This is a genomic window from Oceanobacillus sp. MO10714A (assembly GCF_037072045.1).
GTDB lineage: Bacteria > Bacillota > Bacilli > Bacillales > Amphibacillaceae > Oceanobacillus > Oceanobacillus indicireducens.
In genome coordinates this window covers 1-49,111 of sequence record NZ_JAXHDC010000024.1, presented here as the reverse complement: position 1 = coordinate 49,111, position 49,111 = coordinate 1, and the positions used below count along the sequence as shown (strand labels likewise).

Genomic DNA, 49,111 nt, shown 5'->3' with positions numbered 1-49,111 from the left:
GATTTTACAAATGACTTCAGTAAAGGAAAAACAAATAAAAATATTGGAAAATGGCAAAGTAACGACACCTAAAGGATTTCAGGCGGGGGGCGTCCATACCGGCCTCCGGAAAACAAAGCTTGATTTCGGCTGGATTCATTCCGAAGTACCAGCGACAGCGGCGGGCGTTTATACATTAAACGCATTTAAAGCTGCTCCGTTGCAAGTGACAAAAAATAGCTTAGATAAAACCGGAAAAATTCAGACTCTTGTTGTAAACTCTGCAAACGCGAATGCGGTCACAGGGCCACAAGGAGAGAAGAATGCATTAGAAACCCAAAAGTTAGTTGCCGAGAAAAAGGGGGTCGAAGTAGATCACGTTGCTGTTGCTTCGACCGGAATCATCGGTGTGCAACTTCCTATGGAAAAGCTATACAAAGGGATCAATTGGATGGATGAAGCGGAGAACCAAGGTGCAGAACGGTTTGAGTCCGCAATTTTGACGACAGATACGGTAACAAAATACGCAGCAGTCGAAGTTGAAATTGACGGGAAGCTGGTCACAATTTCGGGAGCAGCAAAAGGTTCTGGGATGATTGCGCCAAATATGGCAACGATGCTTTCCTTTATTACAACCGATGCTGCCGTGGAGCTGTCAAGCCTTGAGGCAGGTTTACGCCAGGTGACAGATAAATCTTTTAATATGATTACCGTTGACGGGGACTGCAGTACAAATGATATGGTCCTAGTCCTTGCAAATGGATTACAGAAAAACCAAACATTAAATGAATCTCATCCGGACTGGGATCTATTTCTTAATGGATTGCAATATGTTAGTCAAGATTTAGCGAAGCAGATTGCAAAAGACGGGGAAGGGGCAACGAAACTTATCGAAGTGCAAGTGAAAGGTGCCGGAACAGACAAAGCGGCAGGGGAAATTGCTAAAGCAATCATTTCCTCGAATTTAGTAAAAGCTGCTGTTTACGGATCAGACCCGAACTGGGGACGGATTGTCTGTGCCGTCGGTTATAGTGAACAGCCGATTGAAGTCGATAAAGTTTCCATTGCTCTTGGAGATTTACAAGTTGTAGAAAATGGTTTACCAATCGACTTTGATGAAGAAGCGGGAACAGAATATTTACAGCAAGAAATGGTAACGATTCATGTTGATTTACAAAATGGGGCGGGGGAAGCAACGGCATGGGGTTGTGACTTAACCTATGACTATGTGAAAATCAATGCTTCCTATCGAACGTGAGGTGAGAAAATAAAATGGAGATTATTGTTTTAAAAGTTGGCGGCAGTATTTTGAAGAAACTTCCGACAGCTTTTTTTGAAACAGTTGTTCAATTAAAAAGAAGCGGAAAAATCCATCCGGTTATCGTGCATGGTGGGGGACCGGAAATTAATCAGGCACTGACAAAAATGAATGTAAAAAGTGAATTTGTAAATGGCTTGCGAGTGACGACGAAAGAAGTGCTCGAAGTAGTTGAACATATTTTAAGTGGAAGTGTGAATAAACAAATCGTATCGAAGCTCCAACAAAGCGGTGGTACGGGAATTGGTTTAAGTGGAGTGGATGCTGCACTATTAAAAGTGATACCAAAGGATTCTTCAGGGAAGCTAGGCTATGTCGGAGAAGTGAAAGAAGTAAATGAAGATTGGCTCAAGTTAATTATTGAAAATGGTGGAATCCCGGTTGTTTCTCCGATCGGTATTCATGAATCGGGTCAGCATTACAATATTAACGGGGACACGGCAGCAGCGGCAGTAGCAGAAAGTTTACAGGCTAAGCTTGCTTTAATCAGTGATATTCCAGGAGTATTGGAAGAGATTCAAGGAGAAAAGGTATTACTCCGACAACTGACGAAAAAGGAAATTGAAGCAAAAATTTCAGCGGGAATCATATATGGCGGCATGATTCCGAAAGTATATTCCGCTCTAAAGGCACTTAACGGCGGTGTGAAAGAATCCGTAATTTTAAACGGACTGACACCTGAAGATTTAAAATCCTATATTGCAGGGAAACGTGTCGGGACTAAGATTGTGATCGGGGAGGTCCAGCATGTCTAATACATTAAGCAAAACAACAAAGTCTGCCGTAATGAATACGTACGGGCGCTTTCCATTAACGATTGTAAAAGGGAAGGGAAGCTACGTCTGGAGTGATTCAGGAGAGAAATATTTGGACTATACTTCAGGTATCGCCACATGTAACCTCGGTCATGTTCCAGCTCAAGTGCAAGCAGCGTTACAGGAACAACTGGATACATTGTGGCATGTATCGAATCTCTATCATATTCCGATTCAAGAAAAGCTCGCAACCATCTTAACAGAGAATAGTATTTTTGACGCTGCATTTTTCTCTAATAGTGGAGCAGAAGCGAATGAAGCAGCGATCAAATTAGCGAAGAAGTATGCGAAAGATCAGGGGAATGTAGAACGGACGGAAATTGTCACCTTCAAACAATCTTTTCATGGAAGAACAGGGACGACACTTGCAGCAACGGCGCAGGAAAAGATTCATAAGGGCTTTACACCGATTGCGCCAGGTTTCCGTTACTTGCCCTATAATGATATAGAAGCACTGCAAGAAATTCATAATGGCAGAACAACTGCTGTTCTCCTTGAACTTGTCCAAGGAGAAGGTGGAGTGAATCCCGTTCAGCAGGCTTGGGTGACAGAACTTGCAGCAATCTGTAAGGAAAACGATATTCTACTCATGCTGGATGAAATTCAGACGGGAATGGGAAGAACCGGCACACTCTTTGCTTACGAACAATTTGGGATTGAGCCGGATGTCATTACGCTAGCGAAAGGGCTTGGTTCTGGTTTTCCGATCGGTGCAGTGCTGGCGAAGGACAAAGTGGCAGCAACGTTCACACCAGGAACGCATGGCAGTACCTTTGGTGGAAATCCACTTGCAGCTACGGCGGGTTATGCGACGGTAAAGACGATGCTAACAGATAAAATATCTGAGCATGTGCAAATGTTAAGTGAATATTTCTTCAGCAAGTTAAATGAGTTGAAAGAAATATATCCGGAAATTAAACAAGTAAAAGGAAAAGGCCTACTTATAGGCCTTGAAATGGAAAAAGGAGCGGGAACGTACATTACTGCTCTTAGGGAGAAAAATGTACTTGCATTATCCGCAGGCGAGCATGTTTTACGGATATTACCGCCGCTTACAACCACGACAGAAGAGATTAATGAATTTCTCAAGCAATTTGTAGAAGTTATGAATGAAAAGTGAAAAACTAAATAACACGACGATAAGAGGATAGGATGCAAAGGCATCTATCCTCTTTTTACACGCCTTAAATTTATTAATAATCCTTTAACTACTGTAGCTCTTTTCTCCACTGTCTAACTCTACTTACGGTTATACCAATTATATTGGCAATTTCTTCGTCTGACATCCCTTTTTTAAGCATATTTAAAGCAATATGTTTTCGTTCTTGTGCTATTCCTTCCGCTCTTCCCTGATCCCGATAAGTATTTGGCAACTCTAACACACGATCCGCTTCCTCACGTGGAAGCTTGTTAATTTCCTCATGCATTTGCTTTTCCTCCTTCTCGTTTAGCTTTAAATAGGTTTCGAAAAATCCATAGATTAATTCCATTTTCGCAGGGTCTAATTCCATTCGAGAGACCATGCGGAGAAATTCTAATTTCACTTGTATACGTTCTTTTTCCGTATAGTTCATCTTACTTAAGAATGCTGCTACAATCGGATTTGTCATCTTAATATACTTACGCCAGTTTTTATTAATTAAATGAAGTTGTTGAAAGTGAAAGTCAATGATGCGGATGGTTGGTAGATCGATACTAAACTGTGTAGGCAGTTCCTTCTTTTCATTATAACTGAAAACAGCAATCGGTAGAATCGGTTTGCGGTATTTTTCGTAGAGACGGGTATTGTAGATAAACATACGTTCGTTAAATTCCTCTTGATAGTATGATTGTGGCTCGACATGGATAAGGATAATCGTGTCCTCTCCTTTAATTTTTACTTCTGCAAGTATATCAATGCGTCGTTTTTCACCTTTTAAGATATCGGTGAAAACCTCTTGATCTAGAAAACTTACAGTAGAAAAGTTGATATGCTCATACACTTCGGGAAAAAAGGCTTCCATGAAATCTTGAAAAAAGACTTGAATGACTTCTTTAAATAGGCGGTCGTGGTCGGTGTATGAGGGTTTTCTTTCGAGGATAAATGCGGTTGTTTCCAATCATTATCAGCTCCTATATTATATTGTGCCGCTATTATATCATAGAATTAAAGAATAATTCTAATATTAAGTTCAACACTTTTAATGAGAATATTGCCTAATATCCGATTTCCGATATATGATGGGATTATAGCAACTTTACTATTAACCATCATATTCATTATAATTTAGTTATCTGTACAAGGAGAATCTGCAAAGCCGATTAATGAATTCACAGGCAGGGTGATAATAGCAGGGATTCCAGCACAACAATTGCAATGCTGTTGATAATTTATATGGTTTTTAAATATTCTGTTCATCTATAAGTGGCATTTTATTTTGTATCAACCAATAGTTAATGACGTCTTTTATTATCAGGTTGATTTTGCTTCATTGTTACAATTGGCATAGATATAATCTGTAAATGGTTAAACTGTTGTTGAAAATGGTTATAGTATAAATAAGAGTATGCTTGAAATAAAGGTGGTGGAAGAAATGGCTATTCATAAGGAAGATTTATATCGAATGCTGGATTCCTTAAGCAATGAAGATAAGAAAGCAACCCTTGATTTTATAGAATTTTTGATTGAACGCTCGAAGAAACAAAAGCCCAAACCATGGCAAAAGATTGATGAATTAGAAAGTGATAATGAATCGTTGACTAAAGAAGAAGTTAAGCAGTTAGAAAGCGAAGAAGGATACAGATGCAAAGCGTGAATTCGGACTACAAGTTGATTTATCATAAATCTGCAGTTAAATTCATCACTAAATTAGATAAAGCCTCTCAAGAAAGAATTACAACTGGGTTAAAAGGATTGACGATATACCGTAGCATAACTGGGAAATACCTACTTCTTCTCTTTACTATAAACTAGTTTTTGTAGTTTTTTAGCATACCTCGGAAAAACTGGATCATAGTGTTTAGTTAATTGATCAACCACACGCACTATTAATCGTTTGTTTTCAGAACTATCCGATTCATATCTTGTCTCAATTACTTTATAATATTTTCGCTACAATATGAAGTGCGTGAAAAGCCTTCTTCCAGTAAACTAACCTCTCCATAATCGTAAGTAACCATGTAGTTACTGTAAAAGTATTCCAATACATTTTGAATTGCACCCTGCTTATCACTTTTGATGAATTTTCCGCTTCCTCATAAGACTAGCTGTCGGAATATGGATTTTTGAACATTGTCAAGGATCGTTTATTACACCGTCTTCGTAATTTCTTTAGAAGTAACAGATATGTTTGTGGAATAATGGGAAAAATAATCGGTGATCCAAATAACAGTAAAGCTAGGCACTTAAACATTCTGTTCATCTATCAGTAGCTATTTTATTTGGAATTATGGGTTGGGGTTTCTTTTTAATCATTCAAAAATATTTTAGCGAATTATTTTTCTCTTAAAATGGAAGTGTAAGAATTGTGCTTAAACGTAATGAAGAGTTGTTATCCCTGTTCGATCGGACAGCGGAAGTCTTAAGAAGCTGACTTTTTCTAATAATGTAAGATTGTCGTAAACTATTTCGTATTTCGAATCAATTGGAAAGATGAGTGAATCCTAATAAAAATACAGCTTTCCCAAATAGGAAAAGCTGTAGATCTTCATTCTGATGTTTTTATTGCTCCTGCATCGGCTGGCTCACTGGTTCAATACCGGCATCGACGGCATACGCATGTTGAATCTGCTTCGTAATTGGCCCCGAGGAACCATTATGAATCGTGTGACCATCCACATTAATAATCGGTGTGATTTCGTTTGTACTACTTGATAGGAAAACCTCATCGGCATCTTTAATATCGCCTACATGGTAAGCTTCTTCAATAAAAGGAATCCCCAACTCATCAGCAAAGCGCTCCACTGCCAAACGGACACATCCATGAAGGATGGCGTTCGTTGCTGGATGAGTATAGATCTTACCATTTTTTACAAAATATACGTTTGAAGCACTACATTCCGTTACGGTACCGTCCTTATGAAGAATCGCTTCAAAACAACCTTGTTCTTTCGCTTCCTGTTTAGCCATTAAATTTGGTAAAAGATTCAAGCTTTTAATATGGCAATGACTCCAACGGATATCCGGCATTGTAATAACGGGAACACCATGCTTCATCAATTCCACATTTCGTTTCGCTGGTTCGAGATACGCATAGACATTCGGTGTAATATTGTCTGGAAAAACATGGTCTCTTGGAGCTGATCCGCGCGTAACCTGTAAATATACTTTTCCATCTGTTTTCATTTCATTTTTTTTAAGCAGCTCTTCAAGTGTGTGAATAAAGTCTTTCCTATTATACGGAAAACTTAATTTAATTTCAGAGAGGGAACGATAAAGCCGATCGATATGTTCATTAAGGAGATAATATTTCCCTTGATAAATTCGAATTACTTCATATACTCCATCCCCAAATTGCAAACCTCTTTCTTCAAAGGGATAATTTAATTTATCTTTATGCATAAAAGAACCTTGTGCAAATACGATTGGATAGACAGTCATCGGAAAACTCACCCTTCTGTATTACAAATTTATTCCTAGTCTATCGGTTTTACTTTTAAATGTAAATGGTTCCATCTAAATAAAATGAAATAATTTAATCGAATTTCTATAATTATTTTATGCCGATTAGATGAAAAGGTTAACTTAAAATAAAATTTAACTTGATTTATTTTTACATTGTTGTTATAATAATATTTGTCGTTAAAAAATGAATCTTGTTTGCGGGTGTAGTTTAGTGGTAAAACCTCAGCCTTCCAAGCTGATGATGAGGGTTCGATTCCCTTCACCCGCTCCATACATATGTGATTAACGCAGTGTCTCGTAAATGCAATGGTTTCGAGGCGCTGCGTTTTTATGTTGTAATATTTAATGGGTGCTGTGGATTGCAAGAAGGATTTTTACAATATGCAACATCTATTCAATGTGTTGAAATGAGCATTGTTTCAATGATAAAGTGAAAACATTAAGTGGGGGTATTACAGACCGTTAATACGTGATAAAGTGAAACTTCATTCAGTGGGGGGCCTTAGCCCCACTGAATGTTAGTTGAACAGAATCAGGTATTTACGGACTGTATATCCCCATCTTCCACATATTGGTTTCCTTTCTGTTTAGAGATGGGGTATTATAGACCGTTAATACGTGATAAAATAAGAGAACTATTATGAGATGAAGGAGGTGGTCGTTGTGAGGATAGATGAATTGAAACAGGAAATTATTGAATATAGCAAGGAAATTGGGATTGATAAGATAGGATTTGCTTCTGCCGATGTGTTCAGTGAACTCCGAGAAAGGTTGCGCCGGCAGCAAGAGCTAAATTACCAATCCGGATTTGAAAAAGGCACGATAGAAGAACGGACTGAACCCACACGCCTGCTTCCAGAAGCCCAGTCGATCATCTCTATCGCAATTGCTTACCCGAGCCGAATTAAAAATCAAATCCGCGGTACAAGAGAAGAAAGACGAGGAATCTTTGCACGAGCATCTTGGGGTGTAGACTACCATGTTGTACTTCGCGACCGGTTGGAAAAGCTTGTTGAATTTATTCGAGAGAAGGTTCCAGAGGCAAATACGAAGGTGATGGTCGATACTGGGGAACTTTCCGACCGAGCAGTCGCAGAACGAGCAGGCATTGGTTTCAGTGGAAAGAACACATCCATTATTACGAAAGAGTTTGGTTCCTTCGTTTACCTTGGTGAAGTAATCACAAATCTGCCATTCATACCGGATGAGCCGGTCACAGATAGCTGCGGAGATTGTACAATCTGTATGGATGCTTGCCCGACAGGGGCGCTCATTCAGGGTGGACAGCTGAACGCTCAGCGCTGTATTGCGTTCCTTACCCAAACGAAAGATTTTTTACCAGAACCTTTCCGGGATAAAATCGGGAACCGGATTTACGGTTGTGATACTTGTCAGCAAGTCTGTCCTTGGAATAAAGGAGTCGATTTCCATATCCATCCGGAATTAGAACCGGACCCGGAAATCGCGAAGCCGAAACTAAAACCAATGCTACGAATCTCCAACAGAGAATTCAAGGAAAAGTTTGGTCATTTATCTGGAGCCTGGCGTGGCAAGAAACCACTCCAGCGGAATGCACTGCTTGCCCTTGCCCATTATAAAGATAAAACGGCCGTTGAAGAAATAACGATCGTAATGAAAGAGGACCCACGACCAGTGATTCGTGGAACAGCTGCATGGTCTCTCGGTAAAATTGCAACGCGTGAAGCCCACGAAGCGATCAGGGAGGCAATGCAGACGGAAGAAGATGAACAAGTACTTTATGAAATGGAAAAAGGTCTAGAATTCGGATTGCGAGCATAAAGTTAAACTTCATTCAGTGGGCATCCATACCCCCACTGAATGTTAGTTGAACAGAATCAGATATTTATGGACTGTATAGCCCTACCTTAACATTTTGTTTTTCCCTCTTGTTTAGAGGTTGGGGATTTACAGACCGTTAATACGTGATAAACAGTGATAGAAATAGGTACAAGCATGCTCCCATATACTTTAATGGGGGCGATTTTTATGTATTCACTTAAGGAATATTGGCTTGGAGTCTTTTCGAATGAAACAGAACAGCCAGAATGGTGGCAGCGAAAACTTGCTTTATGGGAAAGGGAAAAGGCAAGTATCGTTAAAGTTAGTGGGAGAGGTGAACTGTTTCGTAAACTTCGATTCGATGATAAAACCTTGCAGGAATATTTGCTCCATATTAGTTTTTTAATAAAACAAAAAGAGCATTATCATTTGGAAGAACAGCTTATCTCTTATCGTGTGGAACTAAAAAATGGAAAAATAATAAAACATGAGGAAATTCCAAGGGAGCAGCCAGCGAGAGAAAATCCGAATTCATTGTTGGAAGATTCAGGTGGCGTGAGACAGGACTTTGTCTATGACAGAAGAGAAGCGGTCCGCTATGCTGAACGTTGGTGGAATAGCCATAATCCAGATTTCCGTGTATTTGAAGATGACTGCACGAACTATATTTCTCAGTGCTTGCTTGCCGGAGGAGCCCCGATGCGCGGTGCCCCAGTGCGAGAACGTGGTTGGTGGTATACAGGCAATAGTTGGAGCTTCAGTTGGGCGGTTGCTCATTCGCTGCGCTGGTATTTAAGTGGCTCGACATCGGGACTTAAGGGTAAGGAGTTACAAAGCCCGGAAGAGCTGCTGCTAGGGGATGTGATCTGTTATGATTTTGAGGGCGACGGGCGCTGGGATCATAATACGATTGTTGTAAATAAGGATGCAAATGGCATGCCGCTTGTGAATGCCCATACGAATAACAGCAGAAATCGCTACTGGACTTATGAGGATTCGGCTGCTTGGACACCGAATATTCAATATAAATTTTTCCGGATTGGAGAGTAGCGTGCTATAATGAAAAAGTTGAACAAGTTTTAGAAATTAAGGAGATAGAAAAGTGAGTTTACATGTCGTATTATACCAACCAGAGATTCCTGCAAATACAGGTAATATAGGGAGAACGTGTCTCGCAACCGATACGAAGTTGCATCTTGTGCATCCGCTTGGATTTTCGACAGATGATAAAATGTTGCGCCGGGCTGGGCTTGATTATTGGAAGCACCTGGATGTTGCTGAACATCAATCGATTGAAGAGCTATTTGAAATCTATCCAGAGGCTGAATTTTATTATATCGAGAACTTTGGTACGAAACATTATACGGATTACGATTTTAGCAATACAACAAAGGATATTTTCTTTGTGTTCGGCAGGGAATCGACCGGTATACCAAAAGAGTTAATTGCAGGCAAAGAAGACCGTTGTCTTCGGATCCATATGAATGATAAAGTGCGTTCACTCAATTTGTCGAACACAGCGGCAATCATTATTTATGAAGCGCTAAGACAACAGCAATTCCGAGGATTAGTCTAAATATGAAAAAACCGCCATCTAAAAATCGATGACGGTTTTTTAAGTTACTGATTATTTCTAGGTACTCCTGGTTTTGCTTCATAACCAGATGTGAAACAGGAAACGAGGAATGTAATGACAACTCCCATAATTAATGCTAATTTCATTGAAAAGTCCTCCTTCAGCTATATGACCCTGACACAATAATTATTATATGATTTTATTATAACGGAATCAACTTGAATTGTGAACTACCAACCTAAATTGTCAGATATCACCTGCTTTTAAGTTACTAGTGGAATGTAAGGGTTATCATTGATTCTATTCTGTTTTTTTAAGGTTGAATCGTTGTAAGTCGCATTATTTTCATGTATATTTATAGGTGGGATGCATAACCGTCCTTACAAAAATATTAACCGTTTACAAGGACGGGCAATATTACTTCAATGGGGGTATCAAAAGTGATACAAAATGGGGAATCTGCACAACAATTTTGGCGACAGATTTACGGACCAAACAGGGGGTATATCGAAGAACAATACGAATTGTATAAGGAGAACAGTGAAGCAGTAGAAGCTTCACTTCAAGAAATTTTCAATACATATGGAGCACCTTCATGGCTGTATAACGGAGATAGCGGTACTGCGGCACAGGCAGGAACCGAAGCAGTAAATGACGTAGATATGAAAAAAATCACCTCAGCTTTGAAATATGTTGAGGCTATTCGTCGTTATGGGCATACTGAAGCTGATATTTATCCTGTCGGCGGCTATAAAGGTGAAGGTGATAAATTTTTAGATTCGAGCACGTATGATTTAACAGATGAAGATTTAAAAGCGATTCCGGCTAAATGGTTATGGGATAAAGCACCAGCTGGTGTGGATAATGGTTTGGAAGTTATTGAACGTTTAAAGAAATATTATACAGGAACGATTACATTTGAATATGAGCATGTTAACAATCATGAAGAGAGAGAATGGTTTATCAATTTAATAGAATCCGGAAATGCGAGGGTTGAACCGACAGACGATGAAAGAAAACGATTATTGAAACGTCTCGTTGATGTGGAAGGGTTCGAAAACTTCCTTTCCAGAACGTTTGTCGGACAAAAGCGTTTCTCCATTGAAGGGCTTGAAGTGATGGTGCCGATGATTGATGAAATCGTGAATTATGCGACACAGGAAAGCATTGAAAATATCATGATGGGAATGGCTCACCGTGGTAGACTCGCTGTCCTGGCGAAAGTACTTGGTAAGCCATATGATAAGATTTTTTCGGAATTCAATTATTCATCCGATAAGGAATTAATGCCTTCAGAAGGCTCTCAATCCATTAGCTATGGCTGGACGGATGATGTGAAATATCACTACGGAGCAACGAAAGCATATCCGAGCGATAAAGAAGTAAAAACGAAAATTACATTAGCGCATAATCCATCCCATTTGGAGTTTGTTAATCCGGTAGTCGAAGGATTTGCACGTGCCGCACAAGATGATCGTTCGGAAAAAGGATACCCGAAAAGGGATTCGAATAAAGCGGTCGCAGTACTTATTCACGGGGATGCAGCTTTCATTGGAGAAGGTGTCGTTGCAGAGACGCTCAACTTATCCAACCTACCGGGATATAATACGGGAGGAAGCTTGCATATTATTGCGAACAACCTAGTCGGTTATACAACAGATAGGGAAGATGGACGCTCGACACGTTATGCAAGTGACTTGGCGAAAGGATTTGAAGTGCCGGTTATCCGTGTGAATGCGGATGATCCGATATCTTGTATTTCTGCGGTTAAAATTGCTTGGAAATATCGTCAGAAGTTTAAGAAAGACTTTCTTATTGATCTCGTTGGTTACCGTCGCCACGGTCATAACGAAATGGACGAACCGCGGACAACCCAACCGAAATTATATAAAGAAATTGATAATCATCCGCCAGTGGCAAAAATCTTTGCTGAACGTCTGGAGGAAAGAGGAACGATTGAGCAAGGTGAATATGAGAAATTACAGAAAGAAATCTATAATGAGTTATACGGAATATACAGCAACATGAGTGAAACGGAAATCGGTACACCAGAACCACCAACGATGCCAGAATATCTGTTGAATGGGCTGGATGGCCATGAGACAAAAGTGGACGAGGACGTATTGAAGGAACTAAACACACAATTGCTGGAACGTCCAGAAGGCTTCACTGGCTTTAGAAAAACGGAACGAGTTTTAAGCCGTCGTGCAAAAATGCTTGAAGATGGGAATGTACTCGACTGGGGTGCAGGAGAAGCGCTGGCATTTGCTTCCATTGTCCATGATGGTATTCCGATTCGTATTACCGGACAGGATACGGAACGAGGAACCTTTGCGCATCGTCATATTGTCCTGCATGATGTTAATACAAACGAAAAATATAGCCCAATCCATGGCTTAAAGGATGCGAAGGCTTCGTTTGATGTGCGTAACAGTCCACTTTCAGAGGCTGCAGTTCTCGGATTCGAATATGGTTATAGTGTCTATTCACCTGATACACTAGTTATCTGGGAAGCTCAGTTTGGAGATTTCGCGAACGTTGGGCAAGTCATTTTTGATCAGTTCATTTCTTCCGCAAGAGCGAAATGGGGAGAAAAGTCCAATATGGTCATGCTTCTTCCGCATGGTTATGAAGGACAGGGACCGGAGCACTCAAGTGCAAGGCTGGAGCGCTTCCTTCAATCTGCTGCAGAGAATAACTGGATTATTGCAAATGTCACATCATCCGCACAGTTATTCCATATTTTACGCAGACAAGCTGCTCTAAGAGGCCGTAATGAAGCTAGGCCATTAGTGATGATGACACCGAAGAGTAGTATGATTCGAAATCCTAGAATGGGAGCAGAGGCGAAAGAGTTCTCAGAAGGTAAATTCATGCCGCTGCGCCAGCAACCGAATTTTGAGCCGAATCGTGAAAAAGCTACACGTCTTCTAATCGGAAGCGGTAAAGTAATGGTCGATATTGAAGAAGAGATGTCCGAGTCGAAAGAGAATTATGATTGGCTCCAAATCTTACGAGTCGAACAGCTTTATCCATTCCCACAGAAAGACCTGAAAGCCGAATTAGATAGATTACCAAACGTGAAAGAAATTGTATGGGTACAAGAGGAACCAAGAAACATGGGGGCATGGGATTTCGTAGACGATTATTTACGGGATCTGTTGAAAGATGATCAAACATTACGTGTAATTAGCCGACCTAGGAGAGCTGCACCAGCAGGAGGAGTTCCTAGCTTCCACAAGGCAGCACAAAGCAAGATTATTAACCAGGCATTAACACAAAACTAAGGAGGAGTTACTGGTGCAAGATATCAAGATACCAGAATTAGCTGAATCAATCACAGATGGTACAATCGCAGAATGGCTAGTTAAAGAGGGGGAAAAGGTAGAAAAGGGCGACCCGCTCATTGAACTTGAAACAGATAAAGTAAACGTTGAGGTTAATTCGGAGTTTACCGGAGTTATTACAGAAATACTAACACCAGAAGGCGAAGATGTAACGGTAGGGGACGTTGTTGGCAAGCTTGATGAAAATGCAGAAGCAGGTGCAACAAGCACATCAGAGCCGAAACAGGAAAAAGCTCCTGTGAAAGAAGAAGCGCCCGCTGCCAAAGAAGAAACTGATGCAGCACCAGAAGTGGTGGAGTCAGAAGAAGCAGGTACAAACGGCGTAATTGCAACACCAGCAGCAAGAAAACGTGCGCGTGAATTAAATATTGACTTAAGTTCAATTTCTCCAGTTGATCCGCTAGGACGTGTTCGTCCAGAAGATGTGGAGCGGGCAGCACAACAACAAATTGCAGCGGCAGAAAAAGCGCAAAAACAAGCAGAAGCAGCACCAAAACAAGAGAAGACGGAGTTTACGAAGCCAGTTGAGCGCGTGAAGATGACCCGCCGTCGTCAAACGATTGCAAGAAACCTTGTAAATGTTCAGCAGGAAGCGGCGATGCTTACAACATTTAATGAAATCGACATGTCGGCAATTATGAAATTGCGTGCGGAACGGAAGGATAAATTCCTTGAGAAGAATGGAGTAAAACTTGGCTTCATGTCCTTCTTCACGAAAGCTGTTGTCGGTGCACTTAAAGAATTCCCATTGCTCAATGCAGAAATTCAAGATAATGAATTAGTTATTAAGAAATTCTATGATATCGGGATTGCAGTATCAACAGAAGAAGGACTCGTCGTTCCAGTTGTCCGTGACGCAGATCGTCTGGACTTCGCGGGAGTAGAGCGAGAGATCATGAACCTTGGTATAAAGGCAAGGGAAAACAAACTATCCTTATCCGACCTGCAAGGAGGAACATTCTCCATTACAAACGGTGGTATCTTTGGATCGATGTTATCGACTCCGATTCTGAACGCACCGCAAGTAGGAATTCTCGGTATGCATAACATTGTAAAACGCGCAGTTGTTATGCCTGATGATACGATTGAAGTCCGCCCGATGATGTACTTGGCACTTTCTTATGATCACCGTATTGTGGATGGTAAAGATGCAGTACAGTTCCTTGTCCGTATTAAACAAATGCTAGAAGATCCATACGATTTATTGCTTGAAGGTTAATAGGTTAATTGAAATTTTTAAAAGCGAATCTATTAGGGACTCTCCCTGATAGATTCGCTTTTGCTTTTATCACGTATTAACGGTCTGTAATACCCCATCTCTAAACATGAGGGAAACCCAATATGTGAAGGGGGTAAACAGTCCGTAAATACCTGATTCTGTTCAACTAACATTCAGTGGGGAGGGAAGGATACCCCGCTGAATGAAGTTTCACTTTATCACGTATTAACGGTCTGTAATACCCCTACTTCTAGACAAGAGAGAAGCCCAAGATGTGAAGGTGGGGGATATACAGTCCGTAAATCCCTGATTCTGTTCAATTAACATTCAGTGGGGAGGTAAGGAATTCCCCGCTGAATGAAGTTTCACTTTATCCTTCCTTTTTACTGCTATTTCATATAAACTAATTGAAGGATATGGCATTATGGCGGAAAGATAAGTATAAATCTTTTTACTGCATAAGTGCAACTAAGGTTGTCACCGAAAGACTTGGTGATAACCAAGTTTTCTAATAAAGAGAGGGAGAGCGTTAGATGGAGAATGATAAACGCATTCTTTTCACCGGTGGGGGAACTGCCGGTCATGTGATTGTGAATTTAGCCCTTATCCCAGTATATCAACAGGCTGGTTGGGAGATTGATTATATCGGTTCTTATGAAGGAATCGAACGGGATTTAATTGAACCATTGGAAGGTGTAACGTACCATCCAATCTCAACGGGGAAGTTAAGACGCTATATGTCGATAGAAAACTTCAAAGATCCGTTTAAAGTATTAAAAGGAACAATGCAAGCTTACGGGATTATCGGCAAACGAAAACCGTCCGTCATTTTTTCGAAAGGTGGTTTTGTCTCTGTTCCTGTCGTAATTGCCGCTAAACTGCGCGGTGTTCCAGCTGTTATTCATGAGTCGGATTACACACCAGGTCTTGCCAACAAATTATCGATACCATTTGCGAAGAAGGTACTTTCTACTTTTGAAGAAACACTTGAATTTCTTCCGGAACAAAAACGGGAATATGTTGGTGCGGTCATTAGAGAAGAACTCTTTACTGGTAATAGACAAAAAGGCCTGAAGTTCACTGGATTAAAAGGAGAAAAACCAGTCTTGCTTATCATGGGAGGAAGCGGCGGTTCGGAAATTATTAATGAAGCAGTGCGAATTAATTTACAGGAATTGTTGCAGCAATTTGAAATTATTCATATTTGCGGTCGGGGGAAAGTCGATTCAACAATTGATGCCTTGGGCTATGCACAATTTGAATATGTCCATGGAGAATTACGTGATATCTTTGCAGCGACTAACTTTGTTCTTTCGCGTGCAGGATCCAATGCAATATATGAATTCTTAGCACTCCGTATTCCGATGTTACTTGTCCCATTATCGCTTGAAGCAAGCCGAGGAGACCAAATTGTCAATGCAAGATCGTTTAAAGAAAAAGGATTTGCCCGCGTACTTCAAGAAGAAGAACTAACCCCAGATAAATTGACGGAGGAATTACTTCAACTTGTAAAAACAGCACCCGTCATTCATGATAAGATGAAGCAATTTGAACCGGGAACGACCCGCGACCGTGTGATTGAAATTATTAAGGAAGTAGAGAAAAGATAAAAAATGGGCAACTGGGATGGTAGTTTTATTATCCAGTTGTCCATTTTAATATACACCCGAAATTCGACAAAATAAATAAAAGACATAAAATTCATGAGTAGTTAGTATGGGATCTAAGTAATACAGAAGTATCATTTTTTGCAAAATTCTAAAATAATGCTTGTATTATTTAAAATAATGGGGTATGATGAACTAGAAAACTAAATAAGGGGTGAAAGATGATGAGAGAAATTGTTCGAAATTGCCGATTATGCCAGGAATCTATGGATAACAGTCCTTTTATGTTGTGCCAGACATGCCTTAAGGAAAGCGAACAAGTTTGGAATTTCATCAAGAAAAACCCTTTTGTCTCCATAAAGGATATATCTGTAGCCACAGAAGTGAGTTTTGAAAAAGTGGAACGAATGATCAACTTTGGGAAAGAACGACAGCAACGCGTAGTAAATAGAGAATAAATTACCAACATCCGATATAAGTATATTTTGGAATAACTCAAGGAGTTTGAGATATTCTTTTTTTTGTGCCTAAAACTATGCCGCATTAGAGTGTTATCATAACAGAATAAAAATAGATTGACTATTAAAAATTAAGATACTATACTTATTACGGAATCAGAAATATTCTTCCACTTCCGTTACCCCGATACACACGAATCACCAACCATCCGTGTGTTTTTTTATTATGTTTACTTTCATTCAGCGTAAGTATTTTGCGCGTTCTCCAGACTGGCTCTCTAACCGCCGTTCAGTTTCCCGGAGGACGGATGCTTTCCGCGGGCTCCGCGCTGAGCCTCCTCGGAAGAAAAGCACTTCCTGCGGGGTCTCATCGTCTCCGCTTTCCCGCAGGAGTCACCGTCCTCCGGGAAACTGAACTGGTAGGGATGATTATTATGAATGGAAACTATCACCCTAAGATCAGCGTTCTATTCCTAAAATGAAAAATAGTGTTCCAAATTCGACTTTCCCCTCGGAGCAGTCCAGACACCTCGAGACTCCTGCAGGAGGAAAGGCATAGGTGAGACCCCGCAGTACGCAAAGCGTACGAGGAGGCTCACCAGCCGCCTGCGGAAAGCGAGAGGTGTCTGGACTGCGGACCTCCAGGAGAAGGTTGCACACACTTACGCTGAATGAAGTAATTAGGAGATTTATTAAAATTGGAGAAGGTGAAGGGATGTTTGGTGTCTTTAAAAAACTGAGTTGGTTCTTTAAACATTATTGGAAGCGATATAGTTTTGCAATTATTGCTTTATGTACCGCAAGTGCAATCGGATTAATCCCGCCGAAAGTAATTGGATTTACCATTGATCAGATTCAATTCAATACATTGACAATGGAGTTGCTCCAGTCGATTATCCTTATCATTATCGTTTTATTAACTGCCCATTATACGATTTCTTTCTTATGGGACTACACATTGTTTGGTGGGGCAGTGATTCTCGAAAAGTGGATGCGGACGAAATTGATGATACACTTTTTAAAAATGACGCCGACTTTCTTTGGAAAGTATCGGACAGGTGACTTGATGGCCCAGGCGACAAATGATCTGAAAGCGATAAGTCAAACGGCAGGATTCGGTGTGTTGACGTTAGTTGATTCGAGTATTTTCATGTTGATGATTATTGCAATGATGGGATTTACAATCAGTTGGAAGCTGACATTGGCAGCATTACTACCATTACCAGTAATGGCATTTATCATGAATAAATATGGTGCAGCAATTCATGCGCGGTTTATGAAAGCCCAAGCAGCTTTTGGCGAGATGAATAATGACGTGCTTGAATCGGTTCGTGGAGTACGGGTCATCCGGGCATTTGTTCAAGAGGAACAAGAGCTGCAACGGTTCGGCAGAATGACAGAAGATGTCTATCTCAAAAATATGGCAGTGACAAAAATCGACGCATTATTCGAACCAACGATGAAAATTTTAGTCGGTCTATCTTATACGATCGGGTTAGGTTATGGTGCATTTCTTGTTTTTGAAAATCAGTTGACATTTGGCGATCTAGTGACTTTTAACGTATATCTTGGAATGCTTATTTGGCCAATGTTTGCGGTAGGCGAGCTGATTAATATTTTGCAGCGAGGAAATGCTTCCCTCGACCGAGTAGATGCTACATTGAATTATAAAGCGGATGTAACGAACCCGGAAGCAGCTCAGGAACTAAGTAGTATTTCTCAGCTTGATTTTGAACAGGTCAGCTTTTCTTATCCGGATACGAATTATAATCAACTGCAAGATATTAATTTACACGTACCTAAAGGTGCAACAATTGGTGTAGTTGGTAAGACTGGTGCAGGGAAGACAACCTTTTTCAAACTCATGCTCCGCCAGTACCCTGGTATGAAAGGTAAAATTACTTTATCTGGGATCCAGATTGATAAATTGAACTTAGCCAATCTTCGCAGTTGGATTGGTTATGTTCCACAAGATCAAATGATGTTTTCAAAAACAATCCGGGAAAATATTCAGTTTGGTAAATCAGCAGCAACCGACGAGGAAATTTATCGAGCTTTAGATCTTGCCTATTTCTTGAATGATTTGAAGCAGCTTCCGAATGGACTTGATACAGAAGTCGGAGAAAGTGGAATTACGCTTTCCGGTGGCCAGAAGCAACGGGTTGCACTTGCTAGAGCCTTTATTAAAGAACCGGAAATATTAATCCTTGACGATTCCTTATCTGCAGTTGACGGCAAGACGGAAGCGATGATTATTAAAAATTTACGGAACGAAAGAAAAAAATAAAACAACGTTCATTGCTGCGCACCGTCTGTCGGCTGTTACACATGCTGATCATATAATCGTTCTTGAACAAGGCCGAATTGTTGAAGAGGGGAATCATGAAGAATTGATGAAAAATAATGGCTGGTATAAGCACCAGTACGAACAGCAACAACTGGAAGGAACGGAGGTGTGAGTACGATGAAAAAGCCTTCAACAGAAAGGCGTCTCTTCCGCTATGCATTGCATTATAAAAAAGGTATCTTGATTGGCTTAATCTGTCTTGCAATTGCTGTTACGTTGGAACTTGCCGGTCCGTTGATTGCAAAAACTGTAATCGACGATCATATTCTAGGGGTGGAAGGATACTGGCAGGAGGTAACAGAGGAGAAAGACCGCTATACAATTAGGTATAATGATAAGTTATATAAACGGGTCGACCGCCTGGACACGGACGATAATATTGTTGGGGAACCACTTACGGTAATGCAAATCGGTATTTCCTATTATCTTATTGAAAACGAAGTGCCGCTACAGGGAACAAGAGATATTACAAATGATGGAGTAATTGCAATTGAACTCGGTGAGGAAACGGCAGAATATGAGGCAACGCGACTGAACTTTAGTGAATCATACGCCTTCTTTTATCCGGAGCAACGTCCAATCATTCTCTTACTCGCTCTTTATATGGTGCTGTTACTTTTAGCAGGTGTCTTTCAATTCTTTGAAACTTACTTGTTGCAACAAGCTTCCAATCAAATTATTAAAAAAATGCGTATGGACTTATTTAGTCATATACAACGGCTTCCGATCAATTACTTTGTCGATCGACCAGCAGGAACGATTGTTGCACGAATAACAAATGATACAGAGGCAATCCGTGATTTATATGAACGGGTATTATCCATCGTTGTTTCCAGCCTCGTTTATATGGCAGGGATTTTTATTGCCTTATTCATTCTTGATGCGAAGCTAGCAGCGATGTGTCTTCTCGTTATTCCGCTCATTTATTTATGGATGAAAGGGTATCAATACTTTGGCACGAAATATAATAAAGTCATTCGCAAGACGATCAGTGATATAAATGGAAAGATTAATGAAGCGATTCAAGGAATGACGATTATTCAAGCATTTAATCAGGAGAAACAAACGCAGGAAGAATTTGAACAGTTAAATGAAAGACATTATACGTACCAGAAGAAATTAGTCCGATTAAGTGCACTCACCTCCTATAACTTAGTGACGGTTTTCCGTAATCTCACCTTTGTTGGGTTTATTTGGTATTTCGGTTCCGGTTCTCTCCATGCAACAAGTGTCCTATCGATTGGAATGCTGTATGCTTTCGTTGATTATATAACTAGGCTTTTTGAGCCGGTGACAGATATTGTGAATCAGCTCCCATTGATAGAGCAAGCGCGGGTAGCAGGTCACCGAGTATTTGAACTGATGGACCATGAGGGAGAAATGCTTAATACAGAAAGTATCCAACGGTACCGGGGACATGTCGTTTTCGATAAGGTAACCTTTTCATATAACGGTGTCGATGATGTGTTAAAAGATATCTCTTTTGAAGTAAAGCCTGGCGAGACAGCGGCCTTCGTCGGTCATACAGGTTCGGGGAAAAGTACGATTATGAACTTGTTGTTCCGTTTCTATGATACGAACCAAGGTGAAATAACAATTGATGGTTATTCGATAATCGAATGGTCAAGACAGCAAGTAAGAAGTCATATGGGAATTGTGCTTCAGGATCCCTTTTTATTTACGGGAACAATCCTGACGAATGTGACAATGAATGATCCCCGTATTTCACGAGAGAAGGCAATCCAAGCACTGGAAGCAGTTGGAGCTGCAAGTTTTATTGAAAGACTGCCAGCAAAATATGATGAAATCGTAACGGAAGATGGCAGTACTTTTTCTTTAGGTGAAAGACAGCTTATTTCCTTTGCCCGTGCCCTCGCATTTGATCCAGCGATTTTAATATTAGATGAGGCAACTGCAAATATGGATACAGAAACGGAAAGCATCATTCAGCGTGCATTGGAAGTTCTGCAAAAGGACCGGACAACGCTTATCATCGCCCACCGTTTATCAACGATTCAAGAGGCAGATATGATCTTCGTCCTTGACCATGGGGCTGTTAAAGAGCAGGGGAACCATGATAAACTTATTGAAGCGAAAGGTTTATACTATCAAATGTATCAAATGCAGCAAGGCAGAACACGAGCGAGTGTGTCATAGGCGGGGTGCATGATGGAAAAGAAGGATCGGGAAGAAAAAGAAATTGATAATATTATTGATACGGATCTTTATGAAGAAATAGATGAAGAAGAATTATTAGAACTTGTGGAAGAGGAGCGAGAAAAGGCACTGCAGCGTGCAAAGGAGCGGAGAGAAGCCCCGGCAAAAAGTATTTTTCCAAAGTGGGTCTTCTGGGTAATCGCTTTAGCAATGCTGTTTAATGTGATTGCGTTACTTCCTCAAACATTTTCAATTCCGGCAATTGATTTCTTACAGACATCAATGAAATTATCCCAGCAAACGGATATTCAGGAATATAAGAAAGCAGTCGTTGTAATTGAAACGACAGACGGGAAGGGTACTGGTTTTTCCATTAATGATAAAGGAACAATTATCACCAACCATCATGTCATTGAAGGGGAGACGTTCGTTACAGTAGCATTCCCTGAGCATGGGCTTCATCGGGGGGAAGTTGTTGCAAGTTATCCTGATGTCGACTTGGCGGTTGTGGAAGTGGACGGAGAGGAACTCCCTCACCTAACTCTTGCTGAAGCGACAACTTTTTCAGAAAATGAAAAAATTAATTTCATTGGTAACCCGCTCCGCTTTAATGGGATTGCCAATGAAGGAACGATTATCGGGTTTACAGAGCTATCAAGTTGGGAGCAACCGGTTTTAATGATCGAGGCCCCGGTTTACCGGGGGAATAGCGGGAGTCCAATTATTACGGAAAATGGAGAGGTGATTGGCGTCATCTTTGCAACATTGAATCACGATATCCACGGCAGAGTGGGTCTATTCGTTCCAATCGACTATTATTACGATCATGTCAACTAGTTTAACCACAGCCTTATCGGGTAAGAAACAATTAGAAGAAAAACCCGAATGGAGGCGAAATGTATGTATTATTTGACATCTCTATTGTTGACTTATAACATCGACGCAACAGATGGAGAAATGGGAAAAATTAAAGACATATATATTGATGACAACGATTGGAAGATCCGCTACGTTATTGTCGATACAAGAAAATGGCTGCCTGAACGGAAAGTCCTGCTTCCACCGGACATTTTTATCGGTGTAAATACAGAGAAGGAAGCAATGGAAGTAGAATATGACAAAAATACGATTAAAAACAGTCCTCCTGTCCCAGAAGGAACGGATTTAACGAGGGATAAAGAAAATCAGCTCTTCAACTATTTTGGCTGGACCCGTTACTGGCCAGATGATGTAATTCTGAGTGGTGAAAAGCGGCCACTTGGAAGAGTAGGAAGTAACGAAGAAGAATGGTATGAGCGAATCGCAAACCCGGTGTACGATGCGGACGAGGAAGAATTAATAAGGCAGCATCGGGATAATAATCTGCGCAGCTATGAAGAAATCATGCAGGCCCGTGTCCATGGGAAAAATGGGAAACTTGGTAAAGTCGCTAATTTTATATATGATGATGATTGGAATGTGAAGTATATTATTATAACAAGTAGTAATGTAATGGTTAAAGATTATTACCCTTACGCAATTGATCGGATTACTTCAGTTGATTGGTATGAAGGTGATGTCTATCTTGATGAAACGGTTGAGCAATTCGCAGACAAGACGAATTACCCAAGTCATGAAGATATATTGAAATCACTCCAATAAAAAGAAGTACAGGAACCTAAACCTAAAAGGGCTTTATACCTTGATATCCTACTGGTAAAGAAGATGTTCTATTAAGAACTCCCCGTACAGGACAACTCCGAAATACCACCATTCCCGGGAATAAAGCCCTTATGTTTCGTTCTTATCCAGCAAGGGAACTGGCTCATTTGAATAAGTAATACATTTTTAATCGGGCTGTAAACCGTTTGAGATAGAAAAACGGTAAGATAAGTAATACATAAGTCATAAAATTGTTCCAAAAAGAGAAAAAAACTGGTGGGAGAAACATGAAAAAGATAATTTTGAATAAAAACTACCTAGAATTAAAACAAATAGATACTACACCCAAAAAAGTAATCAGAGAAACGAAATATATAGTAGTAGCAGGGGGTGCTGGCAATGGAATTATCTAACCAGACAGATCAGGTACCCCTGGAAGACATCGTAATGCAAGTGCAACAGGGAGATAAAGAAATGCATGACTACCTCTTGAAGTCCTATCAACCGTTCATGGTGAAGATTGTATCCCAAGTGTGCAAACGGTATATTGATCCATTACGGGACGATGAATTCAGTATTGGGTTGTCAGCATTTAATGAAGCGATATTTTTATATTCACCGGCGAAAGGTTCGTCGTTTCTTTCTTTTGCTAAATTAATTGTTTCAAGGAAGGTTATTGATTATATCCGGTATAATGCAAGGCGACAGCATATCGTGTCATTCGATCAAACGTATGATGAGGAAACGATGGAGAATCCTGCTGAGATTTCGGCTGTCATTGAACAATATCAGGATGAGCAGTTAGCCCTTAATCGCCGGGAAGAGACGCTGGAATATCATCAAAAGCTGGAGGAATATAATCTATCTCTCCTTGAATTGACGGAAATTGCTCCGAAACACCGAAATACGAGAGAAACATCTGTACAAATTGCCCGTATGCTTATAAAAGATGAAGAACTTAGGGAATATGTAAAAACCAAAAAGAAACTACCAATTAAAAAAATGGAAAGTCGTGTACCTGTTAGTAAGAAAACACTCGAAAGAAACAGAAAGTATATCTTAGCGATGTTTATAATCTTTGATGAAAACTTTTTATATCTAAAGGAGTACATAAAGGAGGGGTAGCAGTGAGGAAAGGAATCATCATGGAGAAACATCGGAATTTTGTCATTGTCCTTACTGCTGACGGATCCTTTGAAAAAGCTGTCCCTTATGACGAAAAAACTTCGGTTGGCGAAGAAGTTTATTTTAACAGGTATATATCAAAGGTCCGTTCCCGGAAAAGGAAACGCTGGAACGTAAAGCTTATTTCTTTATGCCTTATCTTAATTCTGAGTTTGTTCTCTATGCTGTATTTTGTTAATGAAGATCATACATACGCTTACGTAAATATTGATATTAATCCGAGTATCGAGCTGAAGGTTGATGAGAATCTAAGTGTTCTTGACATCACTGCACTTAACCAAGATGCAGAAGGTCTTGTCTCACAGTTGAATGGATTGGAACATAGAAATTTCCAAGAAGTACTATCTGAAATACTTGGCAGCTGTGATACGTTTGAAAGAAAAGAAGTTCTTATTGGGGTTAGCTATACAACGGATGAAAAAATGGAAATAACAAATAATATTAAAGAATACTTCCAAACAGAAAATACCGATTGGCAATACACCGCTTTCCGTGTACCAGGTGAAGTAAGAGAGCGTGCCATGGAAAACGACATATCAATGAATGAGGAATTCGCGACACTTATTCAGTCTGATGAGGAAGAACTGCTGGAAACAATTAAAATCGATGAAGAAAAAATGGATAAGATCCATTCGTTCTACTTTACAGATACAATCCCTGAAGAACCTTTCCAAATAAAGAAATTAAATAAGGAATATTAAAAAAGTCCAAACACTCTAAAGCAAGTATTTGGACTAATTGTATTTTTATACCTCTAAATAAATCGTAGCATCCTCATTATTGCGCATCGCATGATCGAGATAATACAGCAATTGATCATGTGAATGCATAATTTTATCCTCATCCAAAGAGTAGTGGTAAGCATTTAAAAAATGTTCAATTTTCTTTGATAAAAAGTCGTCATTTGTACGAACCATCAAAACTAACAATTCATCCCATTGTCCCCAAAGTGTATAATACAATGCTTTATCATAATCAGGAATCATCTCTCTCCTCCTAACTCTTTAGCAGTTAGTTGTATTGTTCCCAGTTCCACTCTTACCTCCCACCTACAAATATGGTCTCCGTACCAAAAAAAGGATGACCGAAATCCAGAATAAACTCATTCGTACGAAACATACTAAGGGCAAATAGTTAAGGAGGTAATTTACGAATGAAGTGGAAATTGTTAAGTATATTTGCTGTGCTCGTCCTAGCTCTAATAGCATGTCAAGGCGGAAATAATGCAGAGCGAGGAACAAATAATCCAAACGTTAATCCAACAACGTATCGAAATACTGGTGACGGAATCGCTAATGATGATAGGGACTATGTGATGGAGCGCAATGCGGATAGGAATCAGAACAGGGATAACCGGGGTAGAGACGATAACTTGGCTAGAAATGATGAAAACCGAGTTACAGACGATAACTATAACTGGGGTAGGGATGATAACGGGATTGGAGATGATAACCGCAGGAATGATGGAAACGATGGTGAATCCCGGTATGAAATAGCTGAAGAAGCTGCAGATAAAATTACGAATGAAATTGATGAGATTGACAATGCTTATGTCCTTACGATGAGGAATAATGCTTATGTTGCGGCAGATTTGGATATTGATCGTGAAAACCGTACGGAGAATCGTAACCAGAATAACGGATATGATAATGATGAATTATCAGATGAAATTAAAGATAAAATTGGTGATATCGTCCGTTCTGTTGACGAAGATATAGATAATGTTTATGTTTCAACGAATCCCGATTTTCTTGATTTAACTACGAACTATGCTGATGATTTGAACCAAGGACGCCCTATCGGCGGGTTCTTTGATCAAATCGGCACAATGTTAGACAGGCTCTTCCCTGAAAATGCCGGACGATAAAATAAACAAGAAGCATGCTGATCATTGAATTAGCATGCTTTTTTTGATTACATACAGCGTAAGTGCAGCTATCGTCTCGGGGTCCGCAGTCCAGACACCTCTCGCTTTCCGCAGGCGGCTGGTGAGCCTCCTCGGGCTACCGCCCTGCGGGGTCTCGCCTATGCCTTTCCTCCTGCAGGAGTCTCGAGGTGTCTGGACTGCTCCGAGGGAAAGCCTGATTTGGAACACTATTTTTCATTTTTAGAAATTAGATCGTTTATCATAGTGGTGGGTTAGTTTCCATTAATAATAACGCTCTTTACCAGTTCAGTTGCCCGGCGGACGGTGACTCCTACGGGAAAAGCACGAGTCCGAAGACCCCGCAGGAAGCGGTTTTCTTCCGAGGAGGCTGAGGCCGTGCCCGTGGAAAGCAGCCGTCCGCCGGGCAACTGAACGGTAATTAGAACGCCAAAAAACTGAAAGAGCTAGACACTTACGCTGTATGTAAGTAATTCGAAGGTTATGTGAATTACTATTGAATTGCTTTTAGATACTGCGTTTTTAGTGTATGATTTAAGATACAAGATTGCAGAGGGAGAGATATGAATGGTAAAGAAAATGAATGTAGAAAGCTTTAATCTCGATCATACGCAGGTAAAGGCACCATATATCCGACTCGCAGGCGTAACAAAAGGGGAAAAAGGCGATAAAGTTTATAAATATGATATCCGGTTTAAACAACCAAATAAGGAACATATGGATATGCCCGGGCTTCATTCCCTAGAGCATCTCATGGCAGAAAATATAAGAAACCATGAGCCAAACGTGCTTGATTTAAGCCCAATGGGATGCCAAACAGGTTTTTACTTATCAATTATTAATAACACGACAGATGAAAAAGTTATGGATGTCATGGAAAAAACATTGAAAGACGTCTTGAAAGCTGACGAAGTACCAGCATGTAACGAAGTCCAATGCGGCTGGGCAGCAAGCCACAGCCTAGAAGGCGCAAAAGAAATCGCAGAAAAAATGCTGGAAAAAAGAAATGAATGGCATGAAGTATTTTAAATCAAGATCACGGTGTGAGCATTTGCCCAAATGCTCACACCTGCCACCCTTTAAAGGAGGAAAATGAAATGAGCGAAAAGGTAATTCAATACTTAAAAGAAAACAGGGAAGCCTTACTTAAGAAATTGAACGATTTTTTATCGATTCCAAGTGTAAGCACAGACTCTACATATAAACAAGATGTGGAAAAAGCGGCAGACTTCTTAGTCGATTACTTGGAGGAACTAAACTTTGAACAGGTTATAAAACAGAAAACTTCCGGTCACCCACTAGTCTATGGTGAGTATAACGGAGCAGGGTCCGATGCACCGACTGTTCTTTTTTACGGACATTATGATGTTCAACCGGTTGATCCGATTGAACAGTGGAAAAGTGACCCATTTCAGCCGGAAGTTCGTGACGGTAGGCTTTATGCCCGTGGCTCAAGTGATGATAAAGGACAAGTTTTCATGCATCTTGCTGTTTTCGAAGCTTATTTGAAAACAGAAGGAGTGCTACCGGTAAACATTAAAGTATGTATCGAAGGCGAAGAGGAAATTGGCAGTGAGAATCTTTATGAGATCCTACAGGAACAAAAAGCGAAATTCCAAGCTGATTTTGCTGTAATTTCAGATTCCGGAATGATTGCGAAAAATCAGCCAACAATTCTTTACGGTCTGAAAGGCTTTACTGGGATTGAAATAACAGTGACTGGACCAGATCATGACTTGCATTCTGGGATGTACGGGGGAGCGGTTCGGAACCCGATCATGGCTCTTAGTCATATACTGGCATCAATGAAGAATGAAGGCGAAGTAATTACAGTAGATGGTTTTTACGATGACGTCGAACCATTGACACAAGAAGAACGGGAACTAATTAAAAAAGCACCTAGTGAAGACTTTGTAGAGTCAACTGGAATTCCTAAAACGGTTTCTGAAAAAGGTTATACACCTGAGGAGCATACGATGGGACGCCCGACATTTGAAGTGAATGGGATGTATGGTGGTTATCAGGGAGAAGGAACGAAAACGATTATTCCAACGGATGCTACCGCGAAAATCACATGTCGACTTGTTCCAGGTCAGGATCCGGAGAAGATTCAGCAATTACTTGAGGACCATGTATATAAACATGCACCAAGTGGGGTAACGGTGGAAGTGAAGAAGGAAAAACTTTCATCGAAAGCATATAAGGTAGCGCCAGATCACCCGCTCATTCAGAAAGCTGCTGAAAGTTATACAGAAGCATTTGGAAAAGAAACTGTATACGTTCGCATGGGCGGCTCTATTCCAGTTGTAGAATGGATTGACGCAATCTATGGTATGCCAATTGTTTTACTTGGTTTCGGGACACCAGAGGACCGTCTCCATTCACCAAATGAAAGCTTCCCGCTCGATAGTTTTGATAAAGGGATGGAAACACTTGTGTACTATTGGCGGAAAGTGAAAGAACAATAAGGAATTGTTTTTTATAAGGGGGAATAAAGTTGGCGAAACTTGCAATTATTACAGGAGTTTCCAGAGGTCTAGGAGCTTCACTTGCAAATCTTCTTTTGGAATCGGGGATAGATGTGATCGGCATTTCCCGGTCGGAGAATAGGCGCTTACCGACAACTGCTAAAGAAAACAATCAGTTTTATCAGCATTTTGCTTGTGATGTATCCGATATTCCACAACTCGAAGAAACGGCCCGACTTATCGATGAAGAGATAAAGGTGAGAAATGCGGAACAGGAAATTGAAACGATCTTTATATTAAATAACGCCGGAGTTGTTCACCCGATTGATCAGTCGCAGCATTTAAAGAGTAAGGAACTGATTGACCACGTGATGATCAACTCGATTGCTCCAATGGTCCTTACGAATTATTTTTTAAAAAAGCAAAAGGAACTCGAAATACCGCTCGTTATTGCAAACGTGAGCTCTGGAGCCGCTGAGAATCCAATTTTTGGCTGGAGTGCCTATTGCTCAACAAAAGCAAGTCTGAACATGTACACGAGAACAGTTGCCCTTGAGCAAGAAGAATTGAAGACAGGTAATCGTATTATTGCATTCAGTCCTGGAATTATGGATACAGACATGCAAACGGAAATCCGTTCAGCCACGAAGGAGCAGTTCGCTGAAATTGAAAAGTTTAAAGACTATAAAGCAAACAACTCATTAAGGCAAGCCGATCTCGTGGCCGGTGTCCTTATCGATATTATTACGGACGAAGATGTGAGGAACGGTGAGATTTATTATATTAATGATTATATCTGAACATAGGGACTGAAAAAAATTAGTCATTCGCCCTCCCATATTCTATAGGCATGCATACATTATTGTAGTCTAGAATATAGGGAGGGAATGCTATGAGCAAAAAAGAATGCCGAGGAGTAGATGGCAGATTCACATCAGGAGGATTCGCACTGCTTGTTGTACTATTTATCCTGCTAATCATCATCGGAACAGCATACAGTGGACCTAGGTACGGGTGTGGAGGATATTATTGTTAACTGAAATTGTATAAATGAAGGTACAAAAAAGCCGTATGTATTCAAAAGGATGCATGCGGTTTTCACATGGTATTGGTTGTTCATACACACCAACTCTTTCGTCTGAACTGAAAGATCATTAAAATTATGGTAGACTGGAGAATGGAAACTAAATTTGCTCCTTCTAACTTTAAAATAAATGGGAACTTAATTAAGATAGAAAATTGGAAAGGTAGGCTTAAAATGATAACTAGAAAAAGCGCTCGTGAAATTGCTCAAATGCAAGCGGCAGCGGATATACTTGTACAATGTCACAAGGAAATAGCAAAAATGATTAAACCGGGAATTACTACGATGGAGATAGATGCTTTTGCGGAGGAGTTTATGAGGAAACATGGAGCAACTCCAGAGCAAAAGGGTTATAATGGCTATCCGTATGCAACTTGTGCATCCCTTAATGATGAAATCTGTCATGGCTTCCCGCGGGAAGAGAAATTAGAGGATGGAGATATTGTAACGATTGATATGGTTGTTAACTTAAACGGTGGACTTGCTGATTCTGCCTGGACATATGCTGTTGGGAATGTTGATGAAGCAGGACTTCGATTAATGGATGTCACAAAGAAATCTCTTTATAAAGGGATAGAACAAGCTCAAGTTGGAAATCGGATTGGTGATATAGGACATGCAATCCAAACGTATGCGGAAGGTGAAGGCTTCTCTGTTGTCCGCGATTTTACAGGACACGGTATTGGACCAACAATCCATGAAGATCCAAATGTTCCTCATTTCGGATTACCGAATAAAGGTTTACGTCTGAAAGAAGGAATGGTCATTACGATCGAACCGATGATTAACGAGGGTGCTTGGGAGAGTAAGATGGATTCCAATAATTGGACCGCCCGCACTGTTGATCAAAGTCGCTCCGCACAATACGAACATCAAATCGTTATTACAAAGGATGGTCCGCTAATCTTGACGGATCAGGATAAAGAATAATTAAGAAAATGAAAAGAGACTACTCAGAGAAAAGGGTAGTCTCTTTTTGTTAAGCATTTTAGGAGCGTTGATTTTCTGCAGAGTCCTCCTTTAAACCTTCATAAAATGGTTCAAGATGAATATGAGCATGGGTGACTCCATGTTTTTTTGCTAAGTATTTCTCAATTCTTTCTGTGATTTTATGGCTATGTTCCACGGTTAAATCGGCGTCAACAAGAATTGTCAATTCAAGTAATGCCTGACTGCCATGGATCCTGCCCTTCACATCCACAACCCTCTCTACCTCTGATACATTCGCAATCGTCTTTTTAATCAGTGCTAATTCTTCCTCATCAAATGCATCGGTTAGTGTTAATGTTGCATCCTTGAAAATATCAAAAGCAGTCTTGCATATGATTAATCCAACTAGTGTCCCAGTGAGTGGGTCTAGCCAGTAGATGCCGAACTGTGCTCCCATAATTCCGATAAATGCCCCAATACTAACAAGCGCATCTGACCGGTTATCCTGGGCAACAGTAAATAATGCTTGGCTGTTTAATCGTTGCGACAATCTCAAATTATAAAGGAAAACAAACAGCATGATGACGGCGGACCCTAATGCTGTCCAGGCAGTAAGCATGCTCGGTTCCTCCACCTCAAAGGTTATAAATTTCCTTACTGTGTCATAAATTACTTGAATCCCAATAAACATCATAATAAATGCTGCAAAAAGAGAGGCAACCGTCTCCGCACGGTAATGTCCATAACGGTGGTTTTCATCTGGCGGTTTTTGGGAAATACGTAAACCAACAAGTACCGCAATCGATGCAATGACGTCCGTCGTATTATTTAAACCATCTGCGCGTAAGGCAAGTGAGTTACCCCAGGTTGCGATCCATAATTTAATGATGGAAAGTGTAAGATATGTGATAATGCTTATCCAAGCACCTTTTTCAGCAAGTCTTAAATTATCTGCATGATTCATTAAGCTGTCCTCCAATATATCTAGTTTCAATAGTTTACCAAATGTGATTCGTGTGGGTCCAGAGAAAAAGAAACGCACGAAGCTATCACTCTTGGCTAACTGGAAGGAAGTTTCATGTAGTAAACAAAACAAATATGTTGCTTTTATTCGGAAAATTTAGGATAATAAAAGAAAGAGTAAAGGGGGCCATTCCCATGAAAAAAGAAAAAGTCTCTCTGCATTTTTTCAGATACAGTGGAAAGCCAGTCCAAGCTAAAAAAGAAATACCTTATGAAATCCGTTTGCAAGCTAGATTAAATTTGGATGTAATATGTTTTGAATACAATCGTGCTAAACTGGAAGAAGCAATTAACAGCGCCCTGGAAACGAACGATATTAAAGCATTTGAAGAACTAAGTGCACAATATAAACAATATCTTTGGGAATAACAGTAAAAGTTTACAATCATTAGCTTAGGTTAAATGATTGTAAACTTTTTGCTGAGGGAAACCCGAGTTAGTAAAGTCTTTGCTATGCTTGTGGCAAAAGGGGGGCGATTGGGTGGAAGATAAAAAGAAATTACAAAGAAGCTGGATGATGTACGACTTTGGTAACTCCGCATTTGCAACAACCATTATGGCAGCAGTACTACCTGTCTACTATTCAAACGTAGCCGCAAGTGGACTTGATGAGGGAGTTGCAACAAGCTATTGGGGTTATTCCCAGTCTATTTCAGTTCTAATAATAGCAGTTCTAGCCCCGATATTAGGCGCAATTAGTGACTTTTCCGCAGCAAAAAAGAAATTCCTGCAATTTTTTGCTTTCATGGGAATAATCGCAAGTATTTTATTAGCATTCGTAGGAGAAGGCGATTATATACTTGCCTCCGTCCTGTTTATCGTCGGATCAATTGGTTTTTCCGGCGGGAATATATTTTATGATGGTTTCCTGCCTGAAGTAGCGGAAAAAGAGGAAATGGACCGGGTATCTTCCGGTGGATTTGCCTATGGTTACATAGGTGGGGGCATTCTCCTCACAATAAATATTTTAATGATATTGAATCCGCACTGGTTCGGATTAAAAGATACGGTTATCGCGACCCAACTATCCTTTGCTTCGGTCGGTATTTGGTGGCTATTATTTTCTATTCCATTATTCAAGAATATTAAAGAAGAGAAGAAGGTTATTGTAAAAAAGAATAAATCGTATATTGCTATTGGATTTTCCCGAGTAGGAGATACATTCAAGCAAATAAGGCAGTATAAGCAAGTTTTGATTTTCTTGCTTGCCTTTTGGTTATATAATGATGGGATTTCTACAATTATGCGGATGGCGACGATTTATGGGGCTGAGATCGGAATTGCCGGTAATGATCTGATTGTTGCGTTATTAATTACACAGTTTGTTGGGATCCCCTTTACCTTTTTCTTCGGCTGGCTCGCATCAAAAATTACGGCAAAAAGAGCATTATATATTACACTTGCCACGTATATGGTGATTACTGTTCTTGGCTACTTTATGACTTCAGCATTTCATTTCTATGCTTTAGCAATCGCTGTTGGAATGGTGCAAGGTGGTGCACAATCCCTTAGCAGGTCTATCTTTGGCCGGATGATTCCGAAAAATAAACATGCAGAATTCTTCGGTTTTTATGGGATTTCTTCCAAATTTGCTGCTATTTTCGGACCGTTCCTCTTTGCTTTCATTGGACAAATAACGGGCAACAGCCGCTATGGCATCCTTTCCCTCATCTTCTTCTTTATCGCGGGGATTATTTTATTACGCTTTGTCGATGTAGACAAAGGCATTCAAGAAGCGGGGCAGTAAATAAAACTGGAAGGCAAAGTAGAAGTAAAACCCAAATGACAACTTTCACATCTAAAATATCAGAACGAATAATCTAATCAAATTACTGCTACTTTCATACAGCGTAAGTGTCTGCTCTTTCACTAATTAAGGCGCTCTAATCGCCGTTCAGTTGCCCGGTGGACGGATGCTTTCCGCAGGCACAGCTGGAGCCTCCTCGGGCTACCGCCCTGCGGGGTCTCCAGACTCGTGCTTTTCCCGCAGGAGTCACCGTCCACCGGGTAACTGAACTGGTAAGATGGTTATTTTAATTAGAAATTATTCCATCACGATAAGGAGTATACTTTTCCAGAACATTAAACAGTAATTCAAATTCGACCTTTCCTCGGAGCAGTCCAGACACCTCGAGACTCCTGCGGGAGGATAGGCTTGGTGAGACCCCGCAGCAGGCTTGCCTGCGAGGAGGCTCACCAGCCGCCCGCGGAAAGCGAGAGGTGTCTGGACTGCGAACCTCCAGTAGAACTTGCACTTTCGCTGTATGAAAGCAAAAGGACTGGGATTCGGTTTCCGGTCTTTTTTTGGTTTTACACAATCGGTTCGCTATATTTATTTACCAATCCGAGTTCGAGGGGTTTTCCTGTATCGTAGGAAATGTTTCCAATTAAGTCTTTCAATTTTTCCATGGAAAAGGAAGCCCCTTTTTCCCAGTAATTCAACACCTCCGTTACAATATCGATACCTTCCACACGGCTTTCATTATAAAGTTCAATAAAACTTTTATTAGATGGTTCCTTCGTTGCAGGGTGGAACCATGTCGTATGCTTTAAATTTAAGTAATCGACATTATTACGAATTGGCTGATGGGAATAAGCGGAGATCAAGTTTCCAAGTAATTTATTTTTAATGCCAGAAGGATCTGACAATATTTTTAATGCGAGCAGCATATCCCGGTATGCTTTTTGAATATAAGTATCATCATCTCTTCTTAAGCTTGGATAGTTTTTATTTATTAGTGCTGCTAACAGCCTTGTAATCCGGGAGTCGAGCTTTCTTCCAATATCAATTTCTTTATAGACAGGAGTTTTCCATGTTTTTAAATTATGGTATTTATCCATCATCAGTGTATCGATTTGAATCTCTAATCGTTGGTGGTCATTACCTTCATAACCAGCACGGAAATGGATGTATGGGTGTGTATTACGATCAAGTACATGATGGGTGACAAAGCCGATAACAAACGCTTTTACCTCTTTGGATTTATTTTTAGCGGCTGCAATCATATCGAGGAGGAATGGTCCACACTGACTCGTATGCAAGGATGTGCCTACTTGATGAACCGGTTCATCCTTTACCCACGGCCAAAAGTTATAATAGAAAAAAGGATCTGGCCCTTGAGCACCTAATCTCATATAATTCTCAATCTGCTGTGAAAATGGATGTAATTTTCCAACTGTATCAATCACATCTTCACAAAAGAGAATATGCGTCCATATATTTGGCATCGTGATTTCCTCCTTTTTATTAGTAATCGTTTATCTTTTATATAGTATATAGTAAAATTCCACCGTATCACCCCCGTAGTAGTACAAATTTGTGTCAATTGACGCTCAAGGAACCGGGAATGTAAAGAAGTGTAGTTTCCGGCAAAAGTTTGATACAATATAGGAGGTATCATCATATTACAGGGAGGAACTCGAATTGGATTATCGTTTGGAGAAAGATACAATAGGGGAAATTAAGGTTCCTGCAGATAAATTCTGGGGAGCACAAACACAAAGAAGTAAGCAGAACTTTCCAATTGGTACAGAAAAGATGCCGAAAGAAATTATTCAAGCTTTTGCTGTATTGAAAAAGAGTGCAGCTAAAGTGAATAGTGCACTCGGGCTTCTAGATGAAAAAAAGGCAGATGCAATTGAATATGCAGCAGATGAAGTATTAGCGGGTCGTGTTGATGAACACTTTCCATTAGTCGTCTGGCAAACTGGAAGCGGTACACAATCGAATATGAACGTAAATGAGGTACTTAGTTTTATCGGTAACGAGTGGCTGGAGCAAGAGGGAAGTGATTTACGTCTTCACCCAAATGATGATGTTAACAAATCCCAAAGCTCAAATGATACATACCCAACAGCGATGCATATTGCCTTTGTTTTAAAGCTTGAGGATCATGTATTACCGGCTGTAGATGTACTGAAAAAGACATTGAAAGAGAAAGCTGATGCATTTGCTGATATTGTAAAAATTGGGCGTACGCACTTACAGGATGCAACACCACTGACACTAGGGCAGGAAATTAGTGGCTGGCATCGAATGCTCGAAAAAGTAGAAAGTATGATCAAGAGCAGTATTCCGGAATTAAAAGAATTGGCACTTGGCGGAACAGCAGTAGGTACTGGACTGAATGCCCATCCGGAATTTGCTGAACGGGTTGCAAAACAAATTAGTGACTATACAGGGAAAGATTTCGTAACTGCAAAAAATAAATTTCATTCTTTAACAAGCTATGATGAAACCGTATTTGCACATGGTGCTTTAAAAGCGCTTGCAGCAGATATGATGAAGATTGCAAATGATGTGCGCTGGCTCGCAAGCGGTCCGCGTTCTGGTCTCGGTGAAATAACGATTCCATCAAATGAACCAGGAAGCTCGATTATGCCAGGTAAAGTGAACCCGACCCAAAGCGAAGCAGTAACAATGGTCGCTGCTCAAGTAATGGGGAATGATGCAGCGGTAGGCTTTGCTGCAAGCCAAGGAAACTTTGAACTTAATGTCTATAAACCAGTGATAGCTTATAACTTCTTACAATCTGCCGGGCTGTTGGCGGATAGTATCGTATCATTCAATGACCGTTGTGCTATTGGCATCGAGCCAAATCATGAAGTAATTGATAAGCATTTAAATGAGTCGTTGATGCTCGTTACAGCATTAAACCCGCATATTGGCTATGAAAATGCAGCGAAAATAGCTAAGACTGCTTTTGAAGAGAATTCAACTTTGAAAGAAACAGCAGTTAAATTAGGATTATTAACGGAAGAAGAATTTGATAAATATGTTGTACCGGAAGAAATGACACACCCAAAATAAGTTTTATGCTTATGAAACGGCTCTGCTTCACAGGATGAAGTGGGGTCGTTTTTTTATGCTTAGAGCGAACTGGAATCATAGCTACATTTTACCAGTGAATTTTTGTCATAAGTTTAGTTGTTTTAGCTGACAATAGGATTACAGAAGGAGGTGAAAGTCCAATGGCTAACAATAACTCAAACCAATTAGTAGTTCCTGGTGTACAACAAGCACTTGATCAAATGAAAGTTGAAATTGCTCAAGAGTTTGGTGTTAATCTAGGAGCAGACACAACTTCTCGTGCTAACGGTTCCGTTGGTGGAGAAATTACAAAACGTCTAGTTCGTACTGCGCAGCAACAGCTTAGTGGTGGCGGACAATAACAAAAGCAAATAAATAGTGGGCAGGCAGTGATGCTTGCCCACTTCCATTTTAGAAATCTTACATAAGTTCATGGTATACATTCTCCAATTCATTTGATATAGTAAGGCTATCTTACTTTTGGGAGGCTTTATGATGTCAAATATTTATGATCATGCTTATCATTTGGAAAAAGCAATTCGAGAAAGCACTGATTTCCAAAACTTAAAATCAGCTTATGAAGCAGTAATGAACGATCCGGAGTCTAAGCAAATGTTTGAAAGTTTCCGGGATACCCAGTTGAATTTACAGGAGAAACAAATGCAAGGCTTGGATATTACAGATGAAGAAGTAGAAAAAGCCCGGAATGTAGTTGAGCTTGTTCAGGATAATCCGACAATCGCTAAACTTATGGAAGAAGAGCAGCGTTTAAATGTTATTATCGGCGATATTAGCTCGATTATTACAAAACCATTAGAGGAAGTTTATGGCTTTAATCAAGATGAACAGTAAGCATATAAAAAACTCACAGAAATAATATCTGTGAGTTTTTTATATGGGTAGGAAACTATAAAATAAAAATGAATTTCTAGTGGTAGCAACGCCCTCTACCCCTTTGATACTAGCGGTGGAATAAGATTAGTTTCGCTTCGGGGGTGACGCAACGGTGAGTGTGCTCGGAATAATTATGTTCCGCAAGTTTTTCTTCACCAATTTTCTTTGCCTGTTCATCATTGTCTGCTGTAAATGCTTCATCGAGCAATTTTTCCCCGTCTGGATTGAATACGGTCAGAAAGTATTCTCTCATATGTAATGCTCCTCTCTGTTTCTTGCTTCCATTATAATTCATAACTCGAAATTATGCGAAAATAATTGCGGTCGAAAAATAAACGAAACCATTTACTAAGGAAAGCCGTAGTATTAGAAAGGGAGGGGATGGAAGAATGGCACTAATTATTGATCATGTTACGAAACGATTTGGTGAATTTACTGCCGTCGATCAATTGAATTTAAGAATACCGAAAGAAGAGATATTCGGATTTCTTGGGGGAAATGGTGCGGGGAAAACAACGACGTTCCGAATGTTGCTTGGATTATTAGATAAGACGGAGGGAAAAATAACGTGGAACGGGAAAGCGATTGATTATGAGACGAGTAATCTGATTGGGTATTTACCGGAAGAACGTGGACTTTACCCGAAATTAACTGTGAAAAACCAACTCGTGTATTTAGCAAGGCTTCGTGGAATGGAGAAGAAAGCAATTCTGCAAGAGCTTGAAAAATGGTTAGAGCGTTTTAAAGTACCGGAATATATGAATAAGAAAATAGAGGAGCTTTCGAAAGGGAACCAGCAGAAGATTCAATTCATCTCAGCGGTTATCCATCGCCCGGAATTGCTTATTTTAGACGAGCCATTCTCTGGGCTGGATCCAATTAATGTAGAAATGTTGAAAGAAGCTGTCTTGGATTTGAAAGAACAAGGAACGACGATCGTATTCTCGTCCCATCAGATGTCACATGTAGAAGAGTTGTGCCAATTCCTTTGCATTTTACAAAAAGGAAGACCAGTCGTTCAAGGATCGTTACGCGAAATTAAACGATCATTTGGCAAGAAAAATTTACGAATTCATGGCGATTTTCCACTTGACTTTTTAAGGGAATTTCCAGGAGTTGTAAAGTATCGAAGGATGAATGAAGGTTGTGACTTACAGATTTTAAATGAGGCTGTGTCACAAGATATTTTTAAGGAATTACAAGGTAAAGGATTCATCCGCAAGTTTGAGTTGGAAGAGCCATCGTTAAATGACATCTTTATAGAAAAGGTGGGTTCGTCATATGAATAAATTTTGGGTTATTTTAGGCCATACATATTTGGAAAAGTTGAAATCAAAAACTTTTATTATTACGACAGCCCTTATGCTGCTACTCGTTGTTGCTGCGGCTAACTTTCAAACGATTGCAGACTTTTTTGTAGGTGGCGAAGATGAAAAGGACAAAATTGCTGTCATCGACCATTCGGATACACTGTTTGAGCCGTATAAGCAAAGTGTCGAGGCGGCAAACGATTCATTGGAGCTGATTCCTTACGACGACTCGGAGGATGCGGGGAAAGCAGCTGTCGAAGAAGAGGAATTTGCCGCTCTCGTCGTTATGCAAATGAATGAAGAGGGCAGGCCAGAAGCGACCTATTATGCGAATAATATTACCGATTCGTTCACGCAATCCGTCTTAGAGGAGCAATTGCAACAGATAAAAGTTGCGCTATCGATTGAGCAAGCTGGCTTTGATGAACAAGCGATTCAAGAGATTTACGCTCCGGTGAATTTTGAATCGGTGGCGCTCGACCAGGATGCTAAAACATTGGAGGAAATGTTCCAAGCACAAGGCATTGTCTATGTCATGGTTTTCTTTATGTATATGGTTGTCATCTTGTACGGTCAAATGATTGCCCAAGACGTTGCGAATGAGAAATCATCTCGAGTAATGGAGATTCTAATCTCAAGTGCCTCACCGGTGAGCCATATGTTTGCCAAAATATTTGGAGTTGCGTTAGTTGGTTTAACACAGATCTTGTTGCTAGTCGGTGTTGGTTACACGCTCATTAGCAGCAGGAAAGAGGAACTCGCCGGAAGTTTCCTTGATGAGGTCGGGTTAGTTGAAATTCCGGTTGATCTGATTATTTATGCAATTATTTTCTTTTTACTTGGCTATATGTTATACGCAACCTTGGCAGCGATGCTCGGTTCACTCGTAAGTCGGTCGGAAGATGTTGGTCAGTTGATCATGCCGATGATTATTCTTATTGTTATTGCATTTCTTGTTGCCATATTTGGACTGGGAGCTCCGGAATCAACAATCGTAACGATCTCATCCTTTATTCCGTTCTTTACTCCAATGGTCATGATTTTGCGAATTGGGATGCTGAGTCTGCCAATTTGGGAAATCGGCTTATCCATTGTGATATTAATCATCTCGATCATTATCCTTGGTCTAATAGGAGCACGAGTATATAAAGGCGGCGTACTCATGTACGGAAGAACAGGCTCCCTCAAAGACTTCACAAAAGCAATCCGCCTCTCGAAAAAAGAAAAATAATATCTAAACTGGGACATTGGCTCTGACCCCATGTCCCGCGAATAGAACGTGCATTCTTATTGGTGCTCTGTTAAAATAGAGGTATGATGCTGGACGGAGGTAGGGAAATGGATCGTGAAGTAACGTTTATTCATGCGGCTGATTTGCATCTTGATAGCCCGTTTAAAGGTTTAATGGATATGCCTGCTGAATTATTTGAGGAAATTAAGGAGAGCACCTTCCAAGCACTGCTTGAGCTTGTTCGTGCTGCTATTGAAAATAGGGTCGATTTCGTTTTAATTACTGGTGACCTTTTTGATAATGAAAAGCAAAGTTTGAAAGCGCAAATCCGGTTAAAAAAAGCCTTTGAGCAATTGAAGGAACAAGAAATTGAAGTGTTTTTAAGTTATGGGAACCATGATTTCCTGAATGGGAATATTCACCAAGTCACTTATCCAGACAATGTTCATCTTTTCCCGGATGAACAGGTGCGTGCCCTCGACTTTTATAAAAATGGAGAAGTAATGGCGAAGATTTACGGTTTCAGCTATGAGAACCGTGCAGTCATTGAAAATAAAACAAGTGAATATGTAATAGAAGACCAGGCTACCGTGCCATTCCATATCGCGATGTTGCATGGGAGCATCCAAGGCAATGAAGAGCATGATACATATGCACCTTTCCGGTTATCCGAACTAATGGAAAAAGACTTCCGTTACTGGGCTCTTGGCCATATACATAAGCGTGCTGTTTTAAAAGATGATCCGTATATCGTCTACCCAGGTAATATTCAAGGCAGACACCGCAAGGAAACTGGGGAGAAGGGATGTTATCTCGTACAGTTAACAGAAAGTCAAACGACCCTCGAATTTATCCCGCTAAATCGAATTTTGTTTGTCCCGCTCACGGTTGATGTGTCCGAATGTGAGGCAGCCTATCAGCTTGAAACGATCCTGACGGAGAAACTTAAAACAATGAAAACAAGCAAGCCGCAGCTCATCGACCTTACACTTCAAGCGAACGAATCAACATTACGAAATTGGCAAACGGACGGGCAACTGGAAGATATTGTGGAAATAATAAATGAATCTTTCACTACGAATCCGAATTGGCGCTATATTTTTCATGTGCAGCTAGATATACAAGAAATGTTTGAGTTAAGGGAAACTCAGGATGGGGAGCATTTTATCGGTGAACTCCAGCGAACTTTTGAAAGGAACTCTGGAATGGAGTATTTAGAACAACTTTATCAGCACCGTCAAGCCCGGAAATTTTTGGAACTTCCATCCCAAGAAGAAGTATCAGAATGGAAAGAAACAGCACGGTCCAGTCTGTTCGACCAACTGTTGAGAGGGGGAGGGCGATGAGATTTGTTCGTGCCAAGTTATTTGGTTTTGGAAAATGGGTCGATAAGGAATTTGATTTTAATGCCAGTCCACTTTTTATTTACGGGGAAAATGAGTCGGGCAAATCAACGCTCCATCAATTTATATTGTTTATGTTATTTGGGATGCAGCCGAAAGAGCGGAAGTTTTACCAACCGAAGATGAGCAGCAAATTAGGTGGACAATTAGTTATTGCAGATCCAAAAGTCGGTACTTACACGATTGAACGCTTCGATGATAAACATAACGGGAAAGCAGTATGCTTCACTTCTTCTGGCGATACCTATGACGAAACTTGGTTAAAAGAACGGCTTCAAGGAATGAATCTAGCTACCTATCAAGCTATATTCTCTTTTTCCGCTCTTGATTTGAACGCAATTAAACAAATGCAGGAAGAAAATCTTGGTGATGTATTGCTCAGTATCGGATTGACCGGCTCAAGCAATATTTATGAATTAGAGAAACAGCTGGACAACCGGCTTGGGGAGATGTTTAAACCCTATGGGAAAAATCCGGCAATCAACAAGCAATTGCAAGTTGTCGAGCATCTAGGGGATGAACTTGCCGTTATCCAAAAAGAAGAGTCCACTTACCGCAAAAAAGTTCTTGAATCCCTTGAGCTCGAGGATACGTTAAACAAGCTTAAGCGCCAGCAAGCAAATCTGACAGGAGAAATTCGCACGGTAACGAAGAAACTCACAGCGTTACCAGTCCTGAAAGAATTCCAGCATCTCAACAAGAAACAAGAGCAATATGAAACAACCTATAACTTTCCTGCAAGCGGCATCGCACGCCTTGAAAAATTACACGACACACTGCGACCACTTGAAAGTGAACTCGCAGTTTTGAAAAGTAATGAAGAAAATTACCGCGATAACGCTTCCCAATTAGAAAATCAGCGCTTGGCCGAATCGACAGTTGAAACGTTAAAAATTCAAAGACGTCACAAAGAACGATACACAGTTTTAAAAAATACAGAAGAAAACTTGTATCAGCGGAAAGTGGAACTTACGAAGAAAATTACGAATGAGCTAACGGATTTACAATTAAAGATAGATGCAGCTGAACTTCAGGACTTATCCGTACCCTTTTATATTGAAGAAACATGGAAGCAAATCAAAGCAGATAAAGAGAAGCTTGAACAGGAAAGAATCAGTATTGAAACGGAAAAGAACGGATTAATGGAAGAAGAAAATTACTTGCAAGCAAAACTCGGTGAGATAAAATCCACGCTTTTACCGGAAGAAGAAGTCGCCTCGTTGAAACGGAAACTGGAAAAAGGGAAGGAACAGGAACAACTGGAACGTCTGTATGAAGCAAGTATGAATCAGCAGCAATCTTTTGCAGAAGACAAGAAACAAAGAATCAAGCGTGCGAATCAACTATTTTTAATTGGAATCATCCTTGCTATCTTCTCGACTGTTCTTGCGTTTGGTATGGACGTGTCTTTACTTTATGGTGTTGCACTGTTTCTATTCCTGCTTGCGACAGGACAATATTTATTTCATAAACAGCATATCAAAGCTATGGAAAAGCTCATCCGGTCCCAACCAGGACTAAGCAATGCACAAAAATTGTCGGATGAGGAAATATACCGCATGCAAAGTCAGCTTGAAGCAGAGGATGAAAAGTTGCGTGAATTAAAAGCTGTACAATCGGATATTCAAATACAGCAATTAAATATTCTCAAATGGGAAGAAAAAGAACGTATGTATTTGGAAAAGGTAAGACGACTCACGGATCAAACGGAAGAACAGCTTATGCTATATCCGTTCCTGGAACCGATTAATAGCAGTTACTGGCCGGACTATTTTAATCGAATCAAGGAATTGCTTCGCCTACAAAACGAACGGGATCGCTTGGTAAAAGAAATGGAAGAGATTAAGATGAAAGAAAAGCAAATAGAAGAAGAACTGATCATCTATCTTCATCAATTCGGGGAAACTTCGATTGGCTCACCGGCGGAAGCTTTTCTATTTATTGAGCAAACATTAGAAAAAGAAGTGGAGCTAGAGCAAAGAATCAACCAGATTCATGAATTAATCGATCACACTCAGGAACAGAAGGAAAATATGTTAAAACGCATAGCTGTGCACAAGCAAGAGCTAGCCGAGCTTTTACAGCAAGCTCAAGTGGAAACGGAAGAGGAATTTTACAAGCTGGCAAATTATCTTACAGAAAAAAGAGAGCTGGAAGCAGCACTGGAAGCGAATAAACAGCAGCTCGACTCGATTTTCCCGCAGCATTCTTGGGCGAGCATTGTGAAAGAAGAGCTCGATCCATTTAGTTTGGAGGAACGCGCGCAAGCACTCGAATCTCTTGCAGCCACGACGGAAACTGAAATAGACGAAATTCAAAAGAAACTTACCGAAGTGAATATGGAATTAAAAAGACTCGAAGGCTCCGATGCTTATTCATCGAAGCTCCATCAATTTGAAATGGAAAAGGAAAAATTAAACCAACTTGCAAAAGATTGGGCGATTGCTAACATGCAAAGAGAAATGTTAGCTGAGACAAAGCAACGATACCAGAAGAAATATTTAACGAAAGTAGTGGAGGAAACAACTACTATTTTACATACCATTACGGATGGACGATATACGAACGTTTTTGCACCGAAAGCGAAGGGGACGTTTCAAGTAATGTCGGCGGAAGGATTGCGCTTTAACGTAAATGAACTTTCTCAAGGAACAATGAACCAGCTTTATGTTTCTTTGCGTCTTGCGATTAGTAAGGTCATGACAGAGAAACATCAGCTTCCTTTCATTTTGGATGATGCATTCGTTCACTTTGACGAGCTACGTGTCGAGCGAATGATCCGTGTCCTTCAAGAGATTGCAACGAAGCAGCAGGTCATTATGTTTACTTGTAAATCAGACGTGCGGACGGTTTGTGAGAGAGAGAATATTCCAAGTGTCTATGTATAAAGACGTGATAAATTTATGTTTATGGAGGGAAGAGGATGAGCGAGCAGCAACACTATTTCTATGGGTTGATTCCGGTTGAAGTTCGGATGACGCCGGAAAGAAAGGAAGAGATATTACAGCAATACCCGGTTCCGATTCTTCCGGACGAGGGAGCAACTTTTGAAATTGACCAGGAAACAAAGGGAAATAGCGTCACATTAAGGCTCCTTTTAAATGAAGTGAATGTCCAGACGACAAAGACAAATAAGCAATTTTTAAAAATGACGTTCAGTAATAATACGGGAACGATACAAGCGAAAATGTGGGATAATCAAGGAGCTGTTGAGAAAAATTTCCCATTGCTAGAAGCATACTCTGTTTTTGATGTGGAAGCGGTAGTTGATGAGTTTCGCGGCTTTAAGTCGCTTACGATCCAGCGCCTTGAACCTTGTGAGGGAGAAATTGATCCATTTTCCTATTTGCCTTATACAAAACAGAGCATTGAAGATTATACGGTGGAAATCTTCTCTTATATCGATGAACTATCCAGCCCGTATCGTGAATTTTCTATAGCTGTTTTGGATCAGTTCTGGAAAGAATTTTCCATTAGTCCTGCCGCAAAAGGATTCCATCACAATTATTTAGGTGGTTTGTTGAAGCACACAGTCGGTCTCATGCGCTTTGCCCGTTATATCGTGAAGCAGGAAGAAAATCCATTTCAAGCTGTGATGAAATTAATTCAAATCGTCGAGAAAGCTTACAAACAGGAATTGTGGTCGAATTACCAGTCAGAGGAAAGATGGGTGAGACCGGTCTGGCAAGAGACAATTGATCACCTCTATCAAATGCTCGCTGGGATGATGGATCATAAAGAAGAAGTTGTGAATTATGATGCACTGCTTACTAGTATTCTTTTACACGATATCGGGAAAATGCTGGAATATGATTTTGCCGGTAAGCATTATGAATCGTTTGACTTTCTTTATCCGACGGCCGATAAGAGCAGTTTACAAAAAAGAAAGCAGGCAGGAATAGCGATGGATGAACTTGGTGTGATGATAGGCCATATTCCATATGGGACATTAATCCTTACAAAAATGGTTGAGCGAGAGGGGATAGCATTTACGATAGAAGATATCCATCTCATGTCGCATTGTATCCTCTGTCATCACGGTCTGCCGGAATGGGGAGCAAGTGTGAAACCACAAACTATTGAAGGTTATCTGATTCATATCGTCGACTACTTGGACAGCAGATATGAGAACACAGAAACTGTGAAATAGGAATTTTCTTTTCCACTGGAGAGGAATTTTTGTCCGTTTCTTTTCATATAGTTAGATAGAAACACTTGGACAAGGAGGGGGAAAAGATGATAATTGGAGGTGTTCCTTTATGGGTATTTATTGTCATCTTATTAGTATTCTTCAGCGGCTATATGGCTTTTCGCGCAATGCAGACGGATAGGAAAGTAGACCAGGAATTTATAGAAAGAGAAGGCGAAATATACATGGAGCGGATGAGAGAAGAAAAAGAAAGGAAAGCGCTTCGTGAACAAGAATAAATAATAGAAAAAAGCTACTTTCATTTTAGAAAGTAGCTTTTTTCTATGTTAGCCTTCTGCTCCATCTTCTTCTGGCTCAACAGGCTCAAACATATCTTCAAATTTATCGATTTTCACTTTTACATCTGCATCTTGCAGGATGTTGTCAATTTTCGTAGCTGCTTGGGACATGTCCATCTTCGCAATTTGTAACTCTCTACGGATATCTTCTTTCACATCTTCCAGCTCTTCCACATCTTCTACATCTCGAATGTCATTTACTTTAATAATATGGAATCCATATTGTGATTCAACTGGATCACTGATTTCGCCAACTTCCATATTGTAAGCAGCATCTTCAAACTCAGGAACCATACTACCAGCTGTGAAATAGCCAAGTTTTCCTTCATCTTGTGCAGAACCATCTGTGGAGTATTCCGCGGCCAATTCACCGAAATCTTCGCCGTCATCAAGTTTTTTCTTCACTTCATTAGCTGTTTCCTCGTCGGCAACAAGAATATGCTGGGCATCGATTTCAGTCTTGGATCGATCGTAGCGTTGTTCGATTTCTTCATCCGTAATCTCAATATCTTCGGCTAAAGCTTGTTCTTGCAAGAGACTGAGATAGAGGACATCGGCATAATCTTCTTCGCTCTCAAAGCCGCTCTGTTGCAGAACCATATCAAAGTTCTCTCCGAACTGTTCCTTTGCTAATTCAATTTCTTCGTCAATCATCTCATCTGTAACTTCATATTTATCTTCTAAGACCTTAACGGTAACTAATTCTCTTAGTACTTCTTCCCCGTATCGATCTTTTAATTCCTCATAAAATTCGTCTTTTGTTACATTTCCTGCGCTCGTTTCTACTACTGTTTCCGAGTCATCCCCGCTACAGGCTGATAGGGTGATAACACCAACAGTAAATAGAGCAGCCATGGCAAATTTCTTCATGTAGAACACTCCTAATCATTATGTCTTTACATTAATCATATTTTTAAATATATCATACTTTATGATGAAATAAATAGTAAAACAGCGAATACCTAACAAATACCTTTAAACTGCCACATTTAGAATACGGAGATATGAACAAACGAGCATGGTGACCATAATCATGTTGATCACTTTATATACCCGCTTTGATTTAAGTTCATTAAGTTCCATTTTCCGGCAGAAGTTATACGTCATTGTATTGAAAATTAATAAAATGATAAAAGCAAAAAAGAGATAGAAAATAAACAATCAAAGCCCCCCTGTATCTTTCCAAATCTATATCCTCTACTTTACCAAAAAATCGGCTAGCTGAACAGTCCCAACCGAAGTCGTAAATAGGGTTAGGGTGTATTAAATCTTCTATCAAATGAAATTGTATGATATGATTTACATACTCAATTAATTAGCGGTAAAGGTCTTGTGGCAGGAGGTGGGACGAAAATGAAGGAACACAGCAGTACAATAACTTCTTTTCAAATTCAGTTGCTTTCAAGAATTATTGATATGGATGAATATCCTTTTTTAAAATTGGTGATTGAACAGAATATTAGTGAAGAAGAGTATAATGAATTATTCGCCCATCTCAATAGTCAGCAAGCTATGTATGAGGAACAGAAAAATGAAGGTTTATTGGATTTCAGTTCGCTCCTCATCGAATTTGCCGGGTTATTAAATGAAAAACTGGATCCTACAACAACGATTCATGCCCTTCGTAAAGAAAATTATTTCCCCGAACTAATGGATGAATATATAAAAATTTTACAAGAATCATAAAGTGAAATTTTATTCAGTGGGGGTTTCCTTACTCCCCATTGAATGTTAGTTGAACCGAATCAGGGATTTACGGACTGTATATTCTCCACCTTCATATGTTGGGCTTCCTCCTGTTTAGAGGTGAGGGGTATTACAGATCGTTAATGCGTGATAAAAAATCAGGACGCAGCTCTTAACCCACGTCCCGATTTTTATTAAATGCTTTTTACTTTATTCTCAAGGTCTCTTAGGCTTGCTTCGATTTGTTCGAGATAATGGTAAATTCCCTCTTGGTGAGGTTCTACAGTTTCTTTCCATTCTTCCACCGATTTCTTCATCTCGTCCGTTAATTCCTTTACAATTACAACGCCTTCCTTAGAAGTTTCACGCAATTGATCTTTCAAATTATTGATCAGATTCAACATATCAATGAACTGATCTTTCAGGCAGTTCCTGACATCGCGACCTGATACAGGTGTACTCAACAATGCTGCTGAAGCGCCAATTGCGCCACCAACAAGAATTCCAAGAACTATTGATTTACTAGACATAACAGATCTGCTCCCTTCTGCTTATACTGCTATCTTTCACCATTCCCGGACAAACGAAACATGGGAAATGATTCTCTATTTCCATTATAACAGATTTATTACCAGGTGCTAATTCTTTCGTAAAAAAATCCTCTAATCGAAATTAGAGGATTTAAGTTTACGATACTGATATTGGATTGGACCGTCTGAAGATACCTTGCACAATCGGATAAACAACTACCATAATTACTGCATTCACTGCCATTGCAGGAAGAACAACGAGTAGGAAGAGGGAAATTAATCCACCCTCTGGAATACCTGCAATCAGGGAGATGACCGTAATGAAGATCGAACCACTGATCAAAGTCCCAATACCGGCTAGGGCAGGAGCTGTAATGTTTTCGTTTAAACGACCCTTTAATGCGAGGAAAATCGCCAGAACAAGAAAAGCGGTGATTGGTTTATCTATAACGTTTGCAATTTGACCACCGGGTGCTCCGGTTGTTAGTGCTGACATGATTCCCGTTGCTAAGGAAAGCACGAGAACGTATTTCGGTTTCGGGAATAAGAAAATCCCGAGGAACATCATGGACAACAACATATCCGGCTTCACTCCGAAGAATAACGGTGGGATAATTGCATGTAACACCGCACCAATCCCTACAAGTAACGACAATATAACTAGAACTTTAACTTTCATTCTAAACCTCTCCTATTCTCTTCTCATCTAAGGTTTCCAACTGTACACTCATTGTCAGTTGCGAAACGTTAGATTTATTATACCAGAAGTACCCGGAAATGAATAGGGAATTTTTTATACAATTCTGTTACTATTTCACGTTACCGCGGATTTCTCCTGCGATTTGTTGTAAGTCTTCGCTCGTATACTGATCACCATGAACTGTCCAGCCAAGATCATAACCATCGCCTTTACCGTAACGCGGAATGAGGTGGAGATGTAAATGGAATACTGATTGTTCTGCAGCAGCTTCGTTATTATTCAACACGTTCATTCCTTTTGGCTCATATGCTTCTTTAATCGCATTAGCTATCTTAGGAACACGCTCAAATAACTCTCTTGCTACCTCTGGCGGTGTTTCATAAATATTTTTCGTATGTGTCTTAGGAATAATCAATGTATGTCCCTTCGTTACTTGACTAATATCTAAGAAGGCATAGACATGCTCGTCCTCATATACCTTTGCAGATGGGACTTCTCCCTCTATGATTTTACAAAAAATACAATCTTCATGACTCATAAAACCTTCACTCCTTCTATGTATTTGTACATCCATTGTACCTGTTGTGGCGTGAAAATTCAAAATTCAAAAGCTTTGA

General features: G+C 40.1%; 46 protein-coding genes, 1 tRNA gene and 1 pseudogene. 37 read left to right on the top strand and 11 right to left on the bottom strand.

Annotated features, from left to right (window positions below):
- Positions 1 to 10 precede the first annotated feature (10 nt).
- The 3 genes from argJ to SPD53_RS12535 are packed head-to-tail and all read left to right on the top strand — an operon-like array spanning position 11 to position 3,232.
- Positions 11 to 1,237 carry a bifunctional glutamate N-acetyltransferase/amino-acid acetyltransferase ArgJ gene (argJ, locus tag SPD53_RS12545; RefSeq protein WP_336252767.1) on the top strand — a complete coding sequence of 409 codons (1,227 nt, stop codon included), beginning with the start codon at positions 11 to 13 and terminating at the stop codon, positions 1,235 to 1,237.
- A gap of 14 nt (positions 1,238 to 1,251) precedes the next feature.
- Positions 1,252 to 2,052, top strand: a complete 801-nt coding sequence (gene argB / locus SPD53_RS12540; protein WP_156854707.1) for an acetylglutamate kinase — start codon at positions 1,252 to 1,254, stop codon at positions 2,050 to 2,052.
- Positions 2,045 to 3,232, top strand: coding sequence for an acetylornithine transaminase (locus SPD53_RS12535; RefSeq protein ID WP_188859658.1), 1,188 nt, complete (start codon positions 2,045 to 2,047; stop codon positions 3,230 to 3,232). The genes argB and SPD53_RS12535 overlap by 8 nt, the downstream gene beginning before the upstream one ends.
- 88 nt (positions 3,233 to 3,320) lie before the next feature.
- Here the strand turns inward: SPD53_RS12535 and SPD53_RS12530 are convergent, their stop codons facing one another.
- Positions 3,321 to 4,211 carry an Rpn family recombination-promoting nuclease/putative transposase gene (locus tag SPD53_RS12530; RefSeq protein WP_232334295.1) on the bottom strand — a complete coding sequence of 297 codons (891 nt, stop codon included), beginning with the start codon at positions 4,209 to 4,211 and terminating at the stop codon, positions 3,321 to 3,323.
- A 447-nt stretch (positions 4,212 to 4,658) separates the two neighbouring features.
- Here SPD53_RS12530 and SPD53_RS12525 point away from each other — a divergent pair, with 447 nt between their 5' ends.
- A complete protein-coding gene (locus tag SPD53_RS12525; RefSeq protein ID WP_336252766.1) occupies positions 4,659 to 4,907 on the top strand; it encodes a hypothetical protein in 249 nt (82 codons plus the stop codon).
- 905 nt (positions 4,908 to 5,812) lie between these two features.
- Here SPD53_RS12525 and dat read toward each other — a convergent pair.
- On the bottom strand, positions 5,813 to 6,691 hold the full coding sequence (gene dat, locus SPD53_RS12515) for a D-amino-acid transaminase (RefSeq protein WP_336252765.1): 879 nt from the start codon (positions 6,689 to 6,691) through the stop codon (positions 5,813 to 5,815).
- 221 nt (positions 6,692 to 6,912) lie between these two features.
- On the opposite strand from dat, the gene SPD53_RS12510 reads away from it, so the two are divergent.
- The 15 genes and pseudogenes from SPD53_RS12510 (at position 6,913) to SPD53_RS12440 (ending at position 24,753) form a co-directional block, all read left to right on the top strand.
- Positions 6,913 to 6,986, top strand: a tRNA-Gly gene (locus tag SPD53_RS12510).
- A gap of 392 nt (positions 6,987 to 7,378) precedes the next feature.
- A complete protein-coding gene (queG, locus tag SPD53_RS12505; RefSeq protein WP_336252764.1) occupies positions 7,379 to 8,515 on the top strand; it encodes a tRNA epoxyqueuosine(34) reductase QueG in 1,137 nt (378 codons plus the stop codon).
- 207 nt (positions 8,516 to 8,722) lie between these two features.
- Positions 8,723 to 9,565 (top strand): amidase domain-containing protein, encoded by an 843-nt coding sequence (locus tag SPD53_RS12500; RefSeq protein ID WP_336252763.1) that lies wholly within the window; start codon positions 8,723 to 8,725, stop codon positions 9,563 to 9,565.
- A gap of 52 nt (positions 9,566 to 9,617) precedes the next feature.
- Positions 9,618 to 10,091, top strand: a complete 474-nt coding sequence (trmL, locus tag SPD53_RS12495) for a tRNA (uridine(34)/cytosine(34)/5-carboxymethylaminomethyluridine(34)-2'-O)-methyltransferase TrmL (RefSeq protein WP_156854695.1) — start codon at positions 9,618 to 9,620, stop codon at positions 10,089 to 10,091.
- 440 nt (positions 10,092 to 10,531) lie between these two features.
- Positions 10,532 to 13,378 carry a 2-oxoglutarate dehydrogenase E1 component gene (locus tag SPD53_RS12490; RefSeq protein ID WP_336252762.1) on the top strand — a complete coding sequence of 949 codons (2,847 nt, stop codon included), beginning with the start codon at positions 10,532 to 10,534 and terminating at the stop codon, positions 13,376 to 13,378.
- 13 nt (positions 13,379 to 13,391) lie between these two features.
- Complete coding sequence (gene odhB / locus SPD53_RS12485) at positions 13,392 to 14,657, top strand: 2-oxoglutarate dehydrogenase complex dihydrolipoyllysine-residue succinyltransferase (RefSeq protein WP_336252761.1); 1,266 nt, start codon at positions 13,392 to 13,394, stop codon at positions 14,655 to 14,657.
- 533 nt (positions 14,658 to 15,190) lie between these two features.
- Complete coding sequence (locus SPD53_RS12480) at positions 15,191 to 16,267, top strand: undecaprenyldiphospho-muramoylpentapeptide beta-N-acetylglucosaminyltransferase (protein ID WP_188859158.1); 1,077 nt, start codon at positions 15,191 to 15,193, stop codon at positions 16,265 to 16,267.
- Between the two features lie 221 nt (positions 16,268 to 16,488).
- The gene (locus tag SPD53_RS12475; protein WP_188859156.1) at positions 16,489 to 16,722 is read left to right on the top strand and encodes a hypothetical protein; all 234 of its coding nucleotides are present in this window, start codon (positions 16,489 to 16,491) and stop codon (positions 16,720 to 16,722) included.
- 715 nt (positions 16,723 to 17,437) lie between these two features.
- Positions 17,438 to 19,181: pseudogene (locus SPD53_RS12470) on the top strand (ABC transporter ATP-binding protein).
- Positions 19,182 to 19,186: 5 nt separating this feature from the next.
- The gene (locus SPD53_RS12465; RefSeq protein ID WP_336252760.1) at positions 19,187 to 21,226 is read left to right on the top strand and encodes an ABC transporter ATP-binding protein; all 2,040 of its coding nucleotides are present in this window, start codon (positions 19,187 to 19,189) and stop codon (positions 21,224 to 21,226) included.
- Between the two features lie 12 nt (positions 21,227 to 21,238).
- Positions 21,239 to 22,063, top strand: a complete 825-nt coding sequence (locus SPD53_RS12460; protein WP_336252759.1) for a S1C family serine protease — start codon at positions 21,239 to 21,241, stop codon at positions 22,061 to 22,063.
- A gap of 63 nt (positions 22,064 to 22,126) precedes the next feature.
- On the top strand, positions 22,127 to 22,867 hold the full coding sequence (locus SPD53_RS12455) for a PRC-barrel domain-containing protein (protein ID WP_336252758.1): 741 nt from the start codon (positions 22,127 to 22,129) through the stop codon (positions 22,865 to 22,867).
- A gap of 287 nt (positions 22,868 to 23,154) precedes the next feature.
- On the top strand, positions 23,155 to 23,280 hold the full coding sequence (locus SPD53_RS12450; RefSeq protein WP_255454331.1) for a hypothetical protein: 126 nt from the start codon (positions 23,155 to 23,157) through the stop codon (positions 23,278 to 23,280).
- Positions 23,267 to 23,992, top strand: a complete 726-nt coding sequence (gene sigI, locus SPD53_RS12445; RefSeq protein ID WP_156854683.1) for an RNA polymerase sigma-I factor — start codon at positions 23,267 to 23,269, stop codon at positions 23,990 to 23,992. The genes SPD53_RS12450 and sigI overlap by 14 nt, the downstream gene beginning before the upstream one ends.
- 2 nt (positions 23,993 to 23,994) lie before the next feature.
- Complete coding sequence (locus SPD53_RS12440) at positions 23,995 to 24,753, top strand: anti-sigma factor domain-containing protein (RefSeq protein WP_156854682.1); 759 nt, start codon at positions 23,995 to 23,997, stop codon at positions 24,751 to 24,753.
- 45 nt (positions 24,754 to 24,798) lie between these two features.
- Here SPD53_RS12440 and SPD53_RS12435 read toward each other — a convergent pair whose 3' ends face one another.
- A complete protein-coding gene (locus SPD53_RS12435) occupies positions 24,799 to 25,038 on the bottom strand; it encodes a YhdB family protein (protein WP_156854681.1) in 240 nt (79 codons plus the stop codon).
- A gap of 167 nt (positions 25,039 to 25,205) precedes the next feature.
- Between SPD53_RS12435 and SPD53_RS12430 the strand changes: the two genes are divergently transcribed.
- The 6 genes from SPD53_RS12430 to map all read left to right on the top strand — a co-directional run bounded on the left by SPD53_RS12430 (position 25,206) and on the right by map (position 30,419).
- Complete coding sequence (locus SPD53_RS12430) at positions 25,206 to 25,919, top strand: YhcN/YlaJ family sporulation lipoprotein (protein WP_156854680.1); 714 nt, start codon at positions 25,206 to 25,208, stop codon at positions 25,917 to 25,919.
- Between the two features lie 585 nt (positions 25,920 to 26,504).
- Positions 26,505 to 26,966 (top strand): S-ribosylhomocysteine lyase, encoded by a 462-nt coding sequence (locus SPD53_RS12425; protein WP_336252757.1) that lies wholly within the window; start codon positions 26,505 to 26,507, stop codon positions 26,964 to 26,966.
- A gap of 68 nt (positions 26,967 to 27,034) precedes the next feature.
- Entirely contained in the window at positions 27,035 to 28,405 is a 1,371-nt protein-coding gene (locus SPD53_RS12420) for a dipeptidase (RefSeq protein WP_336252756.1), read from the top strand.
- Positions 28,406 to 28,434: 29 nt separating this feature from the next.
- Positions 28,435 to 29,205 (top strand): (S)-benzoin forming benzil reductase, encoded by a 771-nt coding sequence (locus SPD53_RS12415; RefSeq protein WP_156854677.1) that lies wholly within the window; start codon positions 28,435 to 28,437, stop codon positions 29,203 to 29,205.
- A gap of 92 nt (positions 29,206 to 29,297) precedes the next feature.
- Complete coding sequence (locus SPD53_RS12410) at positions 29,298 to 29,441, top strand: YjcZ family sporulation protein (RefSeq protein WP_156854676.1); 144 nt, start codon at positions 29,298 to 29,300, stop codon at positions 29,439 to 29,441.
- A 222-nt stretch (positions 29,442 to 29,663) separates the two neighbouring features.
- Positions 29,664 to 30,419, top strand: coding sequence for a type I methionyl aminopeptidase (gene map, locus SPD53_RS12405; RefSeq protein ID WP_188857848.1), 756 nt, complete (start codon positions 29,664 to 29,666; stop codon positions 30,417 to 30,419).
- A 58-nt stretch (positions 30,420 to 30,477) separates the two neighbouring features.
- On the opposite strand, the gene SPD53_RS12400 is transcribed toward map, so the two are convergent.
- Positions 30,478 to 31,383, bottom strand: coding sequence for a cation diffusion facilitator family transporter (locus tag SPD53_RS12400; protein ID WP_336252755.1), 906 nt, complete (start codon positions 31,381 to 31,383; stop codon positions 30,478 to 30,480).
- A gap of 194 nt (positions 31,384 to 31,577) precedes the next feature.
- Between SPD53_RS12400 and SPD53_RS12395 the strand changes: the two genes are divergently transcribed.
- Together SPD53_RS12395 and SPD53_RS12390 are read left to right on the top strand one after the other, a co-directional pair.
- A complete protein-coding gene (locus SPD53_RS12395) occupies positions 31,578 to 31,811 on the top strand; it encodes an IDEAL domain-containing protein (protein ID WP_156854672.1) in 234 nt (77 codons plus the stop codon).
- Positions 31,812 to 31,923: 112 nt separating this feature from the next.
- On the top strand, positions 31,924 to 33,189 hold the full coding sequence (locus SPD53_RS12390) for an MFS transporter (RefSeq protein ID WP_336252754.1): 1,266 nt from the start codon (positions 31,924 to 31,926) through the stop codon (positions 33,187 to 33,189).
- A gap of 563 nt (positions 33,190 to 33,752) precedes the next feature.
- Here the strand turns inward: SPD53_RS12390 and SPD53_RS12385 are convergent.
- On the bottom strand, positions 33,753 to 34,670 hold the full coding sequence (locus SPD53_RS12385; protein ID WP_336252753.1) for a zinc dependent phospholipase C family protein: 918 nt from the start codon (positions 34,668 to 34,670) through the stop codon (positions 33,753 to 33,755).
- Between the two features lie 196 nt (positions 34,671 to 34,866).
- Here SPD53_RS12385 and fumC point away from each other — a divergent pair, with 196 nt between their 5' ends.
- From fumC to SPD53_RS12370, 3 genes are all read left to right on the top strand, one after another.
- Positions 34,867 to 36,252 (top strand): class II fumarate hydratase, encoded by a 1,386-nt coding sequence (fumC, locus tag SPD53_RS12380; protein WP_336252752.1) that lies wholly within the window; start codon positions 34,867 to 34,869, stop codon positions 36,250 to 36,252.
- A 161-nt stretch (positions 36,253 to 36,413) separates the two neighbouring features.
- Entirely contained in the window at positions 36,414 to 36,614 is a 201-nt protein-coding gene (locus SPD53_RS12375; protein ID WP_188857838.1) for an alpha/beta-type small acid-soluble spore protein, read from the top strand.
- A gap of 133 nt (positions 36,615 to 36,747) precedes the next feature.
- Positions 36,748 to 37,104, top strand: coding sequence for a YlbF family regulator (locus SPD53_RS12370; protein WP_188857836.1), 357 nt, complete (start codon positions 36,748 to 36,750; stop codon positions 37,102 to 37,104).
- A gap of 109 nt (positions 37,105 to 37,213) precedes the next feature.
- On the opposite strand, the gene SPD53_RS12365 is transcribed toward SPD53_RS12370, so the two are convergent.
- On the bottom strand, positions 37,214 to 37,399 hold the full coding sequence (locus SPD53_RS12365; RefSeq protein ID WP_336252751.1) for a YhzD family protein: 186 nt from the start codon (positions 37,397 to 37,399) through the stop codon (positions 37,214 to 37,216).
- 136 nt (positions 37,400 to 37,535) lie between these two features.
- Here SPD53_RS12365 and SPD53_RS12360 point away from each other — a divergent pair, with 136 nt between their 5' ends.
- The 6 genes from SPD53_RS12360 to SPD53_RS12335 all read left to right on the top strand — a co-directional run bounded on the left by SPD53_RS12360 (position 37,536) and on the right by SPD53_RS12335 (position 45,518).
- Positions 37,536 to 38,435 (top strand): ABC transporter ATP-binding protein, encoded by a 900-nt coding sequence (locus tag SPD53_RS12360; protein WP_188857835.1) that lies wholly within the window; start codon positions 37,536 to 37,538, stop codon positions 38,433 to 38,435.
- Complete coding sequence (locus SPD53_RS12355) at positions 38,428 to 39,687, top strand: ABC transporter permease (RefSeq protein WP_336252750.1); 1,260 nt, start codon at positions 38,428 to 38,430, stop codon at positions 39,685 to 39,687. Before SPD53_RS12360 ends, SPD53_RS12355 begins: the two co-directional genes overlap by 8 nt.
- A gap of 107 nt (positions 39,688 to 39,794) precedes the next feature.
- The gene (locus tag SPD53_RS12350; protein WP_336252749.1) at positions 39,795 to 41,033 is read left to right on the top strand and encodes a metallophosphoesterase family protein; all 1,239 of its coding nucleotides are present in this window, start codon (positions 39,795 to 39,797) and stop codon (positions 41,031 to 41,033) included.
- On the top strand, positions 41,030 to 43,978 hold the full coding sequence (locus tag SPD53_RS12345; RefSeq protein ID WP_336252748.1) for an ATP-binding protein: 2,949 nt from the start codon (positions 41,030 to 41,032) through the stop codon (positions 43,976 to 43,978). Before SPD53_RS12350 ends, SPD53_RS12345 begins: the two co-directional genes overlap by 4 nt.
- A gap of 35 nt (positions 43,979 to 44,013) precedes the next feature.
- Positions 44,014 to 45,240 carry an HD domain-containing protein gene (locus SPD53_RS12340; protein ID WP_336252747.1) on the top strand — a complete coding sequence of 409 codons (1,227 nt, stop codon included), beginning with the start codon at positions 44,014 to 44,016 and terminating at the stop codon, positions 45,238 to 45,240.
- Positions 45,241 to 45,326: 86 nt separating this feature from the next.
- Positions 45,327 to 45,518 (top strand): sporulation YhaL family protein, encoded by a 192-nt coding sequence (locus SPD53_RS12335; RefSeq protein WP_308425602.1) that lies wholly within the window; start codon positions 45,327 to 45,329, stop codon positions 45,516 to 45,518.
- A gap of 48 nt (positions 45,519 to 45,566) precedes the next feature.
- Here the strand turns inward: SPD53_RS12335 and SPD53_RS12330 are convergent, their stop codons facing one another.
- Positions 45,567 to 46,448, bottom strand: a complete 882-nt coding sequence (locus tag SPD53_RS12330; RefSeq protein ID WP_156854650.1) for a peptidylprolyl isomerase — start codon at positions 46,446 to 46,448, stop codon at positions 45,567 to 45,569.
- A gap of 105 nt (positions 46,449 to 46,553) precedes the next feature.
- Positions 46,554 to 46,739: a hypothetical protein gene (locus SPD53_RS12325; RefSeq protein ID WP_156854648.1), complete on the bottom strand. Its 186-nt coding sequence runs from the start codon at positions 46,737 to 46,739 to the stop codon at positions 46,554 to 46,556.
- 192 nt (positions 46,740 to 46,931) lie between these two features.
- Between SPD53_RS12325 and SPD53_RS12320 the strand changes: the two genes are divergently transcribed.
- Positions 46,932 to 47,264, top strand: a complete 333-nt coding sequence (locus tag SPD53_RS12320) for a DUF1878 family protein (protein ID WP_156854646.1) — start codon at positions 46,932 to 46,934, stop codon at positions 47,262 to 47,264.
- Between the two features lie 194 nt (positions 47,265 to 47,458).
- Here SPD53_RS12320 and SPD53_RS12315 read toward each other — a convergent pair whose 3' ends face one another.
- From SPD53_RS12315 to SPD53_RS12305, 3 genes are all read right to left on the bottom strand, one after another.
- Entirely contained in the window at positions 47,459 to 47,794 is a 336-nt protein-coding gene (locus SPD53_RS12315; protein WP_156854644.1) for a YtxH domain-containing protein, read from the bottom strand.
- A gap of 157 nt (positions 47,795 to 47,951) precedes the next feature.
- Positions 47,952 to 48,473, bottom strand: a complete 522-nt coding sequence (locus SPD53_RS12310) for a tryptophan transporter (RefSeq protein WP_156854642.1) — start codon at positions 48,471 to 48,473, stop codon at positions 47,952 to 47,954.
- A gap of 130 nt (positions 48,474 to 48,603) precedes the next feature.
- Positions 48,604 to 49,032, bottom strand: coding sequence for an HIT family protein (locus SPD53_RS12305; RefSeq protein ID WP_156854640.1), 429 nt, complete (start codon positions 49,030 to 49,032; stop codon positions 48,604 to 48,606).
- Between the last annotated feature and the right edge of the window lie 79 nt (positions 49,033 to 49,111).

Coding starts and splice junctions, on each gene's coding strand:
- argJ (WP_336252767.1), top strand. CDS start 11: ATGACTTCAGTAAAGGAAAAACAAATAAAAATATTGGAAAATGGCAAA.
- argB (WP_156854707.1), top strand. CDS start 1,252: ATGGAGATTATTGTTTTAAAAGTTGGCGGCAGTATTTTGAAGAAACTT.
- SPD53_RS12535 (WP_188859658.1), top strand. CDS start 2,045: ATGTCTAATACATTAAGCAAAACAACAAAGTCTGCCGTAATGAATACG.
- SPD53_RS12525 (WP_336252766.1), top strand. CDS start 4,659: ATGCTTGAAATAAAGGTGGTGGAAGAAATGGCTATTCATAAGGAAGAT.
- dat (WP_336252765.1), bottom strand. CDS start 6,691: ATGACTGTCTATCCAATCGTATTTGCACAAGGTTCTTTTATGCATAAA.
- SPD53_RS12500 (WP_336252763.1), top strand. CDS start 8,723: ATGTATTCACTTAAGGAATATTGGCTTGGAGTCTTTTCGAATGAAACA.
- SPD53_RS12480 (WP_188859158.1), top strand. CDS start 15,191: ATGGAGAATGATAAACGCATTCTTTTCACCGGTGGGGGAACTGCCGGT.
- SPD53_RS12475 (WP_188859156.1), top strand. CDS start 16,489: ATGAGAGAAATTGTTCGAAATTGCCGATTATGCCAGGAATCTATGGAT.
- SPD53_RS12465 (WP_336252760.1), top strand. CDS start 19,187: ATGAAAAAGCCTTCAACAGAAAGGCGTCTCTTCCGCTATGCATTGCAT.
- SPD53_RS12460 (WP_336252759.1), top strand. CDS start 21,239: ATGGAAAAGAAGGATCGGGAAGAAAAAGAAATTGATAATATTATTGAT.
- SPD53_RS12455 (WP_336252758.1), top strand. CDS start 22,127: ATGTATTATTTGACATCTCTATTGTTGACTTATAACATCGACGCAACA.
- SPD53_RS12450 (WP_255454331.1), top strand. CDS start 23,155: ATGAAAAAGATAATTTTGAATAAAAACTACCTAGAATTAAAACAAATA.
- sigI (WP_156854683.1), top strand. CDS start 23,267: ATGGAATTATCTAACCAGACAGATCAGGTACCCCTGGAAGACATCGTA.
- SPD53_RS12435 (WP_156854681.1), bottom strand. CDS start 25,038: ATGATTCCTGATTATGATAAAGCATTGTATTATACACTTTGGGGACAA.
- SPD53_RS12430 (WP_156854680.1), top strand. CDS start 25,206: ATGAAGTGGAAATTGTTAAGTATATTTGCTGTGCTCGTCCTAGCTCTA.
- SPD53_RS12425 (WP_336252757.1), top strand. CDS start 26,505: ATGGTAAAGAAAATGAATGTAGAAAGCTTTAATCTCGATCATACGCAG.
- SPD53_RS12420 (WP_336252756.1), top strand. CDS start 27,035: ATGAGCGAAAAGGTAATTCAATACTTAAAAGAAAACAGGGAAGCCTTA.
- SPD53_RS12410 (WP_156854676.1), top strand. CDS start 29,298: ATGAGCAAAAAAGAATGCCGAGGAGTAGATGGCAGATTCACATCAGGA.
- map (WP_188857848.1), top strand. CDS start 29,664: ATGATAACTAGAAAAAGCGCTCGTGAAATTGCTCAAATGCAAGCGGCA.
- SPD53_RS12400 (WP_336252755.1), bottom strand. CDS start 31,383: ATGAATCATGCAGATAATTTAAGACTTGCTGAAAAAGGTGCTTGGATA.
- SPD53_RS12395 (WP_156854672.1), top strand. CDS start 31,578: ATGAAAAAAGAAAAAGTCTCTCTGCATTTTTTCAGATACAGTGGAAAG.
- SPD53_RS12385 (WP_336252753.1), bottom strand. CDS start 34,670: ATGCCAAATATATGGACGCATATTCTCTTTTGTGAAGATGTGATTGAT.
- SPD53_RS12375 (WP_188857838.1), top strand. CDS start 36,414: ATGGCTAACAATAACTCAAACCAATTAGTAGTTCCTGGTGTACAACAA.
- SPD53_RS12370 (WP_188857836.1), top strand. CDS start 36,748: ATGTCAAATATTTATGATCATGCTTATCATTTGGAAAAAGCAATTCGA.
- SPD53_RS12365 (WP_336252751.1), bottom strand. CDS start 37,399: ATGAGAGAATACTTTCTGACCGTATTCAATCCAGACGGGGAAAAATTG.
- SPD53_RS12360 (WP_188857835.1), top strand. CDS start 37,536: ATGGCACTAATTATTGATCATGTTACGAAACGATTTGGTGAATTTACT.
- SPD53_RS12355 (WP_336252750.1), top strand. CDS start 38,428: ATGAATAAATTTTGGGTTATTTTAGGCCATACATATTTGGAAAAGTTG.
- SPD53_RS12350 (WP_336252749.1), top strand. CDS start 39,795: ATGGATCGTGAAGTAACGTTTATTCATGCGGCTGATTTGCATCTTGAT.
- SPD53_RS12345 (WP_336252748.1), top strand. CDS start 41,030: ATGAGATTTGTTCGTGCCAAGTTATTTGGTTTTGGAAAATGGGTCGAT.
- SPD53_RS12340 (WP_336252747.1), top strand. CDS start 44,014: ATGAGCGAGCAGCAACACTATTTCTATGGGTTGATTCCGGTTGAAGTT.
- SPD53_RS12335 (WP_308425602.1), top strand. CDS start 45,327: ATGATAATTGGAGGTGTTCCTTTATGGGTATTTATTGTCATCTTATTA.
- SPD53_RS12330 (WP_156854650.1), bottom strand. CDS start 46,448: ATGAAGAAATTTGCCATGGCTGCTCTATTTACTGTTGGTGTTATCACC.
- SPD53_RS12320 (WP_156854646.1), top strand. CDS start 46,932: ATGAAGGAACACAGCAGTACAATAACTTCTTTTCAAATTCAGTTGCTT.
- SPD53_RS12315 (WP_156854644.1), bottom strand. CDS start 47,794: ATGTCTAGTAAATCAATAGTTCTTGGAATTCTTGTTGGTGGCGCAATT.
- SPD53_RS12310 (WP_156854642.1), bottom strand. CDS start 48,473: ATGAAAGTTAAAGTTCTAGTTATATTGTCGTTACTTGTAGGGATTGGT.
- SPD53_RS12305 (WP_156854640.1), bottom strand. CDS start 49,032: ATGAGTCATGAAGATTGTATTTTTTGTAAAATCATAGAGGGAGAAGTC.